This window comes from Salegentibacter sp. (genome assembly GCF_041642575.1).
GTDB lineage: Bacteria > Bacteroidota > Bacteroidia > Flavobacteriales > Flavobacteriaceae > Salegentibacter.
The window spans coordinates 1-48,592 of sequence record NZ_JBEPWD010000009.1; the positions used below are offsets into that span (position 1 = coordinate 1).

A 48,592-nucleotide genomic window follows, 5' to 3' on the forward strand; every position below is an offset into this window, starting at 1 on the left:
CTATTATTAGTGCAACCTTGCTAACTTTGTAGCTACAGCCAAATTGAAAAATTATGAGTAGCAACCCTAGAAAAAGGCGTGAAGCCCTGGTTTATCACGCTAAACCAAAACCTGGAAAAATTCAGGTAGTTCCCACCAAAAAATATTCCACCCAAAGAGATCTTTCTTTGGCTTACTCTCCGGGAGTGGCAGAACCCTGCCTGGAAATCGAGAAAGATAAAGAAAACGCCTATAAATATACTACGAAAGGTAATCTGGTAGCGGTTATTTCCAATGGTACAGCTGTTCTCGGCCTTGGCGATATTGGGCCTGAAGCTTCTAAACCGGTTATGGAAGGAAAAGGCTTACTCTTTAAGATCTTCGCCGATATTGATGTTTTTGATATCGAAGTGGACACAAAGGATGTAGATAAATTTATTGAAACAGTAAAGAACATTGCTCCCACTTTTGGAGGTATTAATCTGGAAGATATTAAAGCTCCGGAAGCTTTTGAAATTGAAAGAAGATTAAAAGAAGAGCTCGATATTCCCGTCATGCATGATGACCAGCATGGTACTGCCATAATCTCTGCTGCCGCATTGCTCAATGCACTGGAACTTTCTAAAAAGAAACTGGAAAAGGTAAAGATCGTAATTAATGGTGCCGGTGCAGCTGCAATTTCGTGCACCAAATTATATAAAGCCTTTGGTGCTAAACCCGAGAATATTGTAATGCTCGATAGTAAAGGGGTGATTAGAAAAGACAGGCCTAGTCTTTCTGAAGAAAAAGCTGAATTCGCTACTTCCCGCAAGATTGATACTTTAGAAGAAGCCATGAAAAATGCTGATGTATTTGTAGGGCTTTCTGTGGCAGATATAGTTACTCCGGAAATGCTTAAAAGTATGGCTAAACGGCCTATCGTTTTTGCGATGGCAAATCCCGATCCCGAGATCGATTATGATCTGGCCGTTTCTACCAGAAAAGATCTGATCATGGCAACCGGCCGAAGTGATCATCCTAACCAGGTTAACAATGTCCTTGGTTTCCCCTTTATTTTTAGGGGTGCTCTTGATGTAAGATCCACCAAGATCAATGAAGAAATGAAAATGGCCGCAGTTAAGGCTTTAGCCGAATTGGCTAAAGAATCGGTTCCTGAGCAGGTAAATATTGCCTATGGGGAAACCCGAATGAATTACGGCCCGGAATATATAATTCCAAAACCATTTGATCCAAGGCTCATCGCCAGGGTTCCTCCGGCAGTAGCGCGTGCTGCAATGGAAAGTGGTTGCGCAAGATTCCCTATTACCGATTGGGAGAGGTATGAGGAAGAGCTTCTGGAGAGAATGGGTAGTGACAATAAGATTACCCGCTTACTTTTGAACCGGGCTAAAATGAATCCTAAACGTGTTGTTTTCGCCGAAGCTGATCACCTGGATGTTCTTAAGGCTGCCCAAATTGTAAATGATGAAGGAATCGCTATTCCTATCCTGCTTGGTAGAAAGGAAGTAATCCAGGAACTTATGCATGAGATAGATTTTGATGCCGATGTAGAAATTCTCGATCCAAAATCAGATGAACAGAATGAAAAACGTAAATCATATGCTGAAGTTTACTGGAAGACCCGTCGTCGCAGTGGCGTAACTTTTTACGATGCGGAAAATTTTATGCGAATGCGGAATTATTTCGCTGCCATGATGGTAAATACCGGAGATGCTGATGCGTTGCTTTCTGGTTATTCCAGGGCATATCCCACAGTGGTAAAACCTATGCTTGAGCTTATTGGAATGGCAAAAGGAGTTAGTCGCGTGGCGGCAACAAATCTTATGAATACTTCACGAGGGCCTTTGTTTATTAGTGATACCTCTATAAATATAGATCCTCCAGCGAAAGACCTGGCTAAAATTGCTCAGATGACTGCGCGGACCGTTCAACTTTTTGGACTGGATCCGGTGATTGCCATGATCTCTTATGCGAATTTCGGGTCATCCAAGGATCCGCACGCAAAAAAGGTAAAGGATGCAGTGAAATATTTGCATCGCTGGCACCCAGAATTAAAGGTGGACGGGGAATTACAAATAGATTTTGCTTTAAATCGCGAAATGCTTCAGAGTAAATTTCCATTCTCTAAACTGGCAGGTAAAAAGGTGAATACGCTAATTTTTCCAAACCTTGATTCAGCAAACAGCAATTACAAAATGCTTAAAGAGCTAAACCATGCCGATTCTATTGGTCCTATCATTATGGGTATGAAGAAACCTGTTCATATCCTTCAGCTTGGAGCAAGTGTGGAAGAAATGGTGAACATGGCGGCTGTGGCCGTTGTAGATGCCCAGGAAAAGGAGAGGAAACTACAAAAAGAGGATAAGTAGAGAGGTTGTGTTATGCCCGTCATGTAGGAGGTTTCGGGCTTAAGTTAATTTCACTACATTTGATTTCTAAGCTTGAATTAATTTATGATTCATCATTTAAAGGGGCAATTGGTCGAGAAATATCCCACGCATATTGTGGTTGATTGTAACGGCGTAGGTTATTTTATAAATATTTCTTTAAATACTTTTGCTCAACTCCCCGATTCAGAAGCGGTACATATCTATACCCATTTGCAGGTAAAGGAAGATTCTCACACCCTATATGGTTTTAGTGACAAATACGAGCGGGAGATCTTCCGGTTATTGATCTCTGTTTCGGGAGTAGGGACGAGTACTGCAAGAACAATGTTGTCTTCCCTGGAACCCGGGCAGGTAAGGGATGCCATAGCCACAGCCGATGTAGCTACTATTCAAAGTGTAAAAGGTATTGGTGCGAAAACGGCCCAACGCGTTATTTTAGACCTGAAAGACAAGATCCTGAAAGTGCAGGGAGGGGATGAAATTTTTGTTTCCCAGGACAATACAATAAAAGAAGAAGCGTTATCAGCTTTAGAAACCCTGGGCTTTGCCCGAAAGCAAGCAGGGAAAGTCATAGACAAGATTTTAAAGGATTCTACTAGCCCTACCGTAGAGTCCCTTATAAAACTGGCGCTCAAAAACCTGTAGAAATTGAAGAACAATTACTTGAAATTGTCACCTTCGGTCCCGCTTGCCTTACTGTTGTTGTTGGTAATTTCGACTAATGTATCAGGACAGGAGACTCCGCAGGACACCACCCAAACCGGATATGATTTGGGCACAATTTCATTGCCCGATCCTGAGAGTTTTTCTTCCCAGTATGAATACGATCCCATTTTAAACCGGTATATTTTCCGTGAGAGTATCGGGAACATTCGTTTGTCACAACCTCTTATCCTTACTCCTGAAGAATTTGAAGAACTCGTTCTTAGGGAAGAAATGCAGAATTATTTTAAGCTTAAGGGGGATGCCCTTGCCGGAAATAAAGAAGGAGCTGAGGAAATACAGAGAGATATGTTGCCGGATTTTTATGTAAACTCCGGCTTTTTTGAAAGTGTTTTTGGCGGAAGTGAAATAGATATTGTACCTCAGGGTACGGTGGAGATGGATATGGGACTGCTTTTTACCAAACAGGATAACCCGGCTTTTTCTCCCCGAAACCGAAGGAATCTAACCTTTGATTTTGATCAGCGCATCAGCTTGAGCTTACAGGGGCAGGTAGGAGAACGATTGGGAATTATCGCCAATTACGATACCGAATCTACCTTCGATTTTCAAAACCAATTAAAACTGGAATATACACCTAATGAGGATGATATTATCCAGAAGATCGAAGTAGGTAATGTAAATATGCCTCTTAATAATGCCTTGTTGCAGGGTGCGCAAAGCCTCTTCGGGTTTAAAACCGAACTGCAATTTGGAAAAACGAGAATTACCGGAGTCTTTTCTGAACAAAAATCAGAGCGAAGGACGGTGAATGTTGAAGGGGGAGCCACTATTGAAGACTTTGAGAAATTTATCCTGGAATACGATCAGGATCGTCATTTTTTTCTCGCTCATTATTTTAGGGATCATTATGATGAAGCCTTAAAGGATTATCCCTTTATAAATTCCAATATTCAAATACAGCGAATTCAGGTTTGGGTGACTAATCGTACCAATAATACTCAAAACCTTCAGGACACCCGTAATATTGTTGGAATCCAGGATCTGGGAGAAACTTTTGTCGAGGGAAACATCGGATTAAATAATCCGCCAGCAGGATTTTTTAATCAGCCTGGAGGCGCTTTCCCTGAAAACAGCAATAATGATTTTAATCCCTTGGGAATTAGTGGCGCAGCAGAATCGGTGCTTACTCCAGCAATCAGAGACATTTCCAGTGTAGAAAGCGGTTTTGGGGGCGTACAGGTTTCAGAAGGAACCGATTATATCAAACTCGAAAATGCCCGACAGTTAAAGTCGAATGAATACACCCTGAATACACAATTGGGTTACATATCCCTGAACCAGCGCTTAAGCAATGATGAGGTACTTGCGGTAGCTTTTCAATTTACCGCCAATGGAGAAGTGTATCAGGTAGGTGAATTCGCCAACGATGGGATAGATGCTACCGGAACAGCCTCAACTGAAGAACCCGGCGAAGAACCTGAACAGGATAACAATACGCGTTCGAACAAGAATCTGGTGGTGAAACTACTTAAAAGTACTATCACCAATGTGAATGAGCCTATCTGGGACTTGATGATGAAGAATATTTACAGCCTGGGAGCTTATGAACTCGAAAGGGAGGATTTCAGATTAAATATTCTTTATACCGATCCACAGCCATTAAATTATATTAAAGCGGCCGGGGATGGTTCTACTCCCTTGCCAGAAGATGTAGAGGAAACCTCACTTTTGAGGGTTTTCAATCTGGATAAACTTAATATCAACAATGATCCTATCACCGGTGGGGATGGCTTTTTCGATTACGTTCCGGGAATAACAATAGATCCGAGAAACGGGAATGTGATATTTACCACCGTTGAACCATTCGGGGAACATCTTTTCAAAGAACTAGATAACTCGCCGAATACCGGAACTGAAGATTATACCGATAAGGATACCTGGAATGCGAACCAGCGAAAATATGTTTTTCGTTCTCTTTATGAGACAACCAAAACCCAGGCAGAACAAGAGGAAGCAGAGAAAAATAAATTCCAGTTAAAAGGAAGGTATAAATCAGCAGAAGTTGAGGGAATCCCGATTGGGTTCAATCTTCCGCCGGGCTCTGTGACGGTTACCGCCGGAGGAAGGATCCTGCAAGAGGGTGTAGACTATGTGGTGAACTATGAACTTGGCCGGGTTCAGATTCTGGATGAAGGGCTGCTTGCTTCTAATATTCCTATTCAGGTAAACACTGAAAATAATGCACTCTTCGGGCAGCAAACTAAGCGGTTTACCGGAGTTAATGTTGAACATCTTTTTAATGAGAATTTTCTTGTAGGTGCAACTTTTCTTAATCTTAAGGAACGGCCATTAACACAGAAGGCGAATTATAGCTACGAACCTCTAAATAATTCGATCTTCGGGTTGAATTTAAATTACTCTACTGAAGTGCCTTTCTTCACCCGATTGGTGAATAAACTTCCGAATGTCGATACTGACGTGGAATCTAATTTCTCGGTGACCGGTGAGTTTGCCTATCTGCAACCCGGCTCTCCGGATATTAACGATTTTGGCGGAAAAACTACCACGTATATTGACGATTTTGAAGCTGCACAAACTACCATAGGAATTAACACTCCATTGAGCTGGGAACTTTCCAGCGTGCCTGTGGGATTTGGAGGAGAACTTTCCAACGGAGACATAAATGTTGGATTTAAACGCGCCAAATTGGCCTGGTATACTATTGATCCTATTTTCTATAGTAGTAGCCGTCCCGATGGAATAACCGATGCCGATCTTTCTTCCTACGCGACCAGACGGGTTTCTATGAGCGAGATTTTTCCTAATACCGATGTGGTACAAGGTCAGCCCATGGTGGTTTATACTATGGATGTAGCTTATTTCCCTGAAGAGCGAGGCCCCTACAATTTTAATCCTACCGCCTCGGGAGGTAATAATTTAACGAATCCGGGTGAAAATTTTGGGGGAATGATGCGCGGAATTAGTGCAACGAACTTTGAACAATCTAACGTTGAATTCATTGAATTCTGGGTGATGGATCCATATATTTATGAGGAGAACCGGGGGAATGCTGCCGGAAGTATAAACTTCAATCTTGGGAATATTTCAGAGGATGTTTTAAAAGACGGAAGAAAACAATATGAAAACGGACTTCCAAAAGACGGTGGGGATCGTAATACTATATCAACAAATTTTGGGAAAGTACCTGCAGATCAAGCCCTGGTTTATGCATTCGATTCTGAAGGCGAAGAACGTTTAAATCAGGATGTTGGTTATAATGGGCTTTCAGATGAAGAAGAAGCTTTAGAATTTCCTGAGTTCGGTAACCTGGAAGATCCTGCCGCCGATAACTACGAGTATTTTCTTGCCAGGGATGGCAGCATAGTGAATCGCTATCGCAATTATAATGGAGTAGAAGGTAACTCCCCGACCGATGTTGGTGATACCAACCGTGGAAATACTACTTTACCTACTACTGAAGATATCAATAGGGACAATACGATGAATACTATAGATAGTTATTTTGAGTATGAAGTTCCTTTTTTTGAGGGGATGAATAGTGATAACAATCCTTATATCACTGATGTAAAAGAACTGAATGTTAGTCTGCGTAATGGCCAGGAACTTCCTGTGCGTTGGTTACAATTCAAAGTTCCAATCTATGAGCCAACAGATAGCAAGGGTGGAATAGCCGATTTCAGATCTATAAGATTCATGAGAATGTATCTAACCGGGTTTCAGGATCCAACCTTACTGAGATTTGGAACTATGGAGTTGGTTAGAGGTGATTATCGTCGTTATAATCAAAGTTTGCAAACCGAAAACGCCCAGCCTGAAAATTCCAATACTTTATTTGAAGTTAGTGCTGTTAACATAGAGGAGAATGAAAATCGCCAGCCAATTCCGTATGTATTACCACCGGGAGTAATTAGAGAAGAACTTTTTGAAAGCAATACTAACATAAGGCAGAATGAGCAATCGCTCGCTTTAAGAATTTGTGATCTCGAACCACAGGATGCCCGGGCAGTCTATAAGAATTTCCAGATAGATATGCGCCAATATAAAAACCTGGAAATGTTCCTTCATGCGGAATCACTTGTGAATCAAATACCATTAAAAGAGGGACAACTGGTTGCTTTCCTCAGGATAGGGACTGATTTTACCGATAACTATTACCAGGTTGAAATTCCGCTCACCCCAACCTTATTTGGTGCACAGTCTGCTGAAGAGATCTGGCCGGAAGTAAACCGCCTTGATCTTTCCCTGGAATTATTGCAACAGGTTAAAACAAGTGTCCTTGGAGACCCTTCACTAAACTCGGGTGAACTTAACTTTTTCACTGAAGAATTAGAATTAACCAATTCCGAAGATCCATATGGTCCCGGGGAAATGCGAATTGGAATTAAAGGAAACCCCAGTTTTGGAAATGTTCGTGTTTTAATGCTTGGTCTGAAGAATGGCATGCCTGGCAATAGCGTTCAGGACCTATGCGGGGAAGTTTGGTTTAATGAATTAAGACTTTCTGACCTGAATAATGAAGGCGGGTGGGCGAGTATCATTAATATGGATACCAATTTTGCAGATTTTGGGAATCTTGCCGCAACTGGGCGAAAAAGCACAGTTGGCTTCGGAACCCTGGATCAAGGGCCAAATCAGCGCAGCAGGGAAGATGTTCAGCAGTATGATGTTGTAACTAATTTGAACATGGGACAACTGTTTCCGCAGAAATGGGGACTCAGGATTCCTGTAAATTATAGTCGGGGAGAGGAACTGGTGACTCCAAAATACGACCAGGAATTCCTGGATCTGGAGCTGGACACCAGGTTAAGAAACATTGTAGATCCTGTGGAACGCGACCGGGTGAAAAAGCAATCTCAATCTTATACCAAACGACAAAGTATAAATGTAATTGGTCTTAGGAAAGAAAGAACAGGGGAAGCCAAACCTATGCCATACGATATTGAGAATTTTACTTTCTCCTCTTCCTACAACCAGGTTGATCACCGGGATTTCGAAATTGAAGAAAGCCTGGATCAAAATGTAAGGGTGGGAGCAACCTATGAATTCAATTTTCCTAATAAACCCATTGAACCTTTAAAGAATATCGCAGTTCTGGACAGTAGCGATTATTTCACCATCCTGAAGGATTTCAATTTTAATCCGCTCCCAACGAATATAAATGCCAGTTCAAATATCCTTCGGCAGTATAATGAACAAAAATTCAGAAGTCTGGAACTATCCGAAAATGACCTTGGCATCCCTACACTTTATCAGCGTAATTATTTGTTTAACTGGGATTATGGCATCAATTATAATTTAACCAAATCCCTGAATTTCAATTTTAATGCCTCCAATAACAGGATTATTAGAAATTATTTAACCGAGGAAGGAATTCCGGATAACAGCATTGGGTTGTGGGATGATTTCTTTAATGTCGGGGAGCCAAATTTACATTACCAAAGCCTTCAGTTAAATTACGATCTGCCGTTGGAGAAACTTCCGGTTTTGAGATTTCTTAAAGCCACATATTCCTATACCGGCGATTTTCAGTGGCAACGAGGGTCAAGGATTTTTGAGAGACTGGAAGGAATCCCTGATATTGGTAATTCTATTCAGAACTCGAATACGCATCAGTTAAACGCAAGCCTGGATCTGCAAAACCTGTATGACTATCTTGGGTTAGTAGAAAAGAAAACTGCAGGAAACAGCACCATAAAGGAACGTAGCGCCGGAGTGCCAACCCTTGATGGTGCCCCTGATGAACCTCAGGAGACTTCCCCACCGGAAACTAAAGAATACAAAGGTTATAACACCTTAATTGGCGTAATAACTTCCTTAAAAAGAATCCAGGTTAACTACAGAAATAGCCGGGGAACTTTTATGCCGGGCTATACCCCTGAAATTGGTTTTATGGGAACTTTAAGACCAACTACAGGCTTCACTTTTGGGCTTCAGGATGAGATAAGGTATATGGCTGCAAGACGTGGATGGTTAACCCTTTTCCAGGATTTTAATCAGCAGTTTACCACAGTTGAAAATGAACAACTTGCGCTGCAGGCTTCCATGGATCTTTTGCCTGACTTAACCATAGATATTAGTGCTAACCGGAATTATGCAGAAACTTTTAACGAGAATTACCGGGTAAATCCTAATACGCTCGAATACCAGTCATTGGCTCCATACACCTACGGGAACTTCAATATTTCTACTATTCTAATTAAAACCGCTTTTTCGCAATCATCAGAAACTTCTTCAGAAACCTTTGAAACCTTTCGGGAGAACAGGCTAAATGTGGCCCGAAGGCTTGCAGTTGAACGCGGTCTTGATCCTAATAATACCGATGAAGATGGATATCCCGTTGGATTAGGTAAATCCAATCAGGCAGTGTTGTTACCTGCATTTATTTCTGCTTATGGCGGGCTGGAACCTGATAATGTTAAGCTTGAGGCTTTCCGGGATGTGCCATTGCCTAACTGGGACCTTAAATATACCGGATTGATGAGAATTGGCTGGTTTAAAGATAAATTCAGGCGTTTTTCTATTAATCATGGATACCAGTCGAATTATACTATAAATCAGTTTCAAAGCAATTTGGATTATGATCCGGAAGATAGGTTTGCGGTTAACCAGGCAGGCGATTTTAAAAATCCTGTCTTATATTCCAACATAGTTTTAACCGAATTATTTACTCCGCTGGTGAGAGTAGATTTTGAAACCAAATCTTCCATTCAGATGCTGGCCGAAATTCGTAAAGACCGCGCCCTTGCGCTGAGCTTTGATAATAATCTTCTTACCGAAACCCAGGGAAATGAATACCGACTTGGGATGGGTTATCGAATTAAAGATCTTAAAATAGCTACGAGTATCGCGGGTAAAAATCGGATATTGAGTAGTGATCTTAATTTCAAAGGAGATGTTTCCTTCAGAAGAAATAATACGGTGATTAGATATTTAGATTTAGAAACCAGTCAGGTGATTGCAGGCCAGGATATATGGGGGATCAATTTTATGGCAGATTATGCTTTATCCCAGAATCTTACGGCGATATTTTATTACGATCATAGTTTTTCAGAATATGCTGTTTCCACCGCATTTCCGCAAACTACAATCAGATCAGGGATAACATTGAGATATAATTTCGGAAATTAGAATTTGCTGTTTGAACAATAGCATTAAAAAATTACCTTTGCGCATATATAAAATTAAGTTATGAACATACCTCAGGAATTAAAGTACACCAAAGACCACGAGTGGGTTAAAATTGAAGGCGATACCGCCACTATAGGAATTACCGATTTTGCCCAGGGTGAACTAGGTGATATTGTTTATGTTGAAGTTGATACTCTTGACGAGGCTCTTGAAAGAGAGGAAGTTTTTGGAACCGTGGAGGCTGTAAAAACAGTGTCAGATCTCTTTCTTCCTTTATCTGGAGAGATTGTAGCCTTTAACGACAGTCTTGAAGACGAGCCTGAAAAAGTAAATACAGATCCTTACGGAGAAGGTTGGATGGTGAAAATAAAATTTTCTGATGCTTCTCAGTTAGAGGATCTTTTAACCCCGGAAGCGTACAAAGAAATTATTGGTAGCTAGAATTCTCTTATTTGGTGCAAGCCTTTATACTCTTGCCCTAAGCATTGGTTCCCTAATACGAATTGGGAAAATAAGTGTGGGATCTTTTAGTCCCACAGACAAATTTCTGCATTTTGTGGCCTATCTTGGGCTGGTGGTATTGTGGCAACTCTATATAATCTTTAGAGAACCCAATTTTAAACAGTATTATTCTTATTTAATTAAGATATCTGTTCTTGCTATTGCTTTTGGTATGTTAATTGAGGTTTTACAAGGAGCCCTTACCAGCTTTAGAGAGCCCGATTGGTGGGATATATTAGCCAATAGTTTGGGTGTTATGAGTGCCGCGTTGTTACTGCTGTTATCTAAACGAGTCCTGCAAAGGTTAAAAAGCAAGATTAATTTAGTTTTTTAGAAAAAATATTTATTTTAGCAATCCTTATTAATCAATAACCCATTATGGAACCAAAGAAAAATCCTAAAGCAGATCTCACCAGGAGAAGCGTGTTGTTTCTTCAGTTAGGTCTTATTTTAGTCCTTTTTGTAACCTGGCAGGCTATAGAATGGAAAACCTATGACAAGGACGCCATTGATACCGGTCAGCTTGATTTAGATGACTTGGATGATGAAGAAATTCCAATTACAGAAATGCAAAACACTCCACCGCCGCCGCCACCACCACCGCCGGCACCAGAGGTAATTGAGGTTGTTGAAGATGAGGAAGAAGTTGAAGAAGATGAGATCGAGTCTACAGAAACCGATATGGATGAGATCGTTGAAGTAGAAGAAGTTGTTGAGGCCCCTGAAGAAGAGGTTGTAGAAGATGTACCTTTTGCGGTTATTGAAAATGTGCCAATCTATCCTGGTTGTGAGAATATGAAAAACAATGAGGAGCGTAAACAATGCATGAGTCAGAAGATTCAGCAGCACGTTAACAGAGAGTTTAATAAAGACCTTGGTTCTGAACTTGGGTTATCTGGGGTTAACCGGGTAATCGTACAGTTCAAGATCGATGAAAAAGGTGATATTGTTGATGTAATGTCCCGAGCACCACACCCAAGATTAGAAAGGGAAGCTGCAAGGGTTATCAACAAACTCCCTAAAATGCAACCAGGTAAGCAACGTGGTAAGGCAGTAGGAGTTATGTACTCTCTTCCAATTGTATTTCAGGTTCAGGATTAAAAATTACTTTACATTATATATCAAATCCCGGGTTTTTTCCCGGGATTTTTTGTTTTTGGCGCGAAAACTCTCCCTAAAAAATGTATATTTCCACTGTGAAACCAACCTACTTGCAAGTGGTATGAAGTATACACTGCTTCTTTTTATTGTTCTTGCCTCGGCCTGCCTGTCTGCACAAACCAAAACCAACATAGAGGTCTATCCTCGCTTTTCCGAATGTGAAAGTGTTCCCTACGAAGAGCAACCTAACTGTTTTGAAAGGACGTTCTCTGGCTTTGTGATTGAAAATTTTCAGATGCCTGCTAAAGTTTTAGCTGAAGAATACCGTGGAGTAGCTACACTTGTCTTTGAAGTTGATAAAACCGGCTCTTTCAATCTTTTGTATACAGATGCGGCTTATGCCGAATTAAAAGAGGAGCTTCAGCGTGTATTTTCTCTTCTTCCTAAAATTGTTCCGGCTACATATAATTCAAGGCCCTCCTTCATGCAGTTTAAAATGAAGTTGAATATCCCCCTGGAAGTTTCTCTTGAGGAGTTGCCTCAGGAGGAATTTGTTTCAGAAAAAAAGTCGGGAGCACCGGTTACGAAAAAATCGAATCCCCAACGGCACAGCGTTCTGAATGAATACGACAGCATCAAATCCCGAGAATTCACCCGGCCCAGATATGATAGCCGGATAAATATTCCTTTGAGTCATGAATTTTACTCAAGATTCGACGCAGATTTTAATCGAATAGGAACGAATACGCATTCGGCTTCTAAACCCTTGCGATTCGATGAGGTGGCTCCCTATTACGATTTTGAAACTGAAGAAACAGAACTGCTTAAAAATACCAATTCCTTACTTGGTCGTAAAATCTGGAACGAGCATCTAATCCGGTTTCGAACCGATGATTATTGGTTTACCATAGATTTCGCCATGGATCTGCAATTAGGTAAAGATTTTGAACAAACTGATTATGAGTTCACCTACAATAATACCAGGGCCGCGATCTTTCAGGGAGGTTTGGGAGAAAAACTGAATTTCTATTCGGTAGTATATGAAAACCAGGGAAGATTCGCCGATTATTATAATCGTTATGCTGAGTCAATAAGACCTGACGGAGGCGATCCTGCTATTATTCCCGGTCGCGGTATAGCTAAACCTTTCATGGATGGCGGCTATGATTATCCTGTGGCTGAAGGTTACCTTACGTACAACCCGGGAAAATTTTTCAATCTTGAATTCGGGCATGGAAAAAATTTCATCGGGGATGGTTATCGCTCACTTTTAATGAGTGATAATGCTACGCCCTATCCTTACTTTAAACTGAATACAACTTTCTGGAAGATCAAATATACCAACACATGGATGTCTCTTAGAGATGTGCGCCCTGAGGTGACTGAAAATGGTTCTTTTCGAACTAAGTATATGGCAAATCATTATTTGAGCTATAATGTCACTAAACGATTAAATCTTGGCTTCTTTGAATCGGTGGTTTGGGAAAACGATAACGACCGTGGCTTTGATCTCAATTATTTAAATCCGGTGATCTTTTACCGGGCTATTGAATTTTCGACGGGAGCACGTGGCGGAAATGCTATTATCGGTCTTACTGGAAAATATAAAATCAGTGATCAGATTAATGTTTACGGGCAATGGGTCATAGATGAATTCTCTTCTGCTGATGTTTTTGGAGGAGAACAAAGCTGGAAGAACAAATTGGGATATCAACTGGGCGTTAAATATTTTGATGCATTTTCAATTCCGGGTCTTTTCTTAAGGGCCGAGTATAATCAGGTGAGACCTTACACCTTTTCTCATAACACCGGGGTTCTCAACTACGGGCATAACAACCAATCTATGGCACATCAGTGGGGGGCTAGCTTCAGGGAAATCCTGGCAATTGCCCGGTATAAAAAAGACAGGTGGTATGGACATGGGAAATTCATCTACGGAACACGAGGTTATAATTTCGATAATTTTGCTGACAGTTATAATTACGGAGGGGATATCTACCGCAGTGAAAGAGAGCGTCCCGAAGACATGGAAACCGGAGTGAAAATAGGCCAGGGCAATACTGCCAATTCCCTTTTTGCTGAAGTTGAAGCAGGATATATAATCAACCCTGCCACGAACCTTAAATTATATGGAAGTTTTATTTACCGCAATTTTAACCCTGAAGTAAAAACCTTTAATCAATTTGAGAATAGTACAACGTGGTTAAATTTCGGGATCAGAACTGATATATTTAATTGGTACTACGATTATTAAGCTCTTCGTTGCTTTTCAAAATTAACATTTCTGTGCCCTTGCCTAAAACGAATTAAGGGCTATATTTGCGCCAATTTAAAAAACTGCTTTTGAGTAGCTCCGGCGTACATACCCCAACTGTTTCCCGCTTAACTGATTTTAAAGAAATTACCAAAATGCGACTTGCTGTTAGCGTGGTGTTTTCTTCTATTGCGGGGTATTTTTTAGGTGCCGAAACTATTGATTTTGTAGTTGTACTGTTACTGGCCATTGGTGGATATCTTATGGTTGGTGCTTCGAATGCCTTTAATCAGATCATCGAGAAAAACCTCGATGCTTTGATGGACCGAACCAAGAATCGTCCTGTTCCTGCCGGAAGGATGACGGTTACCCGCGCTTTCATTATTGCAAGTGTTTTCACAATTCTTGGATTGATAGTGCTGTACGTGATCAATCCGAAAACAGCAATGTTCGGTGCGCTTAGCATTTTTATTTATGTAAGTATTTATACTCCACTTAAGACTAAAACTCCCCTTTCTGTTTTCGTTGGTGCTTTTCCGGGAGCCATCCCATTTATGCTTGGATGGGTAGCCGCCACAGATAATTTCGGTATTGAACCGGGAATTTTATTCATGATTCAGTTTTTTTGGCAATTTCCGCATTTTTGGGCGTTGGGCTGGTGGCTTTATGACGACTATAAAAAAGGTGGCTTTTTCATGTTACCAACGGGGGAGAAAAATAAAGGAACGGCAATACAAATTGTTCTTTATACAATATGGACCGTGTTGGTCTCGCTGATTCCTGCATTTGGGGTTGCCGGAAGACTTTATCTCACTCCGGTTGCCGCTATATTGATATTAATTCTAGGATTGGGAATGTTGTATTATGCAATTCGGCTTTATAGAGAAAAGACGGCACAAGCTGCCAAAAAATTAATGTTTGCCAGTGTTTCATATATTACCTTGCTTCAAATAATATATGTGCTGGATAAATTTATAAGACAATGGATTTAACACAGGGAACTGATAATAGTAAATTTGCCCGAGCTAAGAAAATGATGCTCTGGTTTGGGATTATAAGTATGGTGATGACCTTCGCCGGATTAACAAGTGCTTATGTAGTTAGCAAAAACAGGCCCGACTGGCTTACTGGTTTTGATTTGCCATCTGCTTTTTTATGGAGTACTTTTGTTATAATAGCAAGTAGTGTTACTTTTTACCTGGCGAAAAGGAGTATTGCGGCATCTAAACCTAAGAACGGAACTGCCTTTTTAATCGGAACTCTAATCCTGGCTCTTTTATTTATGGGGCTTCAATTTCAGGGGTTTAACGATATTATTTCCCAGGGTTATTATTTTACCGGGAGTGAAAGTAGTATAACTACTTCGTTTATTTATGTGCTGGTTTTGGTACATTTAGCCCATTTAGCCGGTGGTTTAATAGTTTTATTAGTAGTAATTTATAACCATTTTAAACAACGCTACCTTCCGGGGCAAATGCTTGGGGTTGAGCTAGGTGCTACCTTCTGGCATTTTGTAGATATTTTGTGGGTTTATCTGTTTTTATTTTTATATTTCCTCAGATAATAAAAATTACGTTATTTTTGCGCAATACTCAAAAACTAAACTAAAAACTCTTTTATGGACGCGACTGTTGTAAGAACAGGCACCGAAGGTAAAACCTGGGGCGGGGGCAATGAACCTCTTAAAGCGAGTTATGGTAAAATGATGATGTGGTTTTTCATCGTTTCCGATGCGCTTACTTTTTCAGGTTTCCTTGCAGCTTACGGTTTTTCAAGATTCAAATTTATCGATTCCTGGCCTATAGCCGATGAGGTGTTTAATCACTTCCCGTTTTTGCACGGGGTAGATGCCCCAATGTATTATGTGGCTTTAATGACCTTTATTCTTATATTTTCATCGGTAACGATGGTTCTGGCGGTAGATGCCGGTCATCAGATGAAAAAAGGGAAAGTGATTTTTTACATGTTCCTTACCATTATTGGGGGTCTTATTTTCCTTGGATCTCAGGCGTGGGAATGGAAAAACTTTATCACCGGAACTTATGGAGCGGTGAGCACTAAAGGAGGGAATATTCTTCAATTTGTAGATAATGAGGGGCATCGCGTAGCACTTGCCGATGTAGCCCAGATTATGCCTACCGAGCGCGTACCACACACCCGTGAAAGTGGGGTTTGGTTTGAAGAAGGTGCAGCACTACCAACTTATTCTATTGAAGAAATTAAAGCTGGTTTTGCAGCTAATGAAAATATACTTGTTAGAACACAAACCCTCACCGATGAAGGAGAGAAGACAGTTTTAAGCAGGGATGAATCTTTACAGAAACTCAATGCTGAAGCAGTTGGGGTTATCGAAGGGGCAAATCTTACTCAAAATGAATATGGACCACCATTGTTTGGTGATTTCTTTTTCTTTATTACCGGTTTTCACGGTTTTCACGTGTTATCAGGAGTTTTAATAAATATTATTATTTTCTTTAATGTGGTCATTGGTACCTATGAAAGGCGTGGCAGCTATGAAATGGTTGAAAAAGTAGGGCTTTACTGGCATTTTGTAGATTTAGTTTGGGTATTTGTATTTACATTCTTTTATCTGGTTTAATTTTCTAAGACAGAACGAACAATATTATGGCACACGAAACTGCACATCATCACGAATCTAATACCAAGCGAATCTGGATTGTTTTTGCGATCCTATCAGTTCTTACTATTGTAGAGGTTATTTTTGGGATAATAAAACCTGATTTTCTTGTTCATACCGATTTTCTTAGTATGAGCTTGCTTAATTGGATTTTTATCATTCTTACGCTCTTTAAGGCATATTATATTGCCTGGGCTTTCATGCACCTTGAAGGAGAAGTTAAAGGCTTGCGTAGAGCAATAGTCTGGACAGGAGTATTCCTGATTAGCTACCTTTTATTTATTTTTCTTACTGAAGGTGACTATGTATATGAAGTTTTTAAAACTGGTCATGTAGCCTGGGACTTTTAAATTGATGAAAGTTAAAAGATAAGGAAAAGACGGTTTTATTAAACCGTCTTTTTATTTTTGTAGCCATTTGTAGAATCAGGTTTATGAAAAAGTTTTTTGTACTCGTCGTACTTTTCGCTTTGCCCATTATTGCTTATCTATTTTTTTCTTCAGGACAGAATAATTTCGCAAAACTTCCTGTCCTAACTGAAGATGTCCAGGACCTTAATAGCTTTGAAAGTTTGCAGGGAGATAAGGTGTCTCTTGATGATAAAATTAGCATTGTAGCTTTTTTTGGTAAGGACCTTGATCAAATTAAAGGGCATACTTTTAACCTGGATCAAAAGATCCTGGAAAAATATTACGAATTCCGGGATTTTCAGTTTGTCATTGTGTTACCGGAATCTGCACGGGACGAAGCCATTCGGTTTTCTGAAGAATTTGAGGCGATAGGAAATCCACAGAATTGGAAATTCGTATTCTCTTCCGAAGAAAAAGTGAAAGAAGTTTTTGAAAGTATGAATTCCGATTTTCAGCTGGATGAGAATCTTCACTCCCCATATGTTTTTATAGTGGATAAGGACAGAAACCTCCGCGGCAGAGATGAGGATGAGGATTATGGGATGATGTATGGCTATGATGCCAGCTCTGTAGCCGACCTTAGCAATAAAATGAATGATGATGTAAAAGTGATACTTGCTGAATATCGCCTGGCCCTAAAGAAAAATAACGCCGAAAGGAAAAACTAAATTCCCCGACAACCTTACAAAAGCTTTTATAATGAAAAATTATTCATACATAGGAATTTCCCTGGTTATCCTGATTTTCGGGATTATTTTTATACCAAAAATAGTAGACCGGGTTACCAATGATTCAGTAGTTGAATCTGACCGATTAAATATAAAAGGGACCGAGAGAAACTCCGCCCCTGCCGAAGAACTGGCTTACATAGAGATTGAAGGGGAACGTAAAAAAGCTCCGGAATTTGAACTCATTGACCAGAATGGAGACACCATTACCAATGAAGATTACCTGGGGAAAGTGTATGTAGCCGAATTTTTCTTTACCACCTGCCCCACCATTTGCCCAATTATGAACAGTAACCTGGTAGAAATTCAGGATGAGATCGACAATGATAAGGATTTTGGGATCGCTTCTTTTAGTATAGACCCAACTTACGACACACCTGAAGTTCTACAGGAATACGCAGAAAAGTACGGGATCACCAATCCTAACTGGCACCTTATGACTGGGGATAAGGAATATATTTATGAATTGGCTAATTCCGGATTTAATATTTATGCGGGGGAAGACCAGGATGCTCCCGGTGGTTTTGCGCACCAGGGAATGTTTGCGCTTGTTGACCAGGAAGGTTATATCAGGTCCCGGAGGGATGCCTATGGCAACCCCATAATTTATTACAGAGGTTCTGTGGAAAGAAATAAATCTGTAGCTGAAGGGGAAGAGACTCCCGAAATTGATATTTTAATTGAAGACATTAAGAACTTATTGTGAGAGCAAGATTAACTAAAACCGATAAAATTGCGGTACCGGTAATTATCGCATTGTCTATAGCTGTACCTCTGATAGTACTTATCCTTATGTATCTCCCGGAACGTTTTAACTTTATGGGGACTCAAGCAGGCACCTTTCCATTTTTTCATGCGGTGTTAAATGGATCTACAGCTGTCCTGTTAATGATGGGATACTTTTTTATGACTATAAAAGAATATAAACTTCACCGTAATATCATGATAACCGCATTTATACTTTCGGCGGTCTTTTTGGTGAGTTATGTGATCTCAAAAATGAGTAACGATCCTGTGCCCTACGGAGGTGAAGGTGTTTTGAGGTATTTATACTTTTTTATACTTGTCACCCATATTATCCTTTCAGCGATAATTGTTCCTTTGGTGCTTTTCACCATGTACCGCGGACTTACAGCTGAATATGACAAACATGCCCGTATAGCGCGCTGGACTTTTCCAATATGGTTATATGTCGCGATCACCGGAGTATTGGTGTATATTTTTATGATGCCTTATTACTAAGGAATTCGGTGGCTTGTTAAAACTTTTAATGAGTCGCCTTGATTTTATACTTTTGTGCTTTAAATTCTGAAAAATGAAAACCAGGTTTTTATTCATATTAATTCTCTTTCTTCTGCTTCCTTTTGCAGCTGAAGCTCAATGCTCAATGTGTAGGGCCGTTTTGGAAAGCGAGGGAGATCAAAGCACTGCTAAAGGAATAAACGACGGTATTCTGTATCTTATGATATTTCCTTATCTTCTTATTGGGGGAATTGGTTTTTTCATCTATCGTTCCCGCAAAAAGGCTAATAAGTCTGAAGAAGCTTAGACAACTTCAAAATATTTTGCTAATTAAAATGTAACTTTTCCTCTTTCACAGAGTCTTATGGGTGAGCCTTTTCAACAAAAAGTTAGCAACCTGTAATTTCACTGCAATGATAGAGATTAAAGATCTTCACAAGTCCTATAAAATGGGTAGTAATTCACTACACGTTTTAAAGGGAATAAATTTTAGCGTTGCTGAAGGAGAACTTGTTTCTATCATGGGATCTTCTGGCTCAGGAAAATCTACCTTACTGAATATTCTTGGAATGCTCGATGAGGCTGATTCAGGCTCTTATACTCTGGATGGTGTTGCAATTAAAAATCTCAATGAAAAAATAGCAGCCCGTTATCGAAATAAATTCCTGGGTTTCATATTTCAGTCCTTTAATCTTATTTCTTATAAAAATGCTTTGGATAATGTAGCGCTTCCGCTGTATTACCAGGGGATTAAACGCGGGGAACGCATGGATAAGGCCATGAGTTACCTGGAAAAAGTTGGCCTGGCCGATTGGGCGGGGCATTTACCTAATGAACTTTCCGGAGGGCAAAAGCAAAGGGTTGCTATCGCAAGAGCGCTTGCCAGTGATCCAAAGGTGCTTTTAGCCGATGAACCAACTGGTGCATTAGATTCAAAAACATCGTATGATGTGATGAATTTAATCCAGGAGATTAACGATGAAGGTCGAACCATACTTGTAGTAACTCATGAACAGGATATTGCTGCAATGACTAAAAGGATCGTTAACTTAAAAGACGGTAGGATAATTCAGGATACCCAGGTTAATCAGGTAAGAGCACAGCAAAATGTTTGAGTTAGAACGTTGGGAAGAGATCTTTGATACGATTCGTAAAAACAAATTACGGACGTTTTTAACCGGGCTTTCTGTGGCTTCGGGGATTTTTATTTTAGTGATTCTTCTGGGGATTGGTGAAGGAATGCGTAACGGTATTTCACAGGAATTTCAAAGGGATGCTGCTAATATCATTTACGTTTATACCGGCGTTACTTCAAAGGAATATAAAGGCCTAAACCCGGGCAGAAGAATTCAGATGAAAAATGAAGACTTTAATTACACCGCTTTAAAACATCAGGATGACTTAGAATACAAATCCTCCATTTTTCGGATCTGGAACGGAATAGTGAATTTCGGGAAAGAATCAGGTTCTTATCGTGTAGAAGGCGTTTACCCTGATTATCAGTTTTTGGAAAACAGTGGGATGGTTGAGGGACGCTTTGTGAATTATAAAGATCACGAGAATTTTGAAAAAGTCGTTGCGATTGGGAAAAAAGTTCGGGATGACCTTTTTAAAGATGGTAAAGACCCTCTTGGTGAGTACGTGCAGATATCCGGAATTAATTTTAAAGTAATAGGTGTTTTTATCGATCCCGGTGGGGAGAGGGAAGAAAGCCTGGTTTTCATGCCACTTTCTACCGCCCAACGTGTTTTTGGTGGTGCTAACAATATTGCAAATATGGCTTTTACCTTAGAGCCAGAAGATAATTTTGAAGCTGCGCTTGCCGCTTCCAATTATTTTTCCACCGAAATTGAGAATCAACTTAAGGAAACACATACCATAGCTCCCGAGGATGAAAGCGCGGTTAGCATTAATAACTCTCTGGAAAATGCCAAACGCTTCTACGACCTTATGGATATGATAAAATTCTTCTTCTGGGGAGTAGGTATTTGTACCATTATCGCCGGGGTTGTGGGAGTGAGCAATATTATGCTCATTATCGTAAAAGAAAGAACCAGGGAAATAGGAATACGAAAAGCTCTTGGAGCAGAACCGTTGTCCATAGTGGGAATGGTTTTGCATGAATCTATCTTTGTGACCGCAATTGCCGGTTTTATAGGCTTGATTGCAAGTTTAATGCTATTGGAATTTGTAGGTCCGCTTATAGAAACTCAGTATATCTCGAATCCTGCAGTTAATTTTAATGTTGCGCTTACTACTGTTTTCATACTGATAATTGCCGGCGCAATTGCCGGATTTTTCCCTGCCTGGCGAGCTGCGAGGATTAAACCTATTGAAGCACTAAGAGACGAATAGTATGTTTAGCAGGGATAAATGGAGCGAAATAATTGAAGCATTAACAGCTAATTGGTTTAGAACCATACTCACGGCTTTTGGAGTAATGTGGGGGATCTTTATCCTGGTTATTTTACTCGCTGCGGGGAAAGGCCTCGAAAATGGTGTGAAGCAGGGTTTTAGTGGCATTGCTACCAATACGATGTTTATGTGGACACAAACCCCATCTAAACCCTATAAAGGCTTACCAAAAGGGAGACGTTATAGTTTTAAGACGGGCGATGTAGAAGCCCTTCGGGAGAATGTTCCGGGACTTCGGTTTATCTCTCCCAGAAACCAGTTAGGTGGCTTCGGCGGAAATAATAATGTGGTTCGTGGGTTGCAAACCGGTGCTTTTAATGTTTATGGCGATTATCCGGAGATCATTCAGCAGGAACCAATGGATGTTACTTCCGGGAGGTTTATTAACTACCTGGATATAGAACAAAAAAGAAAAGTTGCAATAATTGGTGAGGGTGTAAGAAGGGAACTTTATGATAAAGGAGAGGAAGTTATTGGAACTTATCTAAAAATAAATGGCGTCAATTTTATGGTGATCGGCACCTATAAGAAAAAAGGTGGCGGCGGAGGAAATTCAGAAGAAGGGCAGAAAGAAATTTATGTTCCCTTCACCGCGTTCTCCCAGGCCTTTAATATGGGAGACAGGGTAGGCTGGATGGCGATAACCGCCCAGGATGAAAATTCTATCACCAGTTTAAAATCAAGCATTTTAGATCTTATAAAAAGCAGGCATTCCATACATCCGGAAGACGATAGAGCTGTTGGAAATTTTGATTTATATGAAGAATTCAACAAGATAAACGGCTTGTTCGTGGCTTTGAAAGCCGTGGCCTATTTTGTAGGGATACTGGTATTGCTATCGGGTGTAATTGGCATCAGTAATATTATGCTAATCGTGGTAAAAGAAAGGACCAATGAAATTGGGGTAAGGCGGGCACTTGGTGCTACGCCCTGGTCTATTAGAGGACAAATTCTTATGGAATCTATCTTCCTTACCATTATTTCAGGAATGGCAGGGATTATTTTCGCAACAGGAATAATTGTAGCAATTAATTATGCTTTAAGCGGAATGGATACTTCAGAAATGATGTTTGCAAATCCCAGTGTTGATTTAGGGGTGGTACTTACCGCGCTGGCCATTTTAGTGTGCTCAGGCTTATTGGCGGGATTAATTCCTGCACAGAATGCTATTAAAATCAAACCCGTTGATGCCCTTAGAACCGAATAACTAGAGAAAGTAAAGAAGATAAATACAATCAAAAAATGAAAAAAACAGTAACCATCTCAATTTTAGTATTGATCGTCGTAGTTTTTGTAGGCGCATTATACTATTTGTTTCAGAAAAATCAGGAGGATCCTACGGTTTATGAAACCGAGCAGGCTTCCGTAGAAACCATCATCAAGAAAACGGTGGCGACTGGAAATATTGTTCCGAAGGAAGAAGTGCTCATAAAACCGAATATTTCCGGAATTATAGATGAAATATATATTGAAGCGGGAGAAAGAGTTGAGGCGGGAGATCTTATCGCTAAAATTCGGGTAATTCCAAATGTGAATTCATTACAAAGCGCTAAGGATGCTGTAGCTACGGCCAGGATCAATTTAGAAAATGAAGAAAAAACCTTTAAAAGGCAAAAGGCCTTATTTGAAAAAGGAGTGATCTCTCAAAACGATTTTGACAATGCTGAAGCAAACTATAAAAGAATGCAGCAGAACTATCGTTCGGCGGAACAAAATTTCGAAATTGTACGAACCGGGACCACCAGCGGAATTGGAAGTGCAGCTAATACACTTATTCGATCTACGGTAGATGGGATGGTGTTGGACGTGCCGGTGCGGGTAGGAAACCAGGTAATAGAAAGTAACAACTTTAATGATGGTACCACTTTAGCCACTCTTGCCGATGTTAATGAAATGATCTTTGAAGGAAAAGTTGACGAAAGTGAAGTAGGGAAGATAAAGGAAGATTTACCCCTGGAAGTAACGGTTGGTGCAATAGAGAATAAAACCTTTAATGCAATTTTAGATTATATCGCCCCGAAAGGAATAGATGAAAACGGAGCGATTCAGTTTGAAATAAAAGGCACCTTAGATAAAGCCGATACTACTTTTATTCGTGCCGGGTTAAGCGCAAATGCATCTATTATTTTAGACCGTGCAGACGAGGTTTTGGCAATTAAGGAAGCGCTTGTTCAGTTTGATCCAAAAACTCAGGAGCCTTTTGTGGAAATAGAAACCGGAGACCAGGAATTTGAAAGAAGGGATTTGGAATTGGGAATTAGTGATGGGATTCAGGTTGAAGTGAAAAATGGCATTTCTAAGGATGATAAAATTAAGGTTTGGAACAAGGTAAAACCAAGTCCGGAATTTGCCGGAAGTTAGATTTTTATTTCAAAATGTAACAAGTTTAGAATTTCACAGACTTATCAACTACAATACCGATTATGAAAAAATACAGCTTACTAACTCTATTTTTAATTTCTGCTTTATTTGCAACCGCCCAGGAAGACGACAAATGGACTCTTCAGGAGTGTGTGAATTATGCTCTTGAAAATAATATCTCCATTCAGCAATCTGAGCTTAACCTGGAACTTTCTGAAATTGAACGGCTCGATGCCATTGGAAATTTTCTTCCGAATGTTAACGCCTCTGCTACCAACTCCTGGAATACCGGTTTAACGCAGAATGTTACAACCGGAATTCTCCAAACGCAAACCACCAGAAACTTTTCAGCCGGAGTCACAGCCAGCATGAATCTTTTTGATGGCTTGCGCAATTTTAAACAACTGCAGCGCTCAAAGATCTCTCAACTTTCTGCCCAGTATTCGCTGGATAAGATGAAAGATGATATTACCCTTTTTGTAGCCGATTCTTATCTTCAGGTACTTTTCAGCAAACAAAATCTGGAAGTTCTGAGATCGCAAAACGAGGTAACCCTGGAACAACTGGAACGCACAGAGGAACTTGTTGAGGCCGGTTCTTTACCACGTGGTGATTTATTGGAAATCAGAGCTACCAGCGCAGATGAACAACAGCGTATGATAGTTGCCGAAAATAATATTAAAATTTCCCTGATCAACCTGGCTCAGATTTTAAGGATCAATGATTATGAAAATTTTGATATTGTAGATCGCGATTACGATATCTTCGGAACTGATATTCTTGAAAATTCGGTGTATGATATTATTGACCGCGCCAGAGAGGAACGATCAGAATTAAAAATAGCTGAGGCTAACCGTGACCTGGCCGAGAAAGATGTAGAAATTGCCAAAGGTGCATATATGCCTACTCTTGGTGCTTTCTTCAATTATAACACCCGGGAATCTGGGATGGGAAGAATAACAGGAGTAACTATTGATCCCCAGGATCCAACACGCGAAATTGGAGTGGTGGAAAGAACCGGAGATATTGTTGTCGCTCCAAATACGATGACTACCATAGGCAATCCGCTGCCTTTCTTCGAACAACTTCAAAGAAATGATGGTATTAGTTACGGAGTGCAGTTAAGTGTACCAATTTTTAACGGCTTTGCTACGCGTAACCAGGTTAAAAGATCTCAGGTAAGTGCTAAGCGTGCAGAATATGAAATGGAGCAGGCAGAGCTGGACCTTGAAGCTAATGTTTACCAGGCTTACGTAGATGCCAAAGGAGCTTTTGAAGCTTATGAAGCCGCTCTTGTAGCTGTTGATGCTCAGGAACAGGCTAATGAATATGCTACCCAGCGTTATGATGTTGGATTAACAAATGCTTTTGATTACAGCCAGTCTAAACTGCGGTATGAAAACGCCCAGCGTGAAGTGGTACGAACTAAATACGATTATATTTTTAAACTTAAAGTCATAGAGCTTTATTTCGGGGTTCCGGTAACAGAGCTTAAATTTTAGATTATGAAGAAAAAAACGCTTTTCATCATCATTGGTGTTTCCCTGGTTTTAATAGTAGTCCTGGTAGTCGGAAAAAGAGCTGGCTGGTTTGGAGATTCGGGGAATGTAAAAGAAGTGGAGATCGCTAAAACCGAGCCCATTGATATAACTGAGACTGTCGCGGCAACGGGAAAAATTCAACCGGAGGTAGAGGTTAAACTTTCTTCTGAAGTTTCCGGAGAGATCATTGAACTTCCTGTCAAAGAAGGACAGAGTGTGGAGAAGGGCGATCTTCTGGTAAAAGTAAATCCGGATATCTATCAGTCCAATCTTCAACGAATGGAAGCAGGTTTGCAGAATATGAGGGCAAATTACAACCAGGCGCAGGCAAATTTAAAACAGGCAGAAGCCGATTATAACCGGAATAAAACCCTTTTTGAAAAAGGAGTTATCTCCCAGGCCGAATGGGATGCGGTAGTTTCAAATTATGAAATGGCTCAAGCTTCAAAAGAATCAGCCTATTACAATATGCAAAGTAGTGCGGCCAGCGTAACCGAAGCCCGGGACAACCTTTCACGAACAAACATATATGCGCCTATGAGCGGCACGATCTCCCGTTTGGATGCAGAACTGGGCGAAAGAGTGGTTGGAACTCAGCAAATGGCGGGTACAGAGATCCTGAGGGTCGCTAACCTGGCTAATATGGAAGTGGAAGTTGATGTAAATGAAAATGATATCGTAAAGGTTGAAGTTGGAGATTCTACAATTGTAGAAGTAGATGCTTATTTACGCCGGGAGTTTAAAGGCCTGGTTACTGAAATTTCCAATTCTGCAGACAGCCAGCTTACAACAGATCAGGTGACCAATTTTAAAGTAAAGGTTAGGATCCTTGAAGAATCCTACCAGGATCTTGTGGAAGGGAAACCTGAAAATTATTCTCCGTTTCGTCCTGGGATGACTGCCACAGTAGATATTATTACTGATAAACGCGAAAATGTTATTGGAGTGCCGATTAGTGCCATCGTGGTTAAAAGCGATACTACAGCTAATGGAAATTCAACGGATAAGCCTGGCGGAGAAATGCATGAAGCAGTCTTTATTAAGAATAACGATGAAGCTAAACTGCGAGTGGTAGAAACCGGTGTGCAGGATGGGTCTAATATCGAGATCACCAAAGGTCTTGAAGAAGGAGAGGAAATTATTACCGGACCATATACGATCGTGACCAAATCTTTGAAAACGGGTGATAAAGTAAAAGTAGCTTCAGAAGAAAAATAGTAATTTTGTAGCCCTCGGGAAGAAATATCTCTTGCCGGTTAATAAAATTTCTGGTTTGCCAAATATTCTCTGTTTAGAAACTTCAAGTACTAATTGTTCGGTAGCTATTGCTACGGAAAAAGGTATACTTGCCCTTAAGGAAGATAAAAGTAGTAATTATTCTCACGCTGAAAAGTTGCACGTTTTTATCGATGAGATTCTGAAGGAAAATCAGTTACAGGTTTCAGATCTGGATGCCATTGCCATCAGCAAAGGACCGGGTTCCTACACGGGTTTGAGGATAGGAGTTTCGGCGGCAAAAGGCTTGTGTTTTTCGCTTAATATCCCTCTTATTTCCATTTCGACGCTTAGGTCTCTGGCCAGGCAAGTTGAAGAAAAGGATACGCTGATAATTCCGCTACTTGATGCACGAAGGATGGAAGTGTATTCTGCTGTTTTTAATGCTGAATTTGAACAGATAAGAGAAACCCGTGCTGAAATTCTTGAAACGGGCCTTTATAATGAATACCTGGAAAAAAGCAAAGTCGTGTTTATTGGGTCGGGAGTTGAAAAATTCAAAACCATCTGCGAACATCCCAATGCGGTTTTTGTTCCCGATAGTTTGCCTTCAGCAAGAGAGATGTGTACTCCTGCTATAGAAAAACACAAAGTAAGCGACACCGAAGATGTCGCTTACTTTGAACCTTATTATCTGAAAAATTTTAAAGCCGGTTAATTGGCTGAATTTGAATTGTTATTCTGATTCTTTTCTACTGCACCATTCATTTTTGTTTGGTCGTACAGGTAAACATCACGCTGAGGATAAGGAATAGTCATACCGGCTTCTTCTAGTCTAATTTTTCCTTCTTCAATCATATACCAGTGTAGGTCCCAGAATTTACCGTTTTCAGCAAAATATCTAACCGAAAAGTTTACTGAATCGGCTCCGAGTTCCGCAACAATAATTTGTGGGGCAGGTTCTTTAAGAACATCTTCATGTTCTTCAACAAGGTCCCTAAGTACTTGTTTTGCCTTTTTTAAATCATCATCATAAGATATCCCAAAGTTTAAAGTTTCCCTCCTTGTTCCATTGAAACTATAGTTAATAATATTATCGTTACTCAAGTCACCGTTAGGTATTATCGCTCGTTGATTCCCAAAAGTATCCAATTGGGTATAAAACAGGTTGATTTCTACCACAGAACCAGAAACCCCCTGTACTTCTATCCAGTCGCCAACTTTAAAGGGCTTAAGAATTATGAGCAGTACACCCCCTGCAAGGTTGGAAAGTGATCCCTGCATTGCAAGACCAACCGCTAAACCTGCAGCACCAATAGCAGCCACCAGGGAAGCGCTCTCTACACCTAATTGGGTGATCACGAGCACAAAAAGAATTATTCGAAGTCCCCACCGAATAGAATTTAAGGTGAAAATCTCCAAAGTTCTATCGTAATCTTTCCTTTGAAATAGTTTATCTACATATTTAACAATTAGACTAATTACCCAAAGGCCAATAACCAGCAAAGCAAGTGCACCCAATAGATTTGGGAGGTAATCAATAAATTTTTTTGCATATTCCTGGGCAACATCTTGCCAGTCATTAATTTCATTCATAAATAAATTTTTTACAAAGAGAATATATTAAAGAAAAATTCGGGAATAATCCTTGTTTAAATTTTGTTAAAAATGTTTAATTAATTCAATAGTTTTTTCAACAGATGTTTGGGGTAAGTCACATTTTCCATGGCTGCAAACGTAAATAAGGGTTTTGCCCTCTTTATAACGATTTTTCAATAGTGCTACCTTACTCTCTGTTGTGCTTCCTGCAATAACAATATTTGGGAGGTACTTTTCCTGTAGGGATTTATTAAGATTTTTTGTCTTACTTCCGGTAATAGCAACCTCATAAAAAGGATGAGTGTAATTCATCATAAGGTCCAGCCAGTTCGAATAGGAACCAGGATGAGACTTTATTTGGGGCTGTATGCTTTTCAGCATTTTTTCTGAACGTGTTTTGTAATCCGGTTTTTCCAGTAATTCTGAAAGTTTAAATAAATTTTTTGCCATAGTGGAATTTGAAGCTGGAATCACGTTATCCATGATTTCCAAAGTTCGAGTAATGAGTTTTCTATCTTTATTTGAAGTGAAATAAAACATAACTGAATCTCCGCTGAAATCTTCGATGCATATCTCACATAACTTATCGGCCAGACTTAGCCAGGATTCATCAAAAGTAATTTCATAGAGTTTTATGAAAGCCTCTATGGTGAAGGCGTAATCCTCGAGGTATGCATTTATATTGCTTTTTCCGTTTTTATAACTGTGTTTGAGTCTGCCGTTTTCGGCAATCAGGTTAGCCTTAAGGAAATTTGCATTTTTTAGGCCTGTGTTGAGATATTCTTCCTTGCCCAGTGCCGTATATGCTTCTAAATATCCTGTTAGCATAAGGGCATTCCACGAAGTAAGGCTCTTATCGTCCAGACCTGGTTTGGAACGGCTGTCTCGATGTTTTTTGAGTTTTTTCATCCACAATTGAACCTTTTCCTCTAATTGCTCTTCTGAAATATTGAATTCGGAAGCAATTTCCTCTGAATTTTTAGTTCGTATCAGGACATAACTATCTTTTTCCCATTTACCGATTCTATTTATATTGAAGTAAGCAGAAAAAAGCTTGAAATCCTCCTGAAGCAAATTTTCCAGCTCAGGTTTTGTCCAGGTGTAATAGGCTCCTTCTTCTGATTTACCCATCTCGTTTAAACTATCGGCATCTAAAGCCGAATAAAAAGCATGTTCCGATGAGGTTAGTTCTTCCTCTATAAATTCCAGGGTTTTCTCAATTACTTCCTTAAAAAGGATGTTTTTGGTGTGTTTATAGGCTTTGCTATAGAGACTAACAAGTTGAGCATTGTCGTAAAGCATTTTCTCAAAATGCGGCACGTGCCAGCGCTCATCAACCGAATATCTGGAAAAACCACCACCTACCGGATCGTAAATACCACCCCAGGCCATTTTTGTTAGCGTGTGGTAGACAAACTGTTCCAATTCTTCATCTTTCTGCTGAAGAGCATATCTAAATAGGAATTCATAATTGTTGGGCATCATAAACTTAGGAGAGCCCTTGTAACCTCCATTCTGGAGATCAAAATCTGATTTCCATTTCCCCAGGATCTCAGGATAAAAATCCCTGGAAAAAGCTTGTTCCTCTTCCGGCAGTTCTATGACTTGTAATTTTTGCAATCCCTCCTCCAGTTTTTCTGCATATTCCAGTAATTGTTCAGGTTTCTGTTTATACAATTTAGAAAGCTGAGTTAGCGCATTTATCCATTGTTCTTTTCTGAAATAGGTGCCTCCCCAAACCGGCCTGCCGTCGGGAAGAGTAACCACATTCATAGGCCAGCCACCGCTCCCGGTCATAACCTGGACGGCATTCATATAAACCTGATCAATATCCGGTCGTTCCTCCCGATCTACTTTAATATTTACAAAATTGCTATTCATAACCTTTGCCACTTCCGGATCTTCAAAACTTTCGTGCTCCATGACATGGCACCAATGACAGGCTGAATATCCCACGCTTATTATCAAAAGTTTATTTTCCTTCTCTGCCTTTTCCAGGCTTTGGTCATTCCAGGCTTTCCAGTCCACAGGATTATGAGCATGCTGTAAAAGATAAGGGCTTGACTCATTAATAAGTTCATTGGTGTATTTAGGTTTATTTCCTTTCATATTTATTATTTTTAACCCATTATTTACCCTGAAATGATAGGGTTTCTCGAAAATCTATACATTTAAAGATAAAAATTTAAAAAGGAGTTGTAGCTCTGGAATTTGTAAACTTTTATTAATTGAAAGGAGAAAGGCCTTTAAGAATTTCTTTTCCGGCAGAAGAGATCAATTTTTAGGTTTGGATATATTTAAAGCCTATGGAAGACGTATACATTGTAATGTTAGTTGCATTATTTGCACTTGCGATTACAGACCTGGTGGTTGGAGTAAGTAACGATGCCATTAACTTCTTAAACTCTGCAATAGGTTCAAAAGCTATCTCCATGCGTACTATTCTAATAGTAGCCAGTCTTGGGGTGGCAGTAGGGGCAATATTTTCCAGTGGGCTTATGGAAGTTGCACGAAAAGGGATTTTTGTTCCCGATCAGTTCTATTTTGAAGAGATCATGATCATCTTTATGGCCGTAATGATTACCGATGTTTTATTACTGGATTTTTTCAATTCTCTTGGCCTTCCAACTTCTACTACTGTTTCTATCGTTTTTGAACTTTTAGGAGCCGCAGTAAGTATGGCAGCGATTAAGATCTATATGGATACGGGGGATTTCAGCCAGCTGTCTACTTATATTAATACTGCCAAAGCTACTGAAATTATTATAGGAATTCTTCTGGCTGTGGTTATAGCCTTTGTCGTGGGTGCTATAATTCAGTATGTATCCCGACTTATTTTCTCATTTCAGTTTGAAAAGAAACTGAAATATGTAGGCGCCCTTTTTGGGGGAGGTTCTCTTACAGCCATTCTTCATTTTATATTTATGAAAGGTCTTAAGAGTGTTTCGTTTATACCAACTTCTTTTCTGGATTATTTAAACGATAACTCCTTGCTTATCATTGGGATTGGTTTTGTGATTTTCACACTGCTTTCCCAGTTGATCATGAGTGTCTTTAAAATGGACATTCTTCGGGTTATTATCGTAATAGGGACATTTGCACTGGCTCTGGCATTCGCAGGAAATGACCTGGTCAATTTTATAGGGGTTCCAATCGCGGCATGGCAATCTTTTGAGATCTGGCAATCGGCTTATCAGGCCACCGGGGTTATGCCTTCAGAATTATTAATGAGTGAACTTTCGGGAAGTGTACCTACCCCACAATTATTACTGGTCCTGGCTGGTGGGATTATGGTGGCTACGATCTGGTTTTCCGGGAAAGCCCGTTCGGTGGTAGATACCGGTGTGAACCTTGCACGTCAGGGAGAGGGATCAGAGCGCTTTGAGCCTAATTTTCTTTCCCGGGGTATTGTACGCTATTCGGTGATTTTTGGGAATGCGATTTCAGTAGTTCTTCCCCTGCGCCTTAAAAGAAAAATAGAATCCAAATTTAATAAGCCTACCTCCCATGTAAGAAGTAAAAGAGCTAATGCTCCTGCCTTTGATATGGTTAGAGCATCTGTGAATCTGGTGGTTGCCAGTGTTCTTATTTCTATTGGTACCAGTTTGAAACTTCCGCTTTCCACCACTTATGTGACTTTTATGGTAGCTATGGGTACTTCTTTGGCAGACAGGGCCTGGGATAGAGAAAGTGCAGTTTATAGAGTGGCAGGAGTTCTAAACGTGGTAGGCGGCTGGTTTGTCACCGCTATGGTTGCCTTTACCGCAGCGGCTGTATTTGCTGCAATTATATATTATGGCGGAATGATAGCCCTGGCCTTACTTATTATTCTTGCCGTAGTGCTGGTAGTAAGAAGTAGTATGTTGCATTCTAAGAAAACAAAAGAGGAAAAAAGCAAAAAACGATATAACAGAACTGATATAATTACCATTAATGAAATAACCTCTGAAAGTTCAGAAAATATATCTAGTGTGATTAGTGGCGTAAATAAAATGTACACTAAAACAGTGGATAATCTGGGCTATCATGATCTTGGTAAGCTGAAGAAAAACAGCAAGGCGATAAAAAAGCTGGAATCTGAAGTTGATGAATTAAAAGGCAATATTTTTTACTTTATTAAATCACTGGATGAAGATTCAGTAGAAGCGAGTAAATTCTATATTTTAATACTGGATAACCTTCAGGACATGGTCCAATCAATAGGATTCATTACACGGAACTCCTATAATCATGTAAATAACAACCATAAAAATCTTAAATTCAACCAGGTTAGAGACCTGAAGAAGGTTGACGAAAAGATGCAGGTTTTGTTTGATGACATCAAGGAAATCTTCGATAATCATGAATTCAACAATATTGATCAAATCCTCGCTGAAAAGCAGCAACTACTGGATTATGTTTCAGAGCTCATCCAAAGACAGATCAACCGAATCCGTACTTCTGAAACGAGCCCCAGAAATACAAAGCTTTACTTCGGATTACTGCTTGAAACAAAAGATTTAATCAGCTCCACAATGAGTTTGCTACAGTTATTCCAGGAATTCAATAAGGATGCAAATAGAACGCTTTAAAAGGCTTTTCTAGCCATTTACAGCTTCAACATAATCTACCTTTCCGTGAAGCATGTCGCGTAACATTGTTTCAATTCCGCTTTTGAGCGTCATTGTAGAAGATGGGCAACCACTGCATGCACCTTGCAGAATTACTTTTACTGTTTTGCTTTCCGGGTTATAAGAATCAAACAGAATATTTCCCCCGTCGCTGGCTACAGCCGGTTTAATATATTCATCCAGTATTGCAATTACCTGTTGGGAAGTGTCATCAAGGCTTTCCAGATCAAGCTGAGGTTTCTTTTCCTCAGATTTAGTCTCGGTCTCGGTATCAGTCATGTCAAGACTTTCGTCAGTAATTACCTCATTTCCTTCCTGCAGGAAATTACGGATAAATTCCCGTAACTCCATTGTAATTTCTTCCCAGCCTGCGATATCATATTTTTGAATAGACACGTAATTTTCGTCCATAAAGATTTCCTTTACGAAGGGAAAATGAAAGAGCTTCTGCGCCATGGGAGCGTTTTTAGCGTCATCGATATTTTTAAATTCTGCAGCCTGAAGCACTAGTTTTTTATTGGCAACAAACTTCATCACCGCCGGGTTCGGAGTGCTCTCAGCATAAACCGTAACAGGGACTGATTTTTTATCTTCGCCCGCATCTTCTTTAACTGCTTCTCCGCCTTTATTTAGATATTCCTCGATCTGGTCGGCAACTTCTTCCTGAACATCCTTCCATTCCACGATATCATATTTTTCGATCGCGATGAAATTTTGTGCAATGTAAACGGTTTTCACAAAGGGCAAATAAAATAACTGCTGGGCCAGAGGAGAGTTTTTTGCTTCGTCTATATTGTGAAATTCAAAACTTTTGTGACGGGTGAGAAATTTGTTGGCTTCAAATTTAACAATGCTGGATTTATCTGTAGGTTGTATATTGATGGCGAAAGTGCTCATAGTAAAATTTTTGTGCAAAAGTAATAAAGAAAACTTAGCTAATCGATATCTTTACCTTCCTTATGGGAATAACTTTCCGATTAAATTTATGTGTTTCAGGTAATTTGAAATTTCCCTGGGTAAAACCCTGGAGTAAAATATCTGTGCTATTCTTGTTGTTTTTCGGTTTCACCGGTCATGCTCAGGAAGTAATTCCAACATATTCAGATTATCTAACAGATAACCTTTATTTATTGCATCCTTCAATGGCAGGCGCTGCCAATTCGAATCAAATTAGACTAACCGCGAGACAACAATGGTTTGACGTAGACAATGCCCCCAACTTACAAACTCTGGCAGTTAACGGAAGGTTAGGGGAGCGGGTAGGTGTAGGAGGTATTCTTTTTAACGATCAAAACGGAAATTTCTCGAAAACCGGGGCGTACGCTACTTTCGCATATCATTTAATGTTTTCCAGAAGTGAATTTGATCTTAATCAACTTTCCTTCGGAATAAGCGCGGGGGTAATCCAGCATAGGTTGGATCAAAGTAGCTTTACAGAATATGATCCCATTATTGGGGGAGATGACCAGGCCGATATCTACGGAAATATGGATCTTGGTCTTTCTTATTATTACCTTAATTATTATGTGCACCTGGCTGCTAAGAATATATTGTCAGTAAGAAGGGAATTGTTCTATTCTGATGCAGTACCAAGTAATCAACGTAAATACCTTGTCTCTACCGGCTATGTTTTTGAAACAAATTCTCCCTGGAGTTATGAGCCATCCATTTTATTTCAACTCCGGGAGCAAACCGCTGAAAAAAATATTGACATTAATATAAAAGCATATCACGAAGTTGATTTCGGACAGGTTTGGGGTGGCCTTTCCTACCGCAACAGTTTTGAAGGTGCCGAGTATACCAGTGATGGCCAGGAAATTAAAAATCAACAATTACGATATTTAACTCCTTTTGTTGGCTTTGATTATCAGCGCTTCATGTTTGGCTACACTTATACCCACCAGTTTAATTCGTTGGTTTTAAGCAATAACGGATTTCATCAAATTACCCTGGGTTACGATTTCGGGGAAAACCGTGGTCGTTATGATTGTAAATGTCCTGCTGTTAATTAGAAATCGAGTTGGGATACCTTATAGTGGTTTTCTTCAGCATTAATAAGCGAAGCTAAAACTGCCTGATCTGTATTGCTATAAAATTCATGAATGGGTTTTTCACCTGTTTCCGCAGATAGAAGGTTATTTTGAGATAAGATTACTTTTGTTTGTCTTGCCACAGCTTCCCCTGAATCGATAAGCTGAACTTCCTCAGAAAGAATTTCCTTAAGTATAGGAATTAAATAAGGATAATGGCTACAGCCTAAAACCAGGTAATCTATAGATTGTTCCAGCATGGGTCGTAGAAGTTTTAGAAGCAAGCTTTTTGTTTGCGCGGAATCCTTTTTACCGCTTTCTATTAATTCTACAAGTCCGTTACCCTCTACCTCTATAATTTGAATGTCCTTGGAATATATTTCTGAAGCCTTATGAAAAAGTTCACTGCTTAAGGTACCCTGAGTAGCAAGGATGCCGATGGCTTTGGTTTTGGAATGCAGGGCCGCCGGCTTTATTGCCGGTTCAATCCCAATAAACGGTACATTGTAATTGCTTCTTAGGACTTTAATGGCGTTCGTGGTTGCTGTATTACAGGCCACAATAATAATTTTAGCACCCATTGCCAGAAGTTTCTCTGTATTCTTTCTGCTGAGATTTATTATTTCTTCAACGGGTTTTGTGCCGTAGGGCGCGTTTTTGCTGTCGGCCAGATAAATGGTTTTTTCGTAGGGAAGAAGTTCGTGTATTTCTTTCCAGATGGAGGTGCCGCCTACACCCGAATCAAAAATACCAATAGGTTGGTTTGAACTCATAGGTACAAAAATAAAAACTGCGCCCGAATGGAGCGCAGTTTTTAAATATATTTTGAATCTGGGAATTACATTCCAAGTTCTGACTTTACATCAGCCATAAGGTCTTTTCCATCAGCAAGGATAACTCCTGTTCCTGTAGTAGAGTCAAGAACATAATCAAAACCTTGTTCTCTGGCTACTTTCTGGATAGCTTCACGAGCTTTCTCAATTACAGGACGAATAAGATCACTCTCTTTTTTCTGAAGATCCTGTCTTGCTTTCTGGCTATGCTCCTGGATTCTTCTTTCAGTTGCCTGAAGTTCAGTAGCACGTTTCGCATTTTCTTCTTCTGTTTGAGTTTCAGCTTCAGTCTGGTAACGTTGCATTGTGTTTTGAGCTTCTGTCAACATGTCTTTGATTTCAGCATCGTAAGTTTTTTCCAACTTCTCAAGTTGGTCCATAGCATTTTTATACTCAGGCATAGACTCAACAAGCTCCTGGGTAGCGATATGTGCTACTTTTGACTGAGCATTTGTAAAAGCAGTAGCACCAAGTGTTAAGGCTAAGGCTATAAAAAGTGTTTTGAATTGTTTCATTTTAAAGGGATATTAATTGTTAAGTTAAAGGTTTGATTTATTTAGTTTATCGTGTCTTTCTGATTTCTTATCGCCTGGATGGAATCCTTTTTCCTTTTTCTTTCTTCAAGGATTCTGTTACGGCGTTCTTCAAATTCTCTTTGTCTGGCTTCTTTTATGGAATCCCGCTGTCTTTTACGTTCTTCAATAAGTGCTTCGCGCTCGCTTTTGTTGTCTTTAACTGCTTTTTCTTTTTCAGCAATTTCAGCATCTTCTTCTACAGTTCTGTTCTCCTCACGTTCAAACTCCTCGATCTCATCTTTTGAATCTAACTGGCGACGGTTAGAAGCTCTGTTAATACTTCTCAAAACCTGATCGCTGATATCTAATTGACGTGAGGCATAAACCATACCACTTTCAGAAGTGCGGTCAAAAACCATATCAAGATTACGGTTTTCAGCAATTTCCTGAACCGCGGTGAAAACCTGGTCCTGGATTGGTCTTATTAATTGTTTCTTCTGAATTATATAATCACCATTTGGGCCAAACCTGTTTTGTTCATATTCGGCAGCTTGTTCTTCGCGATAAGTGATTTCTTCTTCGCGTTCTTCAACAAGTTCTTTGGTAAGAAGAGCTTTTTCGTTTTCCAGCTCTTCCTTTAAAGCCTGAATTTCTCTTCTATTCTTTTCGGCAACTTCGCGCCAGTCTTTTACTCTGGTATCGAGCTGGGTTGCCGCTTGCTGATATTCGGGAACATTTTCAAGAATATACTCCATATCAACATAACCAATGCGGAAAGACTTTTGGGCATTTGCACCAAAATTTCCTACCAGGATTATCATCGATAAAAAGAGAATTCTTTTCATAGTACCGAATATAGAAAATATCATGCCAATTTAAAACTGTTGACCTATGATAAAATGCGTTTCCCATCCATTTGCGTTAGGGTCACCCACTATGGGGTCAAATCCGTAACCAAAATCTATTCCCAATAAACCAAAGGCCGGCATAAATATACGTAGACCTGCACCCGCCGATCTGTTAAGCTGGAATGGGTTGTAATCTTTAAAATTATCATAGGAAGCTCCAGCTTCTAAAAATGTCAAAGCATAAATTGATGCTGAAGGCTTAAGCGTGATTGGATATCTTAATTCAAGAGAATATTTATTGAAAATAGTTGCGCCATCATCTGTAGAACCTGTTGGTCTGTCAATTGGCACTACCGATTGGTTAGGATAACCTCTAAGCTGCACGGTCTCTCTTCCATCTAAACTGAAAGCTCCAAGGCCATCTCCCCCAAGGAAGAAACGCTCGAAAGGTGGCACCCCACGATCGTTATTGTAAGCACCAAGGAAACCATATTCTGCAAAAGTTCTTAGTACCAGTTTATCGTAAATTTGAGTAAACCACTCCCCGCTAAACTTAACTTTATAGAATTCCAGCCATTTAAATTTCTCCTGGTCTATTAGCGCCTGGTCAGCTACCGCATTTTCAGGGGTAACACGTCCACCCTCACGATCTATAAGGTTGCCGTTTTCATCTTTCAATTGAAATTCTTCCTGATTTCCGAGGTTTGCATAATCTACATCATTCCATAGAGAATATGGAGGGGTGAGTTTAGCCGTCAACTTAAATTTAGATCCTCCCGTAGGGAAAATCGGGTTTATGTAAGTGTTATCTCTTGTTAATCCGAAGGTGTAACTTAAGTTATTGGAATGTCCATCCCCGAAAGTAAATAGTCCTGTGTTGTAGTTGTTCAGGTTATAACGTTGGAATCCTACAGCATGAGAAACTGTTATGTATGGATCGGGTACTGTTAAACGCTTTGCTAAACCTACATTTATTCCAAGAATGTCAAAGCTTCTGCTTTTATCGGCTCTTCGGCTCAAATAATCAAACAGGAATTGCCTGGTATAAGAGAACGAAGTCTGTAGGCTAACCGGTTTTTTACCTCCCAGCCATGGTTCGGTAAAACTAAGACTGTAGGTTTGGTAAAAGGTACTGGCCTGCGCCCTTAAGGAAAGCGATTGACCGTCTCCCATGGGTAATGGCTTGTATGATTCTTTGTCAAAAATTCCTGAAAGAGCGAAATTATTAAAGGATAACCCCAGGGTTCCTATAAAACCTCCACCGCCATAACCACCTTGTAGCTCAATCTGGCTGGCACCAGCTTCTACTACCGAGTATTCCAAATCAAGAGTTCCGGTTTGTGGGTTTGGATCAACAAAATTAGGTTCCAGCTGTTCTGCATCAAAAAATCCTAACTGTCCTAATTCCCTAACCGTAGATACCACATCTTCCTGGCTGTACTTCTGGCCAGGCTTGGTTCTTAATTCCCGGTAGATCACGTGGTCTTTTGTTTTGTCGTTTCCGGTAACCCGAATTTCATTAAAATAAGCCTCTTTTCCTTCCATGATTCTTATTTCAAAATCTATGGTGTCATTGTAAACATTGGTTTCAACCAGGTCTATGTTCGAGAAAAGATATCCATTGTTTTTGTAAAGGTTGGAAAGATCCTGGGCGTCTGGCCTGCTTTGGTCCATAATTCGTTTATCCAAAAGTACACCGTTGTAGATATCTCCTTTGTTTATTCCAAGGACTCTTTGCAGATGGTCATCAGAATATACCGAATTACCTAAAAATTCTATGTCGCCGATATAATATTGGTCTCCTTCTTCAATTTGAAGTCGTAAGGCTATACTTTTTTCGTCTTTTTCAATAAGACTATCGGAAACGATACGGGCATCCCGGTAACCTGTTTCTTTATATTTATCAATAATGGACTCCTTGTCTTCCTGATAATCTGCCCGAACAAATTTTGATCTTTTCCAGAATCTAAACAGGTTTTTCTGCTTAGTGTTTTTCATATTGCGTTTCAGTTTGGCGTCTGAAAAGCTTTCATTTCCAACAAATTCGATGTCATCTATTTTAACGCGATCTCCCTTATCGATATTCACCATCATATTAACAAGGTTAGATGCGGTGTCTGTGGTGTCTTCTACCGGAGTTGTGTTGACATTTACTCTGGCGTTAAAATAACCTTCCTTACGATATTTATTTTCGATATAATTTTTGGTGGTCGTGATAAGGTTTTCAGTAACCTTTGCACCTTCCCTGAGTTTGTTTTCTTCCAGGAGTTCTTCCTGTTCGCGCTTCTTTAGCCCCTGAATCCTAACCTTGGAGAGCTTAGGAACTTCCTGGATTTCCAATTCAAGATCGGCAACTCCATCTTCAACATTAGTAATGTAGAAATTAATATCACTGAAAAGATCCAGCTTCCATAGTTTTTTCAGGACTTTGCTCAAGCGGTCTCCGGGAATGTAGATTTCCTCTCCCTCCTTAAGGCCGGTATAGGCGATAACGGTTTGTTCGTTATAACTTACGTTACCCGTTACGCTTATTTCTCCCAGAATATATTTTTCACCATCTGAAATTGGCAGGTCTTGTGCCTGGGTGGAGGATGTGCCTAAAATAAAACAAAATGCTACAAGTGCTATAAACTTCTTTGTCATGAATGCGCTAACTGAGTTGCTCACTGGTTTTTCCAAATCGTCGTTCTCTATTTTGATAATTGTAAATGGCCTCAAAAAGGTTTTCTTTTCTGAAATCAGGCCATAGTATTTTTGTAAAATATAATTCTGCATAAGCAATTTGCCATAGGAGGAAATTACTAATGCGCTGCTCACCGCTCGTTCTTACAAGCAGATCTACATCTGGTAAATTTCGGGTGTAAAGATGCTGATTTATAACCGATTCATCAATAGCTTCAGGAGATATTTCCTCGTTTTTAACTTTCAGGCTTATTTCTTTAATTGCGCTGGTTAATTCTTCCCGGGAACCATAACTTAAAGCCAGTGTTAAAACCATACGATTATTGTCTTTGGTTTTTTCTATAACTTCCTGAAGCTCACGGAATGCCTTTTTTGGAAGATTATCCAAGTTTCCGATAGCGCTTAAACGTATATTGTTTTCCTGAAGGGTTTTGATTTCTTTTCTAAGAGAAGAAACCAGGAGTTTCATAAGTGTTTGAACCTCTAATTTGGGCCTGTTCCAATTTTCAGTAGAAAAAGCATACAGCGTAAGATTTTCTATCCCAATTTCTGCGGCTCCTTCTACTACATCCCTTACCGCAGTAGTACCTTGTTCGTGTCCTTTTATTCTTAAGAAACCTTGTTGTTTTGCCCACCTACCATTACCATCCATAATTACGGCAATGTGCTTAGGCAATTTCTTAAGGTTAATTTTATCTCTGTAATTCATACTAAAAATTCCGGTAACAAGGTCTTCTACCCCAGGAAAAGGTGAAATTCACCCCCGTGAAAACATACCAATCGTTGGTATTCCGGTTTCCAAATTCAATTGGCGGATCCCGCCTGTCTAATAATTCTTCTGGCCAGCTACCATCCAGGTTATCGGTGAAAGTGTAGCGTGCCCCAATCTCGAAAGCGCCTACAATATGGCTTGTGATACTCTCCTTATATCCAATTACCATTGGGATGGCAAAAGACCAGTTGGTACCTTCGTTCACCAGATTCCCGCCACGACCATTTTTTAAATACAGATGATCTGCTTTGAAATATGTTAATCCGGTGTAAAGATAAGGCGAACTTTGCGGATGTCCTTGATGAAGATCAAAATCCCAGAAATTAAATTCTATTCCTAAAGAAGCTTCAGCGATATTATTGCTGAAAGAATACCCTCTCTGTACTCTCCTTGTTTCTGAAGATTTGGTGTCATCGGCATTTAATTCAGCAAAAAGTAATGATAATCTGAAGGAATGCCTGGGGCTTCGGTTCCATTTTACCAGTCCTCCAAACACCAGTGAATTAGGGAGAATATAATTTGTTCTACCTACATCACCTATGAAGTTAGCTCCACCTATAAATGGGCCTCCCTCAAAGGTTTGTGAATATGTGTTAGCCGAGTAAGCAAACATGATTACAAAAGCTATTAGGTACCTCATAGGTTTTCAAAAGTTTGCAAATATAACAATAATGTTTGCTCCACAATAATTTGAGCAGTTTTGTACATATTCATAAACAGATTTAGAAAACTTTTATTGTTTAATTGCGCTTATCTTCTCCCCATAAAAGTTTCTGGCGCAGGGTATGTAGGAAGCTTTGTTCATTTAGTTCTACAATATTTACTGTGAATGGGGCTTTGGTAATGGTGATCTTGGTGTCATTCTTTAAAGATGCAATGCGGGAATCCATAGAGAGTAAATGCGTGTCTTCTCTCCCCGATACTCTGAGTGTGATTTTGGTGCTATCTTTAATAACCAATGGCCTGGCGTTTAAGTTGTGCGGGGCAATTGGGGTGATCACAATGGAGTCGGTGTCTGGGGTGATCACTGGGCCGCCGCAACTTAAAGAGTATCCGGTGGAGCCTGTAGGAGTAGAAATGATTAATCCATCTGCCCAATATGAAGTTAGATACTGGTCGTTTAACCAGGTGTCTACCGTTATCATCGAAGTGGTATTTTTTCGGCTAACGGCTATTTCGTTCAGGGCAACATTTTCAAAAATATCATCCTCAGGGTCGGGATAACAAGCAGTTTTTAAAACACTGCGAGAAGAAATGCTGAATTTCCGGTTAAGGATGCTGTGAATAGTGCTTTCTATCTCTTCCTTTTGTATGGTGGCCAGAAAGCCTAACCTTCCGGTGTTAATTCCAATAATCGGGATCCCGAGATCTCTTACATAATTTATTGATTTCAGAATGGTTCCATCGCCTCCAATGCAAAAAAACAGGTCATAGGACCTGTCTAAAAAGGTGAAAGTTTCATAAAAGCTTCGGGAATCGGGAACTGTCTTATTGAGTTTAATGAGTTCAAAGAATTTTTCCTCAATTATAACCTTTACATTCTCATTGTCGAGCAACTCCAGAAGTTGCCCGATATATTCTCCGGCATTTGTATGATAAAATTGTCCGTAGATCCCAATCTTCATATTAAATATTCAGGTATTTGTCTAAGTATTTAGAGCGGTCTTTTAAATTCTTGTTGAAATTGTCTTCCTGATGCTCTGAAACCACCCGGTACCCATACCGCCTGAATGCCTGGATGATCTCATTTATTCCCGATGGGCTGAGTTTCAATGTGATTTGAGCAAGATCATTCTCGAATTTTGATACAAAAACCCCAAGCATATTGGCGTTGTTGGATTCTACGATCTGACTTATTTCGCTGAAGGAATAATCTTTAAAGCCTTTTTCCAATACGATAATATTTCCCGGTTCGCTAAGAAGAGGGGTTTCGTTGAACAAAGCTATTATTTCATTGAGTTCCACATATCCCAGGTATTTATTTTCTTCATCTAAGACTGGTAAAATATTAGTGTTGTTTTGTGCAAAAGCGTCCAGAATGTCCAGCCAATATTCCGTTTCTCTAACAAAAAAGCCTTCCAGGGAATATTGATAATCCCCCAGGGTTTTTTCGGTTTCAAAACTACGGATGTCATTTTCTGAGATACAACCCATATAAATCCCGTTATTTTCTACCGGGAGATGGGAATAAGTGAGCTCGTTGAACAGATTCTGAATCTCTCCAACCTTGTCTGAAAAATGGCAAATAGAAACATCGTTTATTATAAAATCTTCTACGTTCATAACCCTCATCCTTATTTCTGCAAATTAATTAAAATAAAATTCATCAGGGCATTGGCAAGTTTGTATTTTTGTTAATCTAAAGCCAAAATGATGACCAAATTAAGCGTTAATATTAATAAAATCGCAACGCTCCGTAATGCCCGCGGGGGCAATATTCCTAATGTGCTGCAAACCGCTCTGGATATTGAAAAATTCGGTGCCCAGGGGATTACCGTTCACCCACGCCCTGATGAAAGACATATTCGTTACAGCGATGTTCGTGAGTTAAAACCAGTCCTGAAAACCGAATTCAATATTGAAGGAAATCCCGTTAAAAAATTCATTGACCTCGTTCTTGAAGTTAAGCCTGAACAGGTAACCCTCGTTCCCGATGCGGAAGATGCTATCACTTCTAATGCCGGCTGGGATACTGTGAAACACCGGGATTTTTTGAGAGAGGTGATTTCAGAGTTTAAAAATAATGGAATCCACACTTCGATCTTTGTTGACCCAGAAATAAACCAGATCCAGGGTGCTGCAGAAACAGGAACTGATCGTATTGAATTATACACCGAGGCCTACGCTCTGGCCTTTTCTGAAGGCCATAGAGCCGGGGTTAAAACTTATGCCGAATGTGCCAGAAAAGCTCATGAATTAGACTTAGGTGTTAATGCCGGTCATGATCTATCTCTCGAAAATCTGAGATATTTTAAGGAGGAGGTACCTTTTCTTGATGAAGTATCAATTGGGCACGCGTTAATTTCTGAAGCTTTATATTTAGGTTTGGAAACCACAGTTAAAAGGTATCTTGAACTTTTAAAATAAAAGCTTAGCTATGAAATTACATTCAAATATTCTTGGAGAAGGCACGCCATTTATCTTCTTGCACGGTTTTTTAGGCATGGGAGATAACTGGAAAACCCTTGGGGGTGAATTTGCCGAGGCAGGTTATCAGGTGCATCTTGTCGATCAGAGAAATCACGGGAAAAGTCCACATAGCGATGATTTTGATTATCAAATTATGGCTGATGACATAGTTGATTATTGTAAGCAGCATAATCTTTCTGATATTATATTGTTAGGGCATTCTATGGGTGGAAAAGCTGCTATGCTAATGGCTGCCCAAAACCCTGAATTGGTGAAAAAGCTCATTGTAGTGGATATCGCACCAAAATATTATGCGCCCCATCACCAGCAAATACTGGATGGATTAACTGCGCTTGAAGAAGCCAACTTAAGTTCGAGAAAAGAGGCGGAGAATCTCCTGAAGGAGTTTATTTCCAACAAAGGCATCAGACTTTTTTTGCTGAAAAACCTGGATAGAGAGTCTCAGGATAAGCTTTGTCTTAAGCTTAATCTTTCAGCCTTAAAAGCAAATATAGAAAAGGTTGGAGAGGCGTTGCCAGAAGACCAAAAATATAAAGGGGAAACCGTGTTTATAAGGGGGGAGAATTCAGATTATATTACTTCTGAAGATGAAGTTTCGATAAAAGAGCAATTTCCAAAAGCCGAAATAATAAGCATTCCCAATGCAGGTCACTGGGTTCATGCCGAGAATAGTGATGCTTTTTATGATGCTGTGCTGAAATTTCTTTAAATTTACCCGTATTATATTATGTATGCATAATAAATTGCCATGATTTATTGCATACTTTCTAATTTGTTCTATTTTTGAGGAGACTATTTTATTAAATACCATTATTAATCCCAATTCAATTATGAAAAAACTATTATTTCTATGTCTGTTTGGTTTAGCTGCAGCCGTAACATATGCCGGAGGGTACAGAGTAAGCCTGCAAGGGCAACGCTCTCTCGCCATGGGGCACACCGGTGTCGCAGTAGTAAATAATGCCGAACTGGCTTTCTTTAACCCTGCCGGGTTGGTGTATCTGGAAAATAAGATTAATGTGGCCGTAGGAGCCAGTGCTGTATTTTCAGAAGTAGTATGGCAAAATGACCAATTTGGTGAAACTTATCGAACAGACAGTCCCGTGGGAACTCCGTTCTATGCTTATTTTTCTTACAGAATGAATGACTGGCTAAGTCTTGGTCTTGCCGCTTATACGCCTTACGGGAGTACCGTAGAGTGGCCAAACGACTGGTCTGGATCCCACCTGATAAATAATATCGATCTACAGGCGATTTATATTCAGGCCTTGGCCTCCGTGAAAATTTCAGACAACCTTAGTGTTGGTGGTGGTCCTATTTATGTTTCAGGAGCCGTTAATTTTAACCGAAACCTGAATAGAACTCTAACCGATCTTGATGGTAATCGTTCCAATGTTACTGTTGATGCCAGTGGCGTTAGCGCTTTTGGATGGTCTGCCAGTGCGATGTATAAGCCTACCGAAAGGTTGACAGTTGGTCTTAATTACCGTTCAGAAATAATAATGGATGCTGAAGATGGAGACGCAGATTTCCAAAATATCCCGAACTCTCCATTGACTCCATTTGAAGACACTAAATTTGATGCTGAACTACCTCTTCCCGCCGAACTTTCTGTGGGAGTTTCATACGAATTACTCGATAAATGGTTGTTGGCGTTCGATTACAACCGAACTTACTGGAGTGTATATGAATCTTTGGATATTGATTTTGCAAATCCAAACATCCCTGATTCTGAAAATGTAAGAAACTATAAAGATGCTGCAACTTACCGTTTTGGAATGCAGTATTTAGCAAATGAAATGTTTACCCTTAGGGTAGGTTACTACTTTGATGAGTCTCCGGTGCAATCGGGTTATTTTGCTCCTGAAACACCAAGAAATGATGCCCATGGCTTTACCGGTGGTTTATCTGTGAATGTTAATGAGAAGCTTTCTATAGATGCGGCTTTCCTGTATAACCGTTATAAGGAAGTTGATGAGTCATATGATTTTTATAGCGAAGACGGACAAAGAGTGCCGTTTGAAGGAACCTATAAAACCTCAGCTTTTATCCCGGGTCTTGGTTTAACGTATAAAATTTAATTGAAGAACATGAAAAAATATTATAGATATATAGCAGTAGTACTAGCCGCAGGAGTTTTGTCTTGTGAACCAGAATTGGAAACCCCGGTAGATGAATTAGGTACTTACAGTAATGGCGAAGCCGATTTCTCAAGTTATGTGGCCTTAGGGAACTCCCTAACTTCAGGTTATGCCGATGGTGGCTTATACATTACAAGTCAGGAAAATTCATATCCGAACATTATGGCGCAACAATTTGCCCTAACCCAGGAAACCAATGAATTTACTATACCTTATGTGAATGATAATACCGGGGGGCTTTTATTCGGTGGAAATGTTATCGCTGAGAACCGTTTCGTTTTGGCAGTTGGTGCGAATGGAGAACCAGGGCCTGTACGTTATACAGGTAGTCAGCCTACCACAGATATTGTGAACACTCTTGATGGACCATTTAGTAATATGGGTGTATCTGGAGCAAAGAGCTATCACCTGGTGGCACCCGGATATGGGAATATTGAAGGTGTTCCTACCGGAATGGCTAATCCTTACTTCGCTCGTTTTGCCACTTCAGCTTCAACAAGTGTAATTGAAGATGCCATGATGATGAATCCAACCTTTTTCTCTCTTTGGATTGGGAATAATGATGTTCTTGGGTATGCAACTTCAGGAGGAACCGGAGAAGATCAAACCAATAATACCGATCCTTCTACTTATGGTCCAAATGATATTACCGATCCTAATGTATTTGCTTCGGTTTATACACAACTGGTAGAAACGTTAACCAATACTGCTAGTGGCGGAGTGGTGGTGAATATACCGGATGTAACATCTGTACCATATTTTACAACTGTACCTAATAACGCTTTGGTTTTAGACGCTGAAACTGCTGGAAACCTTACCGGGTTCTTCCAGGCGGTTTCCCAGGTTTTTACCGGTGTTTTAATGCAACAAGGTGTTCCACAGGAGCAGGCAGCAGCACTTGCAAGTCAGTATGCCTTAACTTTTAGCGAAGGTCCTAACAGATTTGTGATTTCCGTAGAACCATCAGATGCTAATCCTCTTGGTTTCCGTCAAATGACAGAAGAAGAATTATTGCTTTTAACCATAGACCAGGGAGCTTTGGCTGAAGGTTATGGTTCAGTGAGATTGACTCCTGAAGTTATGCAGGTACTTGGGGTTCTTCAAAGTGGTGACCAACCAACCCAGGAGCAGGTTAATACGCTGTTTAGCGCTGTAGATGGTATAGAGGATGCCGATGTCCTGGACGGAGAAGAAATTGAAAATATTGAAAATGCAACGGCTGCATATAACCAGGCGATCTCTGCTATTGCAGATGCCCATGGTTTGGCAATGCTTGATGCAAATGCTCTTCTAACCGATATCGATCAAAACGGATATAATTTTGATGCCGGGACAGTGACATCAACTTTCGCTACTGGCGGTGCTTTTTCTTTAGACGGGATTCATCTAACGGCTCGTGGATATGCAATTATAGCCAACGAGTTAATCAAGGAAATAAACAGTACATATAATGCTTCTGTACCGGGAGTTAATATTGGGAACTATCCCACGATTACTCTCAATAATGAAGTGAATTAAAGAACTTCACTTTCTTCAATTTCTTAAAACGCCGGAATCTCCGGCGTTTTTTGCATATTTGTAGTACTAACACCATAAACTATGAACTTCATTTTAAGAATTTTACTTACTGCCCTGGCCGTGGTTATACTGGCCAAATTTCTTCCCGGCGTTGAGGTCGCGGGTTATGTCACTGCCATAATTGTTGCCATTGTTCTGGCTATATTAAACCTTTTGGTTAAACCAATTTTAGTGTTGTTTACACTCCCGGTAACCATTTTAACTCTGGGTTTATTTTTATTGGTCATAAATGCGATAATCATTCTTTTAGCTGATGCTTTTGTGGGCGGATTTGCGGTGAATGGTTTTCTTATCGCCTTACTTTTTAGTTTACTTTTATCGCTCTTTCAATCCATCTTGTTTTCCCTTCTCGGAAAAGATTAGAAGAGGGCTGAAATTCAATAAATTGAAACTTTGCGGGCTTGGGAAAAAAGTGTAATTTTGCACTCCAATTTTTATAACAAGTCACGATGAATATTACCAGAGAGAATATTGATGAGCTTAATGCGGTAGTAAAAGTTGATATCGCAAAGGAAGACTATGCCCCAAAGGTAGAGAAGATATTGAAAGATTACCGTAAAAACGCCAACATACCCGGTTTTAGAAAAGGCCACGTGCCAATGGGAATGGTTAAAAAACAATACGGCCAGGCAGTTTTAGTAGATGAGGTGAACAAACTTCTACAGGACGCCCTTAATAAATACCTTACCGAAGAAAAACTTGATGTTTTAGGAAATCCTATCCCAAGAGAGCAGGAAGATTTCGACTGGAATAAAGAAGAATACAGCTTTGAATTTGAGCTTGGTCTTGCTCCTGAATTTGAGGTGAATCTTGATCTTGAAAAGCCGGTTACCAAGTATAACATCGTTGCCGATGAGAAGATGGTTAATACCCAGCTCGAATCTATGCAAAAGCAGTACGGGAAACTGATTTCAAAAGATGAGGTTGATGATGAGAAGGATATCGTTGCCGGAACTTTCAAAAACGAAGAAGAAGGGATCGAGAAGGAATCTTCAGTAGAACTGGAAAAGGTCAACGGCAAAAAGAATCTTGATAAATTTATGGGCTCCAAAGTTGGAGACACCATTAAATTGAAGACTAAAAATCTTTTCAAAGATGATCACCAGTTAATTGATCTTCTTGGAATCGATCACGATAAAGCTCACGATCTTGATATTGAAGTTGAATTCACTATTTCTGAAGTTAACAAAAGAGAGCTGGCCGACCTTGACCAGGAACTTTTTGACAAGCTCTTCGGAAAGGAT

General features: G+C 39.9%; 41 protein-coding genes. 30 read left to right on the plus strand and 11 right to left on the minus strand.

The window, feature by feature from the left end; translation table 11 throughout:
* Positions 1–53 precede the first annotated feature (53 nt).
* The 22 genes from ACESK1_RS03115 to tsaB all read left to right on the plus strand — a co-directional run bounded on the left by ACESK1_RS03115 (position 54) and on the right by tsaB (position 27,308).
* Entirely contained in the window at positions 54–2,348 is a 2,295-nt protein-coding gene (locus ACESK1_RS03115) for an NADP-dependent malic enzyme (RefSeq protein WP_372917825.1), read from the plus strand.
* 84 nt (positions 2,349–2,432) lie between these two features.
* The gene (ruvA, locus tag ACESK1_RS03120) at positions 2,433–3,014 is read left to right on the plus strand and encodes a Holliday junction branch migration protein RuvA (protein ID WP_372917827.1); all 582 of its coding nucleotides are present in this window, start codon (positions 2,433–2,435) and stop codon (positions 3,012–3,014) included.
* 3 nt (positions 3,015–3,017) lie between these two features.
* Complete coding sequence (sprA, locus tag ACESK1_RS03125) at positions 3,018–10,184, plus strand: cell surface protein SprA (RefSeq protein WP_372917829.1); 7,167 nt, start codon at positions 3,018–3,020, stop codon at positions 10,182–10,184.
* A gap of 60 nt (positions 10,185–10,244) precedes the next feature.
* On the plus strand, positions 10,245–10,625 hold the full coding sequence (gene gcvH, locus ACESK1_RS03130; RefSeq protein ID WP_372917831.1) for a glycine cleavage system protein GcvH: 381 nt from the start codon (positions 10,245–10,247) through the stop codon (positions 10,623–10,625).
* Between the two features lie 76 nt (positions 10,626–10,701).
* The gene (locus tag ACESK1_RS03135; RefSeq protein WP_372917903.1) at positions 10,702–11,019 is read left to right on the plus strand and encodes a VanZ family protein; all 318 of its coding nucleotides are present in this window, start codon (positions 10,702–10,704) and stop codon (positions 11,017–11,019) included.
* Between the two features lie 44 nt (positions 11,020–11,063).
* Positions 11,064–11,786 (plus strand): energy transducer TonB, encoded by a 723-nt coding sequence (locus ACESK1_RS03140; protein WP_372917833.1) that lies wholly within the window; start codon positions 11,064–11,066, stop codon positions 11,784–11,786.
* Positions 11,787–11,907: 121 nt separating this feature from the next.
* Positions 11,908–14,040 carry a gliding motility protein RemB gene (locus ACESK1_RS03145; protein ID WP_372917835.1) on the plus strand — a complete coding sequence of 711 codons (2,133 nt, stop codon included), beginning with the start codon at positions 11,908–11,910 and terminating at the stop codon, positions 14,038–14,040.
* Positions 14,041–14,129: 89 nt separating this feature from the next.
* Positions 14,130–15,032: a heme o synthase gene (gene cyoE / locus ACESK1_RS03150; protein WP_372917837.1), complete on the plus strand. Its 903-nt coding sequence runs from the start codon at positions 14,130–14,132 to the stop codon at positions 15,030–15,032.
* Positions 15,023–15,604, plus strand: a complete 582-nt coding sequence (locus ACESK1_RS03155; RefSeq protein WP_372917839.1) for a heme-copper oxidase subunit III — start codon at positions 15,023–15,025, stop codon at positions 15,602–15,604. Before cyoE ends, ACESK1_RS03155 begins: the two co-directional genes overlap by 10 nt.
* A gap of 54 nt (positions 15,605–15,658) precedes the next feature.
* On the plus strand, positions 15,659–16,639 hold the full coding sequence (locus ACESK1_RS03160) for a cytochrome c oxidase subunit 3 (RefSeq protein ID WP_372917841.1): 981 nt from the start codon (positions 15,659–15,661) through the stop codon (positions 16,637–16,639).
* 26 nt (positions 16,640–16,665) lie between these two features.
* Entirely contained in the window at positions 16,666–17,028 is a 363-nt protein-coding gene (locus tag ACESK1_RS03165; RefSeq protein ID WP_372917843.1) for a cytochrome C oxidase subunit IV family protein, read from the plus strand.
* 83 nt (positions 17,029–17,111) lie between these two features.
* Positions 17,112–17,756 (plus strand): hypothetical protein, encoded by a 645-nt coding sequence (locus ACESK1_RS03170; protein ID WP_372917845.1) that lies wholly within the window; start codon positions 17,112–17,114, stop codon positions 17,754–17,756.
* A 31-nt stretch (positions 17,757–17,787) separates the two neighbouring features.
* The gene (locus ACESK1_RS03175) at positions 17,788–18,522 is read left to right on the plus strand and encodes an SCO family protein (RefSeq protein WP_372917847.1); all 735 of its coding nucleotides are present in this window, start codon (positions 17,788–17,790) and stop codon (positions 18,520–18,522) included.
* A complete protein-coding gene (locus ACESK1_RS03180; RefSeq protein ID WP_372917849.1) occupies positions 18,519–19,058 on the plus strand; it encodes a DUF420 domain-containing protein in 540 nt (179 codons plus the stop codon). The genes ACESK1_RS03175 and ACESK1_RS03180 overlap by 4 nt, the downstream gene beginning before the upstream one ends.
* Positions 19,059–19,131: 73 nt before the next feature.
* A complete protein-coding gene (locus ACESK1_RS03185) occupies positions 19,132–19,365 on the plus strand; it encodes a hypothetical protein (RefSeq protein WP_372917851.1) in 234 nt (77 codons plus the stop codon).
* A 106-nt stretch (positions 19,366–19,471) separates the two neighbouring features.
* Positions 19,472–20,173, plus strand: a complete 702-nt coding sequence (locus ACESK1_RS03190; RefSeq protein ID WP_372917853.1) for an ABC transporter ATP-binding protein — start codon at positions 19,472–19,474, stop codon at positions 20,171–20,173.
* Entirely contained in the window at positions 20,166–21,413 is a 1,248-nt protein-coding gene (locus ACESK1_RS03195) for an ABC transporter permease (RefSeq protein WP_372917855.1), read from the plus strand. The genes ACESK1_RS03190 and ACESK1_RS03195 overlap by 8 nt, the downstream gene beginning before the upstream one ends.
* Position 21,414: 1 nt before the next feature.
* Positions 21,415–22,680 (plus strand): ABC transporter permease, encoded by a 1,266-nt coding sequence (locus ACESK1_RS03200; RefSeq protein WP_372917857.1) that lies wholly within the window; start codon positions 21,415–21,417, stop codon positions 22,678–22,680.
* Positions 22,681–22,715: 35 nt separating this feature from the next.
* Complete coding sequence (locus ACESK1_RS03205; protein ID WP_372917859.1) at positions 22,716–23,834, plus strand: efflux RND transporter periplasmic adaptor subunit; 1,119 nt, start codon at positions 22,716–22,718, stop codon at positions 23,832–23,834.
* Between the two features lie 62 nt (positions 23,835–23,896).
* Positions 23,897–25,336, plus strand: coding sequence for a TolC family protein (locus ACESK1_RS03210; protein WP_372917861.1), 1,440 nt, complete (start codon positions 23,897–23,899; stop codon positions 25,334–25,336).
* Between the two features lie 3 nt (positions 25,337–25,339).
* Complete coding sequence (locus ACESK1_RS03215; protein ID WP_372917863.1) at positions 25,340–26,593, plus strand: efflux RND transporter periplasmic adaptor subunit; 1,254 nt, start codon at positions 25,340–25,342, stop codon at positions 26,591–26,593.
* Positions 26,594–26,648: 55 nt separating this feature from the next.
* Positions 26,649–27,308, plus strand: coding sequence for a tRNA (adenosine(37)-N6)-threonylcarbamoyltransferase complex dimerization subunit type 1 TsaB (gene tsaB, locus ACESK1_RS03220; RefSeq protein ID WP_372917865.1), 660 nt, complete (start codon positions 26,649–26,651; stop codon positions 27,306–27,308).
* Here tsaB and ACESK1_RS03225 read toward each other — a convergent pair.
* Both ACESK1_RS03225 and ACESK1_RS03230 read right to left on the minus strand, forming a co-directional pair.
* Positions 27,305–28,186, minus strand: coding sequence for a mechanosensitive ion channel family protein (locus tag ACESK1_RS03225; RefSeq protein ID WP_372917867.1), 882 nt, complete (start codon positions 28,184–28,186; stop codon positions 27,305–27,307). The two genes, tsaB and ACESK1_RS03225, sit on opposite strands and share 4 nt — an antisense overlap.
* A 66-nt stretch (positions 28,187–28,252) precedes the next feature.
* Positions 28,253–30,298: a thioredoxin domain-containing protein gene (locus ACESK1_RS03230; protein WP_372917869.1), complete on the minus strand. Its 2,046-nt coding sequence runs from the start codon at positions 30,296–30,298 to the stop codon at positions 28,253–28,255.
* A gap of 197 nt (positions 30,299–30,495) precedes the next feature.
* Between ACESK1_RS03230 and ACESK1_RS03235 the strand changes: the two genes are divergently transcribed.
* Entirely contained in the window at positions 30,496–32,760 is a 2,265-nt protein-coding gene (locus ACESK1_RS03235; protein WP_372917871.1) for an anion permease, read from the plus strand.
* A 9-nt stretch (positions 32,761–32,769) separates the two neighbouring features.
* Here the strand turns inward: ACESK1_RS03235 and ACESK1_RS03240 are convergent, their stop codons facing one another.
* Positions 32,770–33,696, minus strand: coding sequence for a NifU family protein (locus ACESK1_RS03240; protein WP_372917873.1), 927 nt, complete (start codon positions 33,694–33,696; stop codon positions 32,770–32,772).
* Positions 33,697–33,839: 143 nt separating this feature from the next.
* Between ACESK1_RS03240 and ACESK1_RS03245 the strand changes: the two genes are divergently transcribed.
* Entirely contained in the window at positions 33,840–34,811 is a 972-nt protein-coding gene (locus ACESK1_RS03245; RefSeq protein WP_372917875.1) for a type IX secretion system membrane protein PorP/SprF, read from the plus strand.
* On the opposite strand, the gene murI is transcribed toward ACESK1_RS03245, so the two are convergent.
* The 8 genes from murI to ACESK1_RS03285 all read right to left on the minus strand — a co-directional run bounded on the left by murI (position 34,808) and on the right by ACESK1_RS03285 (position 42,762).
* Positions 34,808–35,602, minus strand: coding sequence for a glutamate racemase (gene murI, locus ACESK1_RS03250; RefSeq protein WP_372917877.1), 795 nt, complete (start codon positions 35,600–35,602; stop codon positions 34,808–34,810). The genes ACESK1_RS03245 and murI overlap by 4 nt on opposite strands.
* Positions 35,603–35,667: 65 nt before the next feature.
* Positions 35,668–36,177 (minus strand): OmpH family outer membrane protein, encoded by a 510-nt coding sequence (locus ACESK1_RS03255; protein WP_372917879.1) that lies wholly within the window; start codon positions 36,175–36,177, stop codon positions 35,668–35,670.
* 41 nt (positions 36,178–36,218) lie between these two features.
* Complete coding sequence (locus ACESK1_RS03260; RefSeq protein ID WP_372917881.1) at positions 36,219–37,022, minus strand: OmpH family outer membrane protein; 804 nt, start codon at positions 37,020–37,022, stop codon at positions 36,219–36,221.
* Positions 37,023–37,052: 30 nt separating this feature from the next.
* On the minus strand, positions 37,053–39,668 hold the full coding sequence (bamA, locus tag ACESK1_RS03265; RefSeq protein WP_372917883.1) for an outer membrane protein assembly factor BamA: 2,616 nt from the start codon (positions 39,666–39,668) through the stop codon (positions 37,053–37,055).
* Positions 39,669–39,675: 7 nt separating this feature from the next.
* Positions 39,676–40,416 carry an isoprenyl transferase gene (locus ACESK1_RS03270; RefSeq protein ID WP_372917885.1) on the minus strand — a complete coding sequence of 247 codons (741 nt, stop codon included), beginning with the start codon at positions 40,414–40,416 and terminating at the stop codon, positions 39,676–39,678.
* A 1-nt stretch (position 40,417) separates the two neighbouring features.
* Positions 40,418–41,119, minus strand: a complete 702-nt coding sequence (locus ACESK1_RS03275) for a DUF6089 family protein (RefSeq protein ID WP_372917887.1) — start codon at positions 41,117–41,119, stop codon at positions 40,418–40,420.
* Positions 41,120–41,219: 100 nt separating this feature from the next.
* Positions 41,220–42,104, minus strand: coding sequence for an NAD kinase (locus ACESK1_RS03280; protein ID WP_372917889.1), 885 nt, complete (start codon positions 42,102–42,104; stop codon positions 41,220–41,222).
* Between the two features lies 1 nt (position 42,105).
* Complete coding sequence (locus ACESK1_RS03285) at positions 42,106–42,762, minus strand: CBS domain-containing protein (RefSeq protein ID WP_372917891.1); 657 nt, start codon at positions 42,760–42,762, stop codon at positions 42,106–42,108.
* Between the two features lie 90 nt (positions 42,763–42,852).
* On the opposite strand from ACESK1_RS03285, the gene ACESK1_RS03290 reads away from it, so the two are divergent.
* The 6 genes from ACESK1_RS03290 to ACESK1_RS03315 all read left to right on the plus strand — a co-directional run.
* Positions 42,853–43,566: a pyridoxine 5'-phosphate synthase gene (locus ACESK1_RS03290; RefSeq protein ID WP_372917905.1), complete on the plus strand. Its 714-nt coding sequence runs from the start codon at positions 42,853–42,855 to the stop codon at positions 43,564–43,566.
* A 10-nt stretch (positions 43,567–43,576) separates the two neighbouring features.
* The gene (locus ACESK1_RS03295; RefSeq protein WP_372917893.1) at positions 43,577–44,338 is read left to right on the plus strand and encodes an alpha/beta fold hydrolase; all 762 of its coding nucleotides are present in this window, start codon (positions 43,577–43,579) and stop codon (positions 44,336–44,338) included.
* A 121-nt stretch (positions 44,339–44,459) separates the two neighbouring features.
* The gene (locus tag ACESK1_RS03300) at positions 44,460–45,710 is read left to right on the plus strand and encodes an OmpP1/FadL family transporter (protein ID WP_372917895.1); all 1,251 of its coding nucleotides are present in this window, start codon (positions 44,460–44,462) and stop codon (positions 45,708–45,710) included.
* 9 nt (positions 45,711–45,719) lie between these two features.
* Positions 45,720–47,288, plus strand: a complete 1,569-nt coding sequence (locus ACESK1_RS03305; RefSeq protein ID WP_372917897.1) for an SGNH/GDSL hydrolase family protein — start codon at positions 45,720–45,722, stop codon at positions 47,286–47,288.
* An 81-nt stretch (positions 47,289–47,369) separates the two neighbouring features.
* Positions 47,370–47,711, plus strand: a complete 342-nt coding sequence (locus ACESK1_RS03310) for a phage holin family protein (RefSeq protein ID WP_372917899.1) — start codon at positions 47,370–47,372, stop codon at positions 47,709–47,711.
* Between the two features lie 86 nt (positions 47,712–47,797).
* The coding region (locus ACESK1_RS03315; protein ID WP_372917901.1) for a trigger factor at positions 47,798–48,592 on the plus strand (795 nt) is incomplete at its 3' end.

Excerpts from the sequence above, each read along its gene's own strand:
- ACESK1_RS03115 (WP_372917825.1), top strand. The coding sequence starts at position 54 with ATGAGTAGCAACCCTAGAAAAAGGCGTGAAGCCCTGGTTTATCACGCT.
- ruvA (WP_372917827.1), top strand. The coding sequence starts at position 2,433 with ATGATTCATCATTTAAAGGGGCAATTGGTCGAGAAATATCCCACGCAT.
- gcvH (WP_372917831.1), top strand. The coding sequence starts at position 10,245 with ATGAACATACCTCAGGAATTAAAGTACACCAAAGACCACGAGTGGGTT.
- ACESK1_RS03140 (WP_372917833.1), top strand. The coding sequence starts at position 11,064 with ATGGAACCAAAGAAAAATCCTAAAGCAGATCTCACCAGGAGAAGCGTG.
- ACESK1_RS03145 (WP_372917835.1), top strand. The coding sequence starts at position 11,908 with ATGAAGTATACACTGCTTCTTTTTATTGTTCTTGCCTCGGCCTGCCTG.
- ACESK1_RS03155 (WP_372917839.1), top strand. The coding sequence starts at position 15,023 with ATGGATTTAACACAGGGAACTGATAATAGTAAATTTGCCCGAGCTAAG.
- ACESK1_RS03160 (WP_372917841.1), top strand. The coding sequence starts at position 15,659 with ATGGACGCGACTGTTGTAAGAACAGGCACCGAAGGTAAAACCTGGGGC.
- ACESK1_RS03165 (WP_372917843.1), top strand. The coding sequence starts at position 16,666 with ATGGCACACGAAACTGCACATCATCACGAATCTAATACCAAGCGAATC.
- ACESK1_RS03170 (WP_372917845.1), top strand. The coding sequence starts at position 17,112 with ATGAAAAAGTTTTTTGTACTCGTCGTACTTTTCGCTTTGCCCATTATT.
- ACESK1_RS03175 (WP_372917847.1), top strand. The coding sequence starts at position 17,788 with ATGAAAAATTATTCATACATAGGAATTTCCCTGGTTATCCTGATTTTC.
- ACESK1_RS03185 (WP_372917851.1), top strand. The coding sequence starts at position 19,132 with ATGAAAACCAGGTTTTTATTCATATTAATTCTCTTTCTTCTGCTTCCT.
- ACESK1_RS03190 (WP_372917853.1), top strand. The coding sequence starts at position 19,472 with ATGATAGAGATTAAAGATCTTCACAAGTCCTATAAAATGGGTAGTAAT.
- ACESK1_RS03195 (WP_372917855.1), top strand. The coding sequence starts at position 20,166 with ATGTTTGAGTTAGAACGTTGGGAAGAGATCTTTGATACGATTCGTAAA.
- ACESK1_RS03200 (WP_372917857.1), top strand. The coding sequence starts at position 21,415 with ATGTTTAGCAGGGATAAATGGAGCGAAATAATTGAAGCATTAACAGCT.
- ACESK1_RS03205 (WP_372917859.1), top strand. The coding sequence starts at position 22,716 with ATGAAAAAAACAGTAACCATCTCAATTTTAGTATTGATCGTCGTAGTT.
- ACESK1_RS03210 (WP_372917861.1), top strand. The coding sequence starts at position 23,897 with ATGAAAAAATACAGCTTACTAACTCTATTTTTAATTTCTGCTTTATTT.
- ACESK1_RS03215 (WP_372917863.1), top strand. The coding sequence starts at position 25,340 with ATGAAGAAAAAAACGCTTTTCATCATCATTGGTGTTTCCCTGGTTTTA.
- ACESK1_RS03225 (WP_372917867.1), bottom strand. The coding sequence starts at position 28,186 with ATGAATGAAATTAATGACTGGCAAGATGTTGCCCAGGAATATGCAAAA.
- ACESK1_RS03230 (WP_372917869.1), bottom strand. The coding sequence starts at position 30,298 with ATGAAAGGAAATAAACCTAAATACACCAATGAACTTATTAATGAGTCA.
- ACESK1_RS03235 (WP_372917871.1), top strand. The coding sequence starts at position 30,496 with ATGGAAGACGTATACATTGTAATGTTAGTTGCATTATTTGCACTTGCG.
- ACESK1_RS03240 (WP_372917873.1), bottom strand. The coding sequence starts at position 33,696 with ATGAGCACTTTCGCCATCAATATACAACCTACAGATAAATCCAGCATT.
- murI (WP_372917877.1), bottom strand. The coding sequence starts at position 35,602 with ATGAGTTCAAACCAACCTATTGGTATTTTTGATTCGGGTGTAGGCGGC.
- ACESK1_RS03255 (WP_372917879.1), bottom strand. The coding sequence starts at position 36,177 with ATGAAACAATTCAAAACACTTTTTATAGCCTTAGCCTTAACACTTGGT.
- ACESK1_RS03260 (WP_372917881.1), bottom strand. The coding sequence starts at position 37,022 with ATGAAAAGAATTCTCTTTTTATCGATGATAATCCTGGTAGGAAATTTT.
- bamA (WP_372917883.1), bottom strand. The coding sequence starts at position 39,668 with ATGACAAAGAAGTTTATAGCACTTGTAGCATTTTGTTTTATTTTAGGC.
- ACESK1_RS03270 (WP_372917885.1), bottom strand. The coding sequence starts at position 40,416 with ATGAATTACAGAGATAAAATTAACCTTAAGAAATTGCCTAAGCACATT.
- ACESK1_RS03275 (WP_372917887.1), bottom strand. The coding sequence starts at position 41,119 with ATGAGGTACCTAATAGCTTTTGTAATCATGTTTGCTTACTCGGCTAAC.
- ACESK1_RS03280 (WP_372917889.1), bottom strand. The coding sequence starts at position 42,104 with ATGAAGATTGGGATCTACGGACAATTTTATCATACAAATGCCGGAGAA.
- ACESK1_RS03285 (WP_372917891.1), bottom strand. The coding sequence starts at position 42,762 with ATGAACGTAGAAGATTTTATAATAAACGATGTTTCTATTTGCCATTTT.
- ACESK1_RS03290 (WP_372917905.1), top strand. The coding sequence starts at position 42,853 with ATGACCAAATTAAGCGTTAATATTAATAAAATCGCAACGCTCCGTAAT.
- ACESK1_RS03295 (WP_372917893.1), top strand. The coding sequence starts at position 43,577 with ATGAAATTACATTCAAATATTCTTGGAGAAGGCACGCCATTTATCTTC.
- ACESK1_RS03300 (WP_372917895.1), top strand. The coding sequence starts at position 44,460 with ATGAAAAAACTATTATTTCTATGTCTGTTTGGTTTAGCTGCAGCCGTA.
- ACESK1_RS03305 (WP_372917897.1), top strand. The coding sequence starts at position 45,720 with ATGAAAAAATATTATAGATATATAGCAGTAGTACTAGCCGCAGGAGTT.
- ACESK1_RS03310 (WP_372917899.1), top strand. The coding sequence starts at position 47,370 with ATGAACTTCATTTTAAGAATTTTACTTACTGCCCTGGCCGTGGTTATA.